The sequence below is a fragment of the Marinobacter sp. genome (assembly GCF_039977835.1).
Classification (GTDB): domain Bacteria; phylum Pseudomonadota; class Gammaproteobacteria; order Pseudomonadales; family Oleiphilaceae; genus Marinobacter.
Window position 1 is genome coordinate 113909 of sequence record NZ_JBDWCL010000060.1, and the last position, 49446, is coordinate 163354.

General features: G+C 57.0%; 47 protein-coding genes and 1 tRNA gene (1 of these 48 running past the window's edge). 26 read left to right on the forward strand and 22 right to left on the reverse strand.

Annotated elements, in window-relative coordinates; genetic code table 11:
- The 3 genes in view from ABJM11_RS17235 to ABJM11_RS17245 are tightly spaced (each overlapping or abutting the next) and all read right to left on the reverse strand, a layout consistent with a single transcriptional unit that may run on beyond the window.
- Positions 1-65 carry the 5' portion of a hypothetical protein gene (locus ABJM11_RS17235; protein ID WP_348293792.1) on the reverse strand. It extends 1789 nt beyond the left edge of the window, so only the first 65 of its 1854 coding nucleotides appear in the window; it begins with the start codon at positions 63-65; its stop codon lies off the left edge, out of view.
- Complete coding sequence (locus ABJM11_RS17240; protein ID WP_348293794.1) at positions 62-1708, reverse strand: hypothetical protein; 1647 nt, start codon at positions 1706-1708, stop codon at positions 62-64. Before ABJM11_RS17240 ends, ABJM11_RS17235 begins: the two co-directional genes overlap by 4 nt.
- Positions 1705-2844: a site-specific integrase gene (locus ABJM11_RS17245; protein WP_348293796.1), complete on the reverse strand. Its 1140-nt coding sequence runs from the start codon at positions 2842-2844 to the stop codon at positions 1705-1707. The genes ABJM11_RS17240 and ABJM11_RS17245 overlap by 4 nt, the downstream gene beginning before the upstream one ends.
- A gap of 223 nt (positions 2845-3067) precedes the next feature.
- Between ABJM11_RS17245 and ABJM11_RS17250 the strand changes: the two genes are divergently transcribed.
- From ABJM11_RS17250 to ABJM11_RS17275, 6 genes are all read left to right on the forward strand, one after another.
- Positions 3068-4162: a sensor histidine kinase gene (locus tag ABJM11_RS17250; RefSeq protein ID WP_348293798.1), complete on the forward strand. Its 1095-nt coding sequence runs from the start codon at positions 3068-3070 to the stop codon at positions 4160-4162.
- Positions 4163-4168: 6 nt separating this feature from the next.
- A complete protein-coding gene (locus ABJM11_RS17255; protein WP_348293800.1) occupies positions 4169-4924 on the forward strand; it encodes a LytTR family DNA-binding domain-containing protein in 756 nt (251 codons plus the stop codon).
- Positions 4925-5008: 84 nt separating this feature from the next.
- Positions 5009-5950, forward strand: coding sequence for a hydroxymethylbilane synthase (gene hemC, locus ABJM11_RS17260; RefSeq protein ID WP_348293802.1), 942 nt, complete (start codon positions 5009-5011; stop codon positions 5948-5950).
- Entirely contained in the window at positions 5931-6743 is an 813-nt protein-coding gene (locus ABJM11_RS17265) for a uroporphyrinogen-III synthase (protein ID WP_348293803.1), read from the forward strand. Before hemC ends, ABJM11_RS17265 begins: the two co-directional genes overlap by 20 nt.
- Positions 6744-6745: 2 nt before the next feature.
- On the forward strand, positions 6746-7912 hold the full coding sequence (locus tag ABJM11_RS17270; protein WP_348293804.1) for a uroporphyrinogen-III C-methyltransferase: 1167 nt from the start codon (positions 6746-6748) through the stop codon (positions 7910-7912).
- Positions 7909-9147: a heme biosynthesis HemY N-terminal domain-containing protein gene (locus tag ABJM11_RS17275; protein ID WP_348293805.1), complete on the forward strand. Its 1239-nt coding sequence runs from the start codon at positions 7909-7911 to the stop codon at positions 9145-9147. Before ABJM11_RS17270 ends, ABJM11_RS17275 begins: the two co-directional genes overlap by 4 nt.
- Before the next feature lie 9 nt (positions 9148-9156).
- Here ABJM11_RS17275 and ABJM11_RS17280 read toward each other — a convergent pair whose 3' ends face one another.
- The 3 genes from ABJM11_RS17280 to rho all read right to left on the reverse strand — a co-directional run bounded on the left by ABJM11_RS17280 (position 9157) and on the right by rho (position 13171).
- Positions 9157-10161 carry a 2Fe-2S iron-sulfur cluster-binding protein gene (locus ABJM11_RS17280; protein ID WP_348293813.1) on the reverse strand — a complete coding sequence of 335 codons (1005 nt, stop codon included), beginning with the start codon at positions 10159-10161 and terminating at the stop codon, positions 9157-9159.
- A gap of 1 nt (position 10162) precedes the next feature.
- Complete coding sequence (gene ubiD, locus ABJM11_RS17285; protein ID WP_348293806.1) at positions 10163-11650, reverse strand: 4-hydroxy-3-polyprenylbenzoate decarboxylase; 1488 nt, start codon at positions 11648-11650, stop codon at positions 10163-10165.
- Between the two features lie 258 nt (positions 11651-11908).
- The gene (rho, locus tag ABJM11_RS17290; RefSeq protein ID WP_027830745.1) at positions 11909-13171 is read right to left on the reverse strand and encodes a transcription termination factor Rho; all 1263 of its coding nucleotides are present in this window, start codon (positions 13169-13171) and stop codon (positions 11909-11911) included.
- Between the two features lie 349 nt (positions 13172-13520).
- On the opposite strand from rho, the gene moaB reads away from it, so the two are divergent.
- Genes moaB through ABJM11_RS17310 form a run of 4 tightly spaced genes read left to right on the forward strand, consistent with a single transcriptional unit; the run spans position 13521 to position 16025 of the window.
- Entirely contained in the window at positions 13521-14093 is a 573-nt protein-coding gene (gene moaB, locus ABJM11_RS17295; RefSeq protein WP_348296700.1) for a molybdenum cofactor biosynthesis protein B, read from the forward strand.
- Positions 14094-14096: 3 nt separating this feature from the next.
- On the forward strand, positions 14097-15311 hold the full coding sequence (gene glp, locus ABJM11_RS17300) for a gephyrin-like molybdotransferase Glp (protein WP_348296701.1): 1215 nt from the start codon (positions 14097-14099) through the stop codon (positions 15309-15311).
- 2 nt (positions 15312-15313) lie between these two features.
- On the forward strand, positions 15314-15577 hold the full coding sequence (gene moaD / locus ABJM11_RS17305; protein ID WP_348296702.1) for a molybdopterin converting factor subunit 1: 264 nt from the start codon (positions 15314-15316) through the stop codon (positions 15575-15577).
- A 1-nt stretch (position 15578) separates the two neighbouring features.
- Positions 15579-16025, forward strand: coding sequence for a molybdenum cofactor biosynthesis protein MoaE (locus tag ABJM11_RS17310; protein WP_348296703.1), 447 nt, complete (start codon positions 15579-15581; stop codon positions 16023-16025).
- Between the two features lie 91 nt (positions 16026-16116).
- Here ABJM11_RS17310 and trxA read toward each other — a convergent pair whose 3' ends face one another.
- Entirely contained in the window at positions 16117-16443 is a 327-nt protein-coding gene (gene trxA / locus ABJM11_RS17315) for a thioredoxin TrxA (protein ID WP_007153552.1), read from the reverse strand.
- A 367-nt stretch (positions 16444-16810) separates the two neighbouring features.
- Here trxA and ppx point away from each other — a divergent pair, with 367 nt between their 5' ends.
- Positions 16811-18322 (forward strand): exopolyphosphatase, encoded by a 1512-nt coding sequence (ppx, locus tag ABJM11_RS17320; protein ID WP_348296704.1) that lies wholly within the window; start codon positions 16811-16813, stop codon positions 18320-18322.
- Here the strand turns inward: ppx and ABJM11_RS17325 are convergent.
- Positions 18319-20271, reverse strand: coding sequence for an ATP-binding cassette domain-containing protein (locus ABJM11_RS17325; RefSeq protein WP_348296705.1), 1953 nt, complete (start codon positions 20269-20271; stop codon positions 18319-18321). The two genes, ppx and ABJM11_RS17325, sit on opposite strands and share 4 nt — an antisense overlap.
- A gap of 99 nt (positions 20272-20370) precedes the next feature.
- On the opposite strand from ABJM11_RS17325, the gene ABJM11_RS17330 reads away from it, so the two are divergent.
- From ABJM11_RS17330 to ABJM11_RS17340, 3 genes are all read left to right on the forward strand, one after another.
- Positions 20371-20847, forward strand: coding sequence for a TIGR02444 family protein (locus ABJM11_RS17330; protein WP_348296706.1), 477 nt, complete (start codon positions 20371-20373; stop codon positions 20845-20847).
- A complete protein-coding gene (locus ABJM11_RS17335; RefSeq protein WP_348296707.1) occupies positions 20844-21230 on the forward strand; it encodes a DUF4124 domain-containing protein in 387 nt (128 codons plus the stop codon). The genes ABJM11_RS17330 and ABJM11_RS17335 overlap by 4 nt, the downstream gene beginning before the upstream one ends.
- A gap of 111 nt (positions 21231-21341) precedes the next feature.
- Positions 21342-22052 (forward strand): FKBP-type peptidyl-prolyl cis-trans isomerase, encoded by a 711-nt coding sequence (locus ABJM11_RS17340; protein ID WP_348296708.1) that lies wholly within the window; start codon positions 21342-21344, stop codon positions 22050-22052.
- 56 nt (positions 22053-22108) lie between these two features.
- Here the strand turns inward: ABJM11_RS17340 and rsd are convergent, their stop codons facing one another.
- Together rsd and ABJM11_RS17350 are read right to left on the reverse strand one after the other, a co-directional pair.
- Entirely contained in the window at positions 22109-22591 is a 483-nt protein-coding gene (gene rsd, locus ABJM11_RS17345) for a sigma D regulator (RefSeq protein WP_348296709.1), read from the reverse strand.
- 92 nt (positions 22592-22683) lie between these two features.
- On the reverse strand, positions 22684-23190 hold the full coding sequence (locus ABJM11_RS17350; RefSeq protein WP_348296710.1) for a disulfide bond formation protein B: 507 nt from the start codon (positions 23188-23190) through the stop codon (positions 22684-22686).
- Between the two features lie 162 nt (positions 23191-23352).
- Here ABJM11_RS17350 and fliL point away from each other — a divergent pair, with 162 nt between their 5' ends.
- Positions 23353-23799, forward strand: coding sequence for a flagellar basal body-associated FliL family protein (gene fliL, locus ABJM11_RS17355; RefSeq protein ID WP_348296711.1), 447 nt, complete (start codon positions 23353-23355; stop codon positions 23797-23799).
- A gap of 22 nt (positions 23800-23821) precedes the next feature.
- Here fliL and rmf read toward each other — a convergent pair whose 3' ends face one another.
- The 4 genes from rmf to ABJM11_RS17375 form a co-directional block, all read right to left on the reverse strand.
- Positions 23822-24034, reverse strand: coding sequence for a ribosome modulation factor (rmf, locus tag ABJM11_RS17360; protein WP_348296712.1), 213 nt, complete (start codon positions 24032-24034; stop codon positions 23822-23824).
- Between the two features lie 126 nt (positions 24035-24160).
- Positions 24161-25714 (reverse strand): glutamate--cysteine ligase, encoded by a 1554-nt coding sequence (gshA, locus tag ABJM11_RS17365; RefSeq protein ID WP_348296713.1) that lies wholly within the window; start codon positions 25712-25714, stop codon positions 24161-24163.
- A 68-nt stretch (positions 25715-25782) separates the two neighbouring features.
- Complete coding sequence (locus tag ABJM11_RS17370; RefSeq protein ID WP_348296714.1) at positions 25783-28125, reverse strand: Tex family protein; 2343 nt, start codon at positions 28123-28125, stop codon at positions 25783-25785.
- 47 nt (positions 28126-28172) lie between these two features.
- Complete coding sequence (locus ABJM11_RS17375; protein ID WP_348296715.1) at positions 28173-29909, reverse strand: EAL domain-containing protein; 1737 nt, start codon at positions 29907-29909, stop codon at positions 28173-28175.
- Positions 29910-30052: 143 nt separating this feature from the next.
- Here ABJM11_RS17375 and rep point away from each other — a divergent pair, with 143 nt between their 5' ends.
- Positions 30053-32071 (forward strand): DNA helicase Rep, encoded by a 2019-nt coding sequence (gene rep / locus ABJM11_RS17380; protein WP_348296716.1) that lies wholly within the window; start codon positions 30053-30055, stop codon positions 32069-32071.
- Between the two features lie 134 nt (positions 32072-32205).
- Here rep and ABJM11_RS17385 read toward each other — a convergent pair whose 3' ends face one another.
- The gene (locus ABJM11_RS17385) at positions 32206-32619 is read right to left on the reverse strand and encodes a c-type cytochrome (protein ID WP_348296717.1); all 414 of its coding nucleotides are present in this window, start codon (positions 32617-32619) and stop codon (positions 32206-32208) included.
- A 194-nt stretch (positions 32620-32813) separates the two neighbouring features.
- On the opposite strand from ABJM11_RS17385, the gene ABJM11_RS17390 reads away from it, so the two are divergent.
- Positions 32814-33152 (forward strand): hypothetical protein, encoded by a 339-nt coding sequence (locus tag ABJM11_RS17390; RefSeq protein WP_348296718.1) that lies wholly within the window; start codon positions 32814-32816, stop codon positions 33150-33152.
- Between the two features lie 10 nt (positions 33153-33162).
- Positions 33163-34323 carry a phospholipase A gene (locus tag ABJM11_RS17395; protein ID WP_348296719.1) on the forward strand — a complete coding sequence of 387 codons (1161 nt, stop codon included), beginning with the start codon at positions 33163-33165 and terminating at the stop codon, positions 34321-34323.
- A 60-nt stretch (positions 34324-34383) separates the two neighbouring features.
- Here ABJM11_RS17395 and ABJM11_RS17400 read toward each other — a convergent pair whose 3' ends face one another.
- The 5 genes from ABJM11_RS17400 to ABJM11_RS17420 all read right to left on the reverse strand — a co-directional run bounded on the left by ABJM11_RS17400 (position 34384) and on the right by ABJM11_RS17420 (position 37728).
- On the reverse strand, positions 34384-35742 hold the full coding sequence (locus tag ABJM11_RS17400) for a phosphomannomutase (protein WP_348296733.1): 1359 nt from the start codon (positions 35740-35742) through the stop codon (positions 34384-34386).
- Positions 35743-35754: 12 nt separating this feature from the next.
- The gene (bfr, locus tag ABJM11_RS17405; protein WP_348296720.1) at positions 35755-36231 is read right to left on the reverse strand and encodes a bacterioferritin; all 477 of its coding nucleotides are present in this window, start codon (positions 36229-36231) and stop codon (positions 35755-35757) included.
- Positions 36232-36328: 97 nt separating this feature from the next.
- A complete protein-coding gene (locus ABJM11_RS17410; protein WP_348296721.1) occupies positions 36329-36535 on the reverse strand; it encodes a bacterioferritin-associated ferredoxin in 207 nt (68 codons plus the stop codon).
- Positions 36536-36644: 109 nt separating this feature from the next.
- On the reverse strand, positions 36645-37376 hold the full coding sequence (locus ABJM11_RS17415; protein ID WP_348296722.1) for an LrgB family protein: 732 nt from the start codon (positions 37374-37376) through the stop codon (positions 36645-36647).
- The gene (locus ABJM11_RS17420; RefSeq protein ID WP_348296723.1) at positions 37369-37728 is read right to left on the reverse strand and encodes a CidA/LrgA family protein; all 360 of its coding nucleotides are present in this window, start codon (positions 37726-37728) and stop codon (positions 37369-37371) included. The genes ABJM11_RS17415 and ABJM11_RS17420 overlap by 8 nt, the downstream gene beginning before the upstream one ends.
- Positions 37729-37796: 68 nt before the next feature.
- Between ABJM11_RS17420 and ABJM11_RS17425 the strand changes: the two genes are divergently transcribed.
- The 8 genes from ABJM11_RS17425 (at position 37797) to ABJM11_RS17460 (ending at position 47786) form a co-directional block, all read left to right on the forward strand.
- The gene (locus tag ABJM11_RS17425; RefSeq protein WP_348296724.1) at positions 37797-38339 is read left to right on the forward strand and encodes a YaeQ family protein; all 543 of its coding nucleotides are present in this window, start codon (positions 37797-37799) and stop codon (positions 38337-38339) included.
- A 172-nt stretch (positions 38340-38511) separates the two neighbouring features.
- On the forward strand, positions 38512-39708 hold the full coding sequence (locus ABJM11_RS17430) for a thiamine pyrophosphate-dependent dehydrogenase E1 component subunit alpha (RefSeq protein WP_348296725.1): 1197 nt from the start codon (positions 38512-38514) through the stop codon (positions 39706-39708).
- A 1-nt stretch (position 39709) separates the two neighbouring features.
- Entirely contained in the window at positions 39710-40687 is a 978-nt protein-coding gene (locus tag ABJM11_RS17435) for a transketolase C-terminal domain-containing protein (protein WP_348296726.1), read from the forward strand.
- A gap of 26 nt (positions 40688-40713) precedes the next feature.
- The gene (locus tag ABJM11_RS17440) at positions 40714-42306 is read left to right on the forward strand and encodes a dihydrolipoyllysine-residue acetyltransferase (protein WP_348296727.1); all 1593 of its coding nucleotides are present in this window, start codon (positions 40714-40716) and stop codon (positions 42304-42306) included.
- Positions 42307-42315: 9 nt separating this feature from the next.
- A complete protein-coding gene (locus ABJM11_RS17445) occupies positions 42316-44160 on the forward strand; it encodes a protein kinase domain-containing protein (RefSeq protein WP_348296728.1) in 1845 nt (614 codons plus the stop codon).
- Between the two features lie 207 nt (positions 44161-44367).
- Positions 44368-44444, forward strand: a tRNA-Arg gene (locus ABJM11_RS17450).
- Positions 44445-44763: 319 nt separating this feature from the next.
- Entirely contained in the window at positions 44764-45750 is a 987-nt protein-coding gene (locus ABJM11_RS17455) for a hypothetical protein (protein WP_348296729.1), read from the forward strand.
- Positions 45747-47786, forward strand: coding sequence for an ATP-dependent helicase (locus ABJM11_RS17460; protein WP_348296730.1), 2040 nt, complete (start codon positions 45747-45749; stop codon positions 47784-47786). The genes ABJM11_RS17455 and ABJM11_RS17460 overlap by 4 nt, the downstream gene beginning before the upstream one ends.
- A gap of 125 nt (positions 47787-47911) precedes the next feature.
- Here ABJM11_RS17460 and ABJM11_RS17465 read toward each other — a convergent pair whose 3' ends face one another.
- Both ABJM11_RS17465 and ABJM11_RS17470 read right to left on the reverse strand, forming a co-directional pair.
- Positions 47912-48745 carry an ATP F0F1 synthase synthase gene (locus tag ABJM11_RS17465; RefSeq protein ID WP_348296731.1) on the reverse strand — a complete coding sequence of 278 codons (834 nt, stop codon included), beginning with the start codon at positions 48743-48745 and terminating at the stop codon, positions 47912-47914.
- A gap of 2 nt (positions 48746-48747) precedes the next feature.
- The gene (locus tag ABJM11_RS17470) at positions 48748-49236 is read right to left on the reverse strand and encodes a hypothetical protein (protein ID WP_348296732.1); all 489 of its coding nucleotides are present in this window, start codon (positions 49234-49236) and stop codon (positions 48748-48750) included.
- Positions 49237-49446: the final 210 nt, after the last annotated feature.

Here is a 49446-nt window from a genome sequence, read left to right on the forward strand (position 1 = left end):
CTGGGTAACGCCTTCAACAGCCGCTCGCGGTTGGCCAGCACCTCTGCGCCGGAGGTCTCGATCATATCGCCATCCTCGCCATGCTGAGGTCTCGCCAGAAGGGGTGAGGTTGGTTTTTGGCCTTTTCCCGTTGCTCCGCCACCAGGTTCGCGTCAAAGCGAGGGGCGATCTCCTCGTCGATCAGACGAATGACTTGTTTCAGGTATTTCGTCCAGCGCTTGCCACCAAAGGTGTCGTAGTTGCGCAGAGTGGCCCAGTAGAAGCTGAACAGCCGATACAGATCATCGCCGGTCACCACGAAGCTCTTGCATCGGAAGCAGCCCAGATAGTCCTGACAGGGCTCGCCGTTTTTCGGAGATCGATGCCCCCGGCGGACATCCTGGCATGACGCAACGGGCGTCTGATCACTGGCGATGACATCCGGCTTGCTGAGAAGCTCCTGAACACGCGTCTCACCTAAAAAACGCATGTTGGTTTCCGCTTCCGGTGGTGCCTCCCAGTAGTGGGCATTGCCGGTCTGAACCGTGTGTCGTCCCGTTCTGGCCGTGATCAACGGATCTTGGCCAGACATCTCCCAGACGCGATTCAGAAGCGTCTGACGAAGCCGACTGACATTCAACGTGAGCGGCTTGCCATCGTCTGTTTGAAGCTGGTGTTGGTCGACAAGTAGCTTGATGATGTAGTGCAAATGGGTTGCAGTGAGTCGACATGGTTTGCCCGCGTACTTGCCCCGCACTCCCTCGTAGACCAGCAGTCGACCCCTATCACCGAACTCGGCGCGTATAGAGGCATTCCTCTTAACGATCAGATCAATGGCATCAGCGGCATAGAGATGGACACTGGCCATCTCAGACACTTCTTCGGACTTTCTGAGGGCAACCACGTGCGTGGCGTTGCCGCGACGTTTAAAGCTCACTAGCAGCCGCAGGTTGGATTTGAGCGGGTGAGCCTGCACGCAGTCCGTGGTGAGTTCCAGGATGGGTGCCGGATTCATTCCAGTGGACAGCGCGATGGACAGCGCACAGACAGTCAAATCGTAGCTGTTCAGCGGTTCCGAGTGGGCCACAATTCGCTCCATCTCTATACGCAGCGCTTTGATCAAAAACCGCTTTTCATTTTTGCTGAGCCCCTTCTGGCTCTTACGTCGTTTGTTGGAATTCGGAAACGGATTGGCAGGCCAGACCGTTTTCATATCCACTTCCGGCCAAAAGCCGAACCGATGGCATGCCACAAGCAGAGATTTGGTTTTGGTAAAAAGACCCTTTTGCGAGCCGTATTCGATGGTCTCGTTCCTCAGGTGCTGAATAAATCGCTTGATCGTTTCGGCGTTGAGATCCGCCATAGTCAGGCTTTCACCACTAGCAGCGTGGAGTAACGACAGAAAGGGCGCAAAGTGACGAAAGCCAACGTTCCAGTTACCCACAATCGTGGTCAGGCTGAGGGACTTTCCATTAGTTTTGACGCTCTCAGCGACCAGCTTTTCGAGGGTGCACTGACAGGCGGCGGTGATGTCGTCGAAGCCCTGACCGTAAAATGGCCCGAAGTCCGCGTTTCTCGTGTTTGTTGTGTTTTCGGGAAAGGCAACGACGGTGTTCGCCGGTTTTGAAATACGCGCCTGATCAACGGCTGTGGTTGTCGCCTCGGTCGCAGTCTCGCCACCCTCCTGAACCCCAATCTCATACCCATCTAACGCGAAATCCTTTTTCATGCGCAGGCCGCCTCCTTCGCCGTTTCCTCAATTTCTTCCTGATAACTGGTGCGCAGGTCGTCTTCGATGTCGTCGAGGAAATGCAGGTATTTTTCCGTGGTCATGATGCTGCTGTGGCCGAGGCGATCCCGAACGTAGATCAAGGGATTAAATGTCGTACTCTTTCGGGACATCAACGATTTTAGGGTGTGCGTCGCGTAGGTATGGCGCAGGATGTGGGGATGACAGGCAAACGACAGCTCCAATCGGTTCAGTTGATTGTTGAGCGAGGTTGGAATGCTCCAGGACTTGCCCTTGGCGGTCACAAAGAGGGTTTTGGGGTCTGTGCCGTGCTTTCGGATCGTTTCATGACGTTCGTGAATCACGTAGTCCCAGAGATCCGCCATCAATGATATCGGCACATGGATCGTCCGTGGCTTGTCTCCCTTGGTGCTCATCTCTTGGGGTTTAAGCTCAACAACTACATGACTTCGAGCCGAGATCGATTGGGGGGCTGACACATAAGTAACTGGAAACGTCAGAAGCTCTTCTTTACGCAACCCCGTCAGCAAGGCCAGGCGAACGATCAATCGAAGCGTTTTGTTGTTGATACTTTTGAGCAGCTCTTCCACTTGTTCTTTGTTGAGGACTTTGATCTTGGTTAGCGTGGTTTTAAGCAGCACATCCGGCTTTACGGCATACCCCCCAGAGGTGTCTGTGTGTGCCAGGAAACCCTTTGTCTGCCTGACTCTCACCGTTTCAAGGTCATACGGCAGCGTGCGTACCCAACCTTGTTTGAGGGCAAACTGATAAAACTTGATCACCAGGTGAAGTCGTCGATTTACCGTGGAGGCGCTAAGGTTAAATCGATCAAAGGAAACGTCTCGATACAGAGCTAACAGAGTTTCGTGATTTCGGTGATCAAGCTCTCTCCAATCAAAGCCATTGGCTTCAATGAACTCGAAATAATCACACAGATCTCTTCCAAACGTTTCCCAGCTACGATGACTTTGCACACTTCCACGTTTTAAGCAGTGATGGACGAGAAATTCCATTCCTTCGATAAACACATCATGATTGGCCTTGAGAAGAATCGGGAACCCTTCATAGGAATGTCCCCTGATTTCAAACTCTGGTGTGGCAAGAAGGAACTCCACCCTCGGACCCCCAATACTGTATTTTTATTCAGTATAAAGGAGTGGTTTAAGACTGCAACAGGTAGGTTACATTATCTGTGGTACAAAACATGGTCTATCTTTCCTGCTGACAGCCCGGCATCATTCTGCGGGAATGGGTAAATGGAATGTCGCGGGATTATAGCATTCTGTGGCACACAGTTGCCCTTCTCTGATCAAGGAGAAGGGATTCAGGAAAGCGTCGATGGCAGCAAGACAAAACAGGGAAGCCCCTGTCAGGGAGGTCCCAGTCAGCAACACAGATTTCTATGTGCCGGACCTGTGCCGGGTACGCGGCGTTTTCATGCTGGTGGTGACCAGCGAACTGCTGGTTCTGGTACTTTCCATCGTGCAGGCCGAGAGCCGCTGGATTGACTGGAACTATTTCGGCCTGCTATCGCTTTTTGTGCAATGGACAGTCCTCACCAGCGCCGCGCTGATATGCCCGTTGCGGCGCTGGCTCTCGGGCCTGACGGTTCCCCGCGCCACCGCCATAATTGTTTCCATCGTAATGCTGGACGTGCTGGCCTTCAGCCTCTTTGCCGACAGCGTACTCAATCCCCGCCCCGGCGTGGAAGCCTGGCAGGGCGTGGCCAAGAAGCTCTTGCTGGCAATGCTGATCACGTTGATGGTGCTGCGCTATTTCTACCTGCAGTTTCAGTGGCAACAACAGCGGGAAGCTGAAATGCAGGCACGCCTGACGGCGCTGCAGGCCCGTATTCATCCGCACTTTCTGTTCAATAGCATGAATACCATTGCCAGCCTGATCACAATCAATCCCGAAAGGGCCGAAGACGCTGTCCTGGATCTTTCCGAACTGTTCCGCGCCAGCCTCCGCAACGGCGACCGCCTGATCCCGCTGGCTGACGAACTGGATCTGTGCCGGCGTTACCTGGCGATCGAAAAGTTGCGCCTGGAAGACCGGCTGACCGTCGACTGGCATATTGAGAGCGGCCTGGACCAACAGGCCATTCCCCCGCTGGCCCTTCAGCCACTGGTGGAGAATGCTATCTATCACGGCATCCAGCCCCGCCCGAATGGCGGCACCGTGAAGGTTGAGGCCTACCGCAAAGGGCCGTCGGTCTATCTGATGGTGCAGAACCCGCGACCCGCACCAGACCAGGGCGGGCATGACGGCAACCGCATGGCTCTGGCCAATATCCAGTCCCGCCTTCACGCGCTGTTCGGAGAGCCCGCAGTGCTGAAACACAGCCACCAGAATGATATATATACCGTCACTCTCAGACTGCCCTGGCAGAAGGCGAGTGGCAACGGCAAACCCGCGATGAGGAGTGAATAGCCCCGTATGGCCGATGCACACAGCCATAGCGTACTGATTGCCGATGACGAGCCCCTGGCGCGGGAACGTATCCGCAGGCTGGTGGAAGCACTCCCGGGGTATACGGTTTGCGGCGAGGCAGGTGACGGCGAGGAGGTACTGGCAAAAATCGCCCAGCAGGCTCCCGATATCCTGCTGCTGGACATCCGTATGCCCGGCATGGACGGCATGGAGGCTGCAGAACGGATAGCGGCCCTGGAGGCGCCACCGGCCATTATCTTCTGTACCGCCTATGACCACTACGCCATACAGGCGTTTGATGTGCATGCGGTGGCCTATCTGCTTAAACCGGTCCGCCGGGAGGCATTGGCGGAAGCCCTGAAGCGGGCAGGCCGGGTTAACCGGGTACAACTCCAGGCACTGACGGACAGGGACGCCGACAACGCCGAACAGCTCGCCATTCGCACCCATCGCGGCACCGAGCTGGTCGATGTCCGGGGAATCCTCTACTGCGAAGCCGACCAGAAATACGTCACCATCCACCATGTCCGTGGTGAGACGGTCACCGATTACACACTGAAGGAACTGGAAAGCACCTATCCACACCATCTGCTGAGGATTCACCGTCACACCCTGGTGGGGGTGCGGTTTGTCCAGGCCCTGCTGAGAACCGGTGATGGTCAGAACGTCATCGACCTGGCGGACAATTACGGCCGGCTGCCGGTAAGCCGGAGGCACACCGCTTCCGTGCGGCAGTGGCTTAAGGAACATCGTCCCGGGTAGCCTTTTCGCCAATGCTTGCGCACGACGTTTGGCTCCACAAATGGTACCCTTGGCGTAACATTTTCAGATCCGGCAACGAGCAACATGTCCAAACGAACCCTTCGTATTGCAACCCGCAGCAGTGCACTGGCGCTGTGGCAGGCGGAATTCATCAAGGCCGAACTGGAACGGCTCAACGACAACCTCGAGGTTGAGCTGGTCAAGATCAAAACCCAGGGCGACAAAATCCTGGACGTACCGCTGGCCAAAATTGGCGGCAAGGGCCTGTTCGTCAAGGAACTCGAAGAGGCCATGCTGGCAGGCACGGCTGATCTGGCCGTGCACTCCATGAAGGATGTTCCAATGGAGTTCCCGGAAGGGCTCGGGCTGGTCGCTATCTGCGAGCGTGAGGATCCGACTGATGCGTTTGTCAGCAACGATTTTGAAAACGTGGATGCCCTGCCCCAGGGTGCTGTGGTAGGCACAGCCAGTCTGCGCCGCGAAGCCCAGCTCCGTGCCTATCGGCCGGACTTGGAAATCCGCACCCTGCGCGGCAACGTCAACACCCGCCTGGCAAAGCTGGATGCCGGCGACTACAACGCCATCGTACTGGCCAGTTCGGGACTGAAGCGCCTGGGCTTCCACGACCGGATCCGCTACTGCCTGCCGGACAGCATCTCCCTGCCCGCTGTGGGTCAGGGCGCACTTGGCATCGAGTGCCGGCTGGATGATGCCGAACTGATCAGCATGCTTGCAGCTCTCGATCATCGCGACTCCTCAGATCGGGTCAAGGCGGAACGCGCGTTGAACCGGCGCCTCCAGGGTGGTTGCCAGGTACCCATTGCAGCCTACGCCCTGCTGGAAGACGAGGATACTCTCTGGCTGCGAGGCCTGGTGGGCGCCGTGGACGGCACCAAGGTATTCCGGGTGGAGGGCCGGGCGCCCCGGAGCGAAGGCGAGCGCCTCGGCCGCGAGCTGGCTGAGGACCTGCTCGCGCTGGGTGCAGACAAGGTACTGGCTGACATCTATGGCCACACCCCTACCTGACTCACGACCACTTGAAAGCCGGCGGATCCTGATCTGCCGGCCACAACCCGAAGCTGACCGCCTTGCCGACCGCTTCCGGAAGGCGGGTGCAGACGCCCGGGCACTGCCGCTTATCACCCGGGAACCTCTTCCTGAAGACCCCGCTACCCGTGCGCTTATCCTCAACCTGGATGAGTTCACCCATGTCATCGCCGTTAGCCCTTACGCCGCCAGCCTGCTGCTCGACTGGCTGGACACCTGGTGGCCGCAGGCGCCTGCCGGCATTCACTGGTACGGCGTCGGTGCAGGAACCGCTACGGTACTTGCCGCCCATGGCCTGAACACACACCAGCCGGAAACCGGCCATACCAGCGAAGATTTGCTACAGTTGCCAGAGCTGGCGACACTGGACCATGAAAAGGTGCTGGTGGTTCGGGGCGAGGAAGGCCGCGAACTGATCCCGCAAACACTGGAAAAACGTGGCGCCCGGGTCACCGCCTTGCCACTTTATCGCCGCTACTGTCCCGACTATGATGAAGCAACATTGAAAGTGATGCTGAACGACTTTTCCCCCGAGGTGATCGTCACACTGTCGGGAGAAACATTGAACAATCTCATCGCACTAAGTGAAAATACCGGCCATAATCTTGAAGATACTTTGCTGGTTGTCCCCGTCGAGCGGATTGCCGAACAAGCACGTCAGGCCGGCCTGCGGCGAACGTGCGTACCAGGAAGCCTTGCCGATAGCACAATTGTGGCTGCAGTTGCCGAACAACTTGCCAGCCTGGACGGTGGCTCCGGAAACACCAAGTAAGGATGCACGTGACAGAATCAAAAGCACAACTGCCCGCTACGATTGCAAAGCCTCAGCAAACACGGCAACGGCTGTGGCCTCTCTGGATCCTCACACTGCTTGCCCTTGCCCTGGCAGTAGCCCTTGCATTCTGGAGCTGGCAACAGTGGAATAACTACCAGTCCCTGCAACAGAGCATCACCAGCCTCGAGAACGACACCGAGCAACTGGACCGCATGTACGGGCAGAGCGGCAGCGAACAGAGCCAGCGCCTGCAGTCCCTGGAAGAAAAACTCTCGGAACAGCGCGAACTGATTGCCACCCAGCAGCGCCAGATCGACCATAATGCCCGCGAACTGCTGGAGGCCGGCAACCGCACCCGCACCGACTGGTTGCTGGCGGAAGCCGAATACCTTCTCCGGGTTGGTAACCAGCGGCTGATGATTGAAAAAGACATCCGTGGCGCACTGGCCGCCCTGGAATCAGCTGACGAGGTTCTGGCAGAGTCGGACGATATCGGGGTCTATCCGGTACGCCAGCAACTGGCAAAGGAAATTCTTGCCCTCAAGGGCCTGGCCGATGTCGACCGCACGGGCCTCTACCTGAAGCTGGAAGCCGCGATCGACAGTATCCACCAGCTAACCGACGATGCTCTGGTTAACGATCGCGCGCCAGGTTTTGTTTCCGCCACCAACAGCAATTCATCCGCGAATACAGATTCTATTCCCGGCCTGGTGGCCGAGGGATGGGAGAAGGTAAAGGATACCCTGTCCCAGGTGGTGGTTGTCCGCAGGCTCGACGAGCCGGTCAAACCCCTGCTTTCCCCGGAACAGAGTGCCTATGCCCGGCTCAACCTCCAGTTGATGCTGGAGGAAGCCGAACTGGCGGTACTACGAGGCCATCAGGAGCTATACTCCCGGGCACTGACCAAGGCCAGCAACGCGATCACCGACTGGTACGACAGCAGCAACAACCGCATTATTGCACTCTCCAGGGCCCTGGACGAATTGTCTGAAAAGAATGTGGACCCCGAACTGCCGGATATCAGCCGCTCACTGGAGTTGCTCAAATCCCGCCTGGCAGGACGCCTGGATAGCAATGACAGTGAAGCGAACCCGAAGAATGATGAGAGCGGCGGAGGGAACGCCGAGGAAAGCGATAATAACGGCGAGCAGGGAGATGCCTCATGATCCGCATTTTGCTGATCATCCTCATTGCCCTGCTGCTGGGCACGGCCCTCTCCATGGGGCTACAGTATGACCTTGGCTATATCCGTATCAGCCTGGGCAACTACCTGATTGAAACCAATTTCTGGATTGGCCTGGCATTATTGGTCGTGCTGGTTGTGGGCTCCGTGATGGCCATCAACCTGTTCCGTCGCCTGCGTCATGGCACCGGCATGGTGGCTGGCTGGCTGGCCCGCAGCAATGAACGCCGGGCCCGCCGCCGCACCACCCAGGGGCTGCTGTCCCTTGCTGAAGGCAACTGGCCCCGTGCGCGCAAGCTACTCACCTCATCGGCGGAGCACGCCGACACACCGCTGATCAACTACCTTGCCGCGGCCCAGGCCTCGTTTGAAACCGGTGACCATGAAGCGGTTGACGAGCTACTACGCAAGGCCTTTGAAAGTACCCCGGGCTCCGACATGGCCGTGGGCATCACCCAGGCACAGCTGCAACTGGCCGGCAACCGTCTGGAGCAGGCCCTGGCCACACTGTTACGACTACGCAAGCAGGCCCCCCATCACCCGTTTGTGCTCAAGCTGCTGAAAAACACCTATGTGCGCCTGGAAGACTGGCGCGAACTCTCCCGCCTTTTACCAGAAATCCGTAAACGTAACCTGATGGATAGTGAGGAGCTGGGAGACCTGGAGCGGCTGGCGTGGCACAACCTGCTGCAACGTGCCGCCGAGGAATGCCGGCGCCACTCTGGCGAACCTTCTGCGTCGCTGGAGCCGCTGACCTTATTGTGGGATGAGCTGCCCGGCTTCCTCCGCCGCGACGAACACACCATCCGAGAATATGCCCGCCTGCTGGCTGAACTGGGCGACGAAGCCCAGGCCGAAACGCTTCTTCGGAAAGTATTGCGCAATCACTGGGGTGACGACCTGGTCAACCTGTATGGCCGGGTCAAGGGTCTGAAGCCGGATGAGCAGTTGCTGGTGGCAGAACAGTGGCTGAAGGACCGCCCGAACAATGCAGAACTTCTGCTCGCGCTTGGCCGTCTGAGTCTGCGCAACGAACTCTGGGGCAAGGCCCGGGAATACTTTGAAACCAGTCTGCGCATACGCCGCAGCCGCGAGACCATGGCGGAGCTGAGTCGCCTTAATGCCCATATGGGCGAGGGTGAAAACAGTGTAAAACTGTTGATGCAGGGACTGGTGAAAGATAGCGGGTTGCCGGATCTGCCGATGCCGAAGGCGTAAGTGTCTGGGTCACCTCCTGGGCGCATACTCCAGCACGTCGGAGAAAAATGCCTTCTGCGGTAACCCGGCGTCTACCAACGCATCCATCAACGTATAAACCATTGTCGGCGACCCGCTGGCATGCACCTCCACGTTGTTCCAGTCCATCCCTGAGGCCAGTACCGTGCGTACCAATTGGTCGTGGTGGCCACTCCATTCGTTATCCTCGTCATCCCCTACCACTGGCAGGAAGGTAAACGGTGGCCATTCGTCCTGCCATCGCTGGGCGAGGGAGCGCAAATACATATCTTCATGGCGGCGAACACCCCAGTAAAATTTTACCGGCTGGTCATAGGACGTTTCCCGCAGGTAATCCACCAGACTTTTCACCTGGGCAAAACCAGTTCCGGCGGCGACCAGTAACAGGGGCTTTTCGGGCGCCGAGGCGAGACAGGCGCGGCCATGTGGCAGCTCAACGGTGACTTCCCCACCGGAGGTAAGCGCGTCGATCACCTTCTGGGCAGAAACCCATTCTGGTGTGGCCTGGATGTGCAACTCGATCAACTCTTCCGATGGGCTGCTGGCAATGGAAAAATAGCAGGGGTCGGTATCCGGCAGGTTCACCGACAGGTACTGGCCCGCGTGGAATGACAGTTCCCGGCGACGGGGCAGTTGAAGCTCCACGCAGTAAACATCGTGGTTGATGGAACGGACGTCCACCACCTTGGCCAGGAACTTGCGGGGCTGATTGTCTCCGGCTGCCATAACGGCGTCTATCTCCAGCTCTAGGTCACTGAGCGCAAGGGTGCGGCACATCATCAGGCGCCCGGTGACCGGAATTGTATGTTGATTACGGGTATTCAGGGCCTGGCCACTGATCAGCCGAGCCTCACAAAGCTCACAAACCCCATTGCGACAAGCGGCAGGAACCGCAACACCTGCCCTGCCGGCAGCCGCCAGTAACGTCTCGTCAGAGGCTGCAGCAAATGATAATGCAGACGGTGAGAGACTGATACGAAGCGATTCACTGGTCATATCAGTCGGGGCGATCGGGCGAAACTTCAATCCCCAGGGTGTCCCAGATGTCATCGACGCGTTTTTTCACCTCGTCGGACATGGTGATGGGTGTGCCCCACTCCCGATCTGTTTCACCCGGCCACTTGCTGGTTGCATCCATACCCATCTTCGACCCCAGCCCGGACACCGGCGAGGCGAAATCCAGGTAGTCGATGGGAGTACTCTCCACCAGTAGCGTATCCCGTGCCGGGTCCATACGAGTGGTCATGGCCCAGATCACGTCCTTCCAGTCCCGCGCATTCACATCGTCGTCGGTAACAATCACGAACTTGGTGTACATGAACTGCCGCAGGAAAGACCATACACCCATCATCACCCGCTTGGCATGGCCGGGGTACTGTTTCTTCATGGTCACCACTGCAAGGCGGTAGGAGCACCCCTCGGGCGGCAGATAGAAGTCCACAATCTCGGGGAACTGCTTCTGCAGAATGGGGATAAACACTTCGTTCAGCGCCACCCCGAGAATAGCCGGCTCATCGGGCGGCCGCCCGGTGTAGGTGCTGTGGTAGATCGGGTTCTTGCGGTGGGTAACCCGCTCCACGGTGAACACCGGGAACTGGTCGACTTCGTTGTAATAGCCGGTGTGATCTCCGAACGGTCCCTCTGGTGCCATATCATCCGGATAGATAAAGCCTTCCAGCACAATCTCGGCACTGGCCGGCACCTGCAGATCACTGAGCCCACACTGCACCAGCTCAGTACGAGCCCCCCGCAGCAGGCCGGCAAAGGCATACTCGGAAAGGCTGTCCGGTACCGGTGTAACCGCACCCAGGATGGTCGCCGGGTCAGCGCCCAGAGCCACCGCCACCGGGTAGGGTTTGCCAGGATTAGCCTTCTGAAACTCCTGAAAATCCAGCGCGCCACCCCGATGGCTGAGCCAGCGCATGATCAGCCGGTTACGGCCGATTACCTGCTGCCGGTAAATACCCAGATTCTGGCGTTCCTTGTTCGGCCCCCGGGTAATCACCAGTGGCCAGGTCACCAACGGTCCCGCATCTCCGGGCCAGCAGTGCTGAACCGGTATCTGGTACAGGTCGACCTGATCTTTCTCAATCACCACATCCTGACAGGGCGCGGAACGAAGCACCTTGGGGCTCATGCGCATCACCTGCCGGAAAAGCGGCAGCTTTTCGATAGCGTCCTTGAAGCCTTTGGGGGGATCAGGCTCCTTCAGAAACGCGAGCAGCTTGCCGATTTCCCGAAGCGCGGTCACATTGTCCTGCCCCATACCCATGGCCACACGCTTCGGCGTGCCAAACAGGTTGGCCAGCACGGGCATGTCGTAACCTTTGGGATTCTCGAACAACAACGCGGGGCCACCTGCCCGCAGCGTGCGGTCGCAGATTTCAGTCATCTCAAGGTGGGGATCCACTTCCACTGAAATCCGTTTCAGCTCACCGAGCTTTTCAAGCTGGTCTATGAAGTCTCTCAGGTCGTTGTATTTCATCGGCTGCTCCGGTTGATTCCGGCATTGTACGCGATTTCTGTGGTTTTGGTTCGGCTTGGGCGCAGGAACAGGGCGGGGTAATCAGTACGGGCGCGCAAAGAGCCGGATCGGCAACGCCGGGGATCTTCTCCCCGGACCGTGCATTGCCAGGGATGGCAATGCCGAGCCCCCATGGATGGGTTCACGGCGTGTCCGGGGAGAAGATCCCCGGCGTTGCAAGCCCCCCAGGCCAGTGCGCAAAGGGGCCGGAACCAGCACTTACCGACGCTTCATCGAGTCGAAGAACTCGGCGTTGGTCTTGGTTTCCTTGAGCTTGTCCAGCAGGAACTCGATGGCGGCGGTGTCGTCGTCCATGGAGTGCAGCAGCTTGCGCAGGATCCAGATGCGCTGGATATCGGCCTCACTCATCAGCAGGTCCTCACGGCGAGTGCCGGAGCTGCGGATGTTAATGGCTGGATACGTGCGCTTCTCGGCAATCTTGCGATCCAGGTGGATCTCCATGTTGCCAGTACCTTTGAACTCTTCGTAAATCACCTCGTCCATCTTGGACCCGGTGTTCACCAGCGCCGTCGCCAGGATCGTCAGGCTGCCGCCCTCTTCCACGTTACGGGCTGCGCCGAAGAAACGCTTCGGTTTTTCCAGGGCGTGGGCATCAACACCACCGGTCAGCACCTTGCCGGAGGACGGAATCACCGTGTTATAGGCACGCGCCAGACGGGTGATGGAATCCAGCAGGATAACCACGTCCTTCTTGTGCTCGACCAGGCGCTTGGCCTTTTCAATCACCATCTCGGCCACCTGAACGTGACGGGCCGGGGGCTCGTCGAAGGTGGAGGCGATGACTTCGCCGCGCACGGTGCGCTGCATCTCGGTCACTTCCTCAGGCCGCTCATCAATCAGTAGTACCATCACATGGCACTCTGGATTGTTACGGGTGATGGACTGGGCAATGCTCTGCATCAGCAACGTTTTACCGGCCTTGGGCGGAGAAACGATCAGGCCGCGCTGGCCCTTGCCGATAGGTGCCACCAGATCCAGCACGCGAGAGGAGAGATCTTCGGTGCTGCCGTTACCCGCTTCGAGCATAAGGCGCTCGTCAGGGAACAGGGGTGTGAGGTTTTCGAACAGGATTTTGTTCCGGGCATTATCCGGTTTGTCGAAATTGATCTCGCTGACCTTCAACAGGGCAAAATAGCGCTCCCCGTCTTTGGGCGGGCGGATCTTGCCGGCTACCGTGTCACCTGTACGCAGGTTGAAGCGGCGGATCTGGCTGGGGGAGACGTAGATATCGTCGGGGCCTGCCAGATACGAAGCGTCGGCAGAACGGAGGAAGCCGAAACCGTCCTGCAGAATTTCCAGTACGCCGTCGCCGTAAATGTCTTCGCCGCTCTTGGCATGCTTCTTCAGGATGGTGAAGATCACATCCTGCTTGCGCGAACGAGCCAGGTTATCGAGGCCCATCTCTTGCGCAATATCGAGCAATTCGGGCATGGAATTCTGCTTGAGTTCAGTAAGATTCATAGTTTATTGGATTTTCAGGAATGGAAGTAAACGAACATTGGAATGACAGGGGTGCCCATGAACGGATTGATCGGGTACACGTTGAACTAGGTGCTGGCCAGATGGAGCAACCGGTGTAGATGGAGTCCGGAGTAATACTGAAGCCAGAGACAGGAAGAACAACCGTTCGCCGGGCAAGAAGGATCATCAGCCACCTTGCGTACCAATGTCAAGTGATGTTGCACACTTTTGAACCGATTTCCGCTTTTTCGGGCGCTGGCACCCTCCCTCTGAAGAGTTACTCCCCTTCCATTCATTACTCCCGATGAGGATACTGTCAACATGACTTCCTATTTTCTGGAGAAACTCCATGAGCAGTGATACCACCAGCGAGCTGAAACCCCTGAACATCGCACTGCTGACTGTGTCTGATACCCGTGGCCCCGCAGAAGATTCTTCGGGGCAATTCCTGGAAAACAGTATCACTGAAGCGGGTCACCGACTCGTTGCCCGGCGCATCCTGCCAGACGATGTCTACCTGGTGCGGGCGCTGATGTCAGCATGGATTGCAGACCCCGAGATCAATGTGGCGCTCATCACCGGCGGCACCGGATTCCACGAGCGCGACAGCACGCCCGAAGCTGTCGGGCCGCTGCTGGACAAGACCATCGAGGGATTTGGCGAGGAATTCCGCCGCCTGTCCGCCAGCGAAATAGGCACGTCCACTATCCAGTCCCGCGCGTTTGGCGGCCTCGCCAATCATACCGTGATCTTCTGCCTCCCCGGCTCCACGGGCGCCTGCCGTACCGGCTGGAACGGCATTCTGAACACACAACTGGACAGTCGGCACGGCCCCTGTAATTTCTCGGGCCTGACCCTGGGCAAGCCAGACAAGCCTTTCGACCGCATTAACCAGGTCATTGGCGAGCGTTCGGAGCGATAGGCCATGGCAAGTTCTGACCTGATCCCCGTTGATGATGCCATCGAACACCTCCTCGCCCGGGCCCGCCCGGTTGAACTCACGCAGACCGTGCCTCTGGCAGACAGCCTGGACCGGGTTCTTGCCCTGGACTACACGGTGCCGGAGGATGTTCCACCTGCTGACAACAGCGCGGTAGATGGGTACGCCGTGCGCGCCGGGGACCTTTCCCATCAAACCGTGCTGCCGGTTTCCGGGCGGGTTGCTGCCGGCCAGGCTCCCGGATCGCTTCCGCCGCGCACCGCGGTGCGCATTTTCACCGGCTCGGAGATTCCCGCAGGGGCAGACTCGGTGGTTATGCAGGAACGGGTCACGGTGGGTAACGATGGCATTACAGTCAACGCAACGGTAAGCGAAGGCCAGAACATCCGCCGTCAGGGTCAGGATCTCGCCCATGGTGAACTGGCACTGGCGAAAGGCACCAGAATTCGCCCTCAGGAGATGGGCCTTCTCGGGTCGATGGGTGTGGCCGAGGTGGCCGTGTACGCGAAACTGAAAGTTGCCATCCTTAACACCGGTGACGAACTGGTATCCCCCGGACAACCTCTGGCACCAGGGCAGATCTATAACTCCAACCGCTTTACCCTGCTGGGGCTGCTGGCGAGGGCTGGCTGCGAAGTATCGCTGTGTGAAACCCTGGCAGACACCCGGGAGGCCACCCGCAGCACGCTCGAAAGAGCCGCCGCGGAGTCTGACCTGATCATCACTACCGGCGGTGTTTCGGTGGGCGAAGAAGACCATGTACGGGCGGTACTGGAGGAGTCAGGCGAGCTGTCACTGTGGCGCATGGCCAGCAAACCGGGCAAGCCGCTGGCCTTCGGCGCGATGGACGGCACCCCGGTTCTGGGCCTGCCGGGCAATCCAGCCGCGGTGCTGGTCACCTTTATGGTGGTGGGCATGCCGTTTGTTCGAGCCTGTCAGGGCCGGACGGGTGTGACGATACATGGCGAACGGATACCGGCCGGATTTTCGATTGAGAAGCCCTCAATTCGCCGGGAGTACGTCCGCGCCCGCAAGAGCATTGGCGATGACGGCCCGGTGATTATGGCCTACCCTAATCAGAGTTCCGGTGTTCTTAGCTCTGCGTGCTGGGCCGATGGGCTGGCCGTGGTGCCGGAGAACGAGACCATCGGTCTGGGCGATACTGTTAGCTACTATTCGTTTGCGGAGCTGCTGGAATAACTATGAGTGCGGACACCACCATCACTGTGAAATTTTTCGCCCGCCTGCGGGAAGAGCTGGATACCGCATCGCTTGAGGTAGACGCAGAACCCGATCTGACCGCGGGCAAACTGTTACAGAACCTGGCTGCCAGAGGCGGAAACTGGTCTCAGCTGGCCGGCGCCCAGCCGGTGATGATTGCGGTCAACCAGGTGATGACAAAACCGGACAAGGTGTTGAAGCCTGGCGATGAGGTGGCGTTTTTCCCACCGGTAACGGGAGGCTGATGTGATTCGTGTCCAGCAAGAGGATTTTGATCCTGCGGATGAATACCGTGCGCTCCGTGATTCCGGCTCTGGCACCGGGGCTATTGCGACGTTTACCGGGCTGGTGCGGGACAGTGGCGACCTGACCGGTGTTACGGGGCTGTTTCTGGAGCATTATCCGGGGATGACGGAGCAGGTTGTCGACGGACTGGTTCGAGAGGCTTCGAAGCGCTGGGACGTGCGTGAGGCCCGGGTTATTCATCGGGTGGGGCATCTCGCGCTGGGTGAGCAGATTGTGTTTGTGGGGGTGTGCAGCGCCCACCGCGGGGATGCCTTTGCAGCCTGCGAATTCATTATGGACGCTTTGAAGACCTCGGCGCCGTTCTGGAAGAAGGAAATTACGGGCGACAGTGAGCATTGGGTTGAGCAGAAGACTGCTGATATAGACCGGTCTCAGAGTTGGGAGTAGATCTCCTGGCCCCTATAGCCAGTCGGCGAGCAATAAAAAACCGCCCGTGAGTGTTTGCTCAGGGGCGGTTCTGACTGACCGTTGGCAGCTATCAGAGATTGCTGTCCAGGAACGCGGCCAGTTGTGACTTGGACAGCGCACCCACTTTGGTGGCGTCCACGTTACCGTTCTTGAACAGCATCAGTGTGGGGATGCCACGGATGTTGAACTTCGGCGGTGTCTGCTCGTTTTCGTCGATGTTCAGTTTGCAGACTTTCAGCTTGCCTTCGTACTCTTCAGCCATTTCTTCCAGCACCGGGGCAATCATCTTGCACGGGCCGCACCATTCTGCCCAGTAATCGACCAATACCGGCACGTCTGACTGCAGTACGTCCTGCTCAAAGGAGGCATCTGTAACGTTTACAATATTTCCGCTCATTTCAGTTTCCCGATTCGTGCACCCTCCAGCGGTACGAGCCGCTCATGGAGATGCTATGACTGTTTCTGACGGTTACTGCCCTTGGCTGTTGGCAACCGCTCACCGTGATCATGGTACGCAATACTTTACGCGATTGGTCAGGCGGATGTGAAGCGCTTCCTTCGATGCGGATACTTCGGATTACACTGACCGACAGTGCACCATTGCGTTACACGGCATATCGCTTATAGTAATCACCAGATCTAGCGGTTTGCGCCTGCTACCACATTGCACTGGTTTTTACTCAACCGTTGCCGGGGCCTCCCGCCCGCGGTTTACCAAGTTCCCTTCCCTCTATTTAGGGCCTGGCAGAAGGAATTCAATACACGTGACGGCCAACTCTCCCGCCACCCCGCCAGAACTGCTCGCAGCAATTGATATGGGCTCCAACAGTTTCCACATGGTAGTGGCCCGCCTGGTTCACGGTGAGATCCGCACGATTGAAAAAATGGGTGAGAAGGTCCAGCTTGGGGCAGGTCTGGACAGCTACAACCGCCTTACCGAAGAGGCCCAGCAAAGGGCTCTGACCTGCCTCAGCCGCTTCGCCCAGAGACTGCAGGGCATGCCGCCGGAAGCGGTTCAGGTTGTCGGCACCAATGCCCTGCGGGTAGCACGCAATACCCAGGAGTTCATGGCACGGGCGGAGGAGGTGCTGGGATACCCGGTGGAAATTATTGCCGGCCGGGAAGAGGCCCGCCTGATCTATCTGGGGGTGTCCCATACGCTGTCGGACGACAGCGGTCGGCGCCTGGTGATTGATATCGGCGGCGGCAGTACCGAGTTCATCATCGGCGAGCGCTTCGAACCCCAGGAGCTGGAGAGCCTGCATATGGGCTGCGTATCGTTCCGCAACCGTTATTTTCCGGACGGCAAAATTACCCGCAAACAGATGGACAAAGCCGTCACCCACGCCGAACAGGAATTGCTCAATATCCGCCAGCATTTCCGCAACAAGGGCTGGCAAAGCGCCGTGGGTTCATCGGGTTCCATCAAGGCCATTGCCAGTGTTTTGGCCAGCCTCAAGATAACCGACGGCACTATTACCCTCGATGCGATGGCCGAGCTCAGAAAACGCCTTGTGGACATGGGCAAGGTGGAGAAGCTGGGAGACCTGGGGGTACGAACTGACCGCCAGAGCATTTTCCCGGCAGGGTTAGCCATTCTTATGGGGGCTTTTCAGTCACTGCAGATCAAGGAGCTTACTTTCGCCGACGGCGCCCTGCGCGAAGGCCTGCTTTACGATATTGCCGGCCGGATTCAGCATGAGGACGTCCGCGAGCGTACCATACAGGCGCTTCAGGAACGCTACCATGTGGACCAGGAGCACGGCGGCGCGGTGGAGGAGACTGCCATCGCGGCCTGGCGACAGGTGGCCGACACCTGGGCACTGAACACGCCCGCGGACGAGGAAGTTCTGCGCTGGGCTTGCAGGCTCCATGAAATCGGTTTGACCATTTCCCACAGCCAGTACCACAAGCATGGCGCTTACCTGCTTCGATACTCTGATCTGCCCGGCTTCAGTCAGCAATTCCAGCGCGACCTGGCGACCCTGGTTCGCGGACATCGGCGAAAGTTCTCGTCCGGCATTTTCGAGGGACTGGACCCCGAAGACATTCCCCGCCTGCGCTACCTGTGTGTCGTGGTTCGGCTGGCTGTGCTGCTGCAACATCCGCGCAACCATGAGCAGCCACCGGAGCTGCGCCTGCACCCCTCAACCAATGGCCTGGCCGTAGAATTTCCCGCAGGCTGGCTGGATGACCGCCCGCTCACCCTCGCCGACCTCGAGAACGAACGGGACTACCTTGCCAAACAGGATTTCGCCCTGACTGTAAGCAGCTAGAACGAAAGCTCTGCTTCCAGGGTCTCCACCGTTTCACTGACCTCAAGCCACTGCGCTTCGACCTCGGCAAGCCGGCTCTTGGCAGCGGCTTGCTGACCCAGCAGTTCTTTCAGCTTCTGTTTTCCCTGGTCTGCATAGAGCTCAGGTTCTGAAAGATCCTGCTCCAGTGTCATCAGGGTTGACTGCAGACTGTCCATTTCCGTTTCAAGCGCTGTCTGTTGCTTGCGATAGGGGCTGAGCTTCTGGCGGATCGCCGCTTCTGCCCGCTTGCGGGCCTTGCGATCTTCCGCGTTCTCACTGGTACCGGCGCTGTCTGCAGAGGCTGCAGAGCCGTCCGCAATGCTCCGGCTCTCGCGCCTGGGGGCTTCTGTTTCATCCTTGCGCCGGTCTGCCAGCCAACGCTCGTAATCTTCCAGATCGCCCTCGTATTCTGTCACCCTGCCTTCACTCACCAGCCAGAAATCATCCACGGTGTTACGTAACAGGTGACGATCGTGGGAGACCACCACAATCGCTCCGTTGAAATTCTGCAACGCCATGGTCAGGGCCTGGCGCATTTCCAGGTCCAGATGATTGGTGGGCTCGTCCAGCAATAGCAGGTTGGGTTTTTGCCAGGCGATAACGGCCAGGGCCACCCGAGCCTTTTCTCCGCCGGAAAATGACCGAATGGCACTCAGGGCGCTGTCACCGTGGAAGTCGAAGCCCCCCAGGAAATTACGGATGCTTTGCTCCGACGCCCTGGGAGAAAGCCGCTGCAGGTGCAGAAAGGGACTGGCGTCCAGGTCAAGGGATTCAAGCTGGTGCTGAGCAAAATAGCCGATAGCCAGATGCTCCCCGGTGGTGCGCTCGCCCCGAATCAGTGTGCTCTCGCCCCTCAGAGCATCCATCAGAGTCGATTTCCCAGCGCCGTTAGGCCCTAGCAGGCCAACGCGACTGCCGGGCAGCAGGTAAAGGTTGATGCCCTCCAGGATGACCGTTTCGCCATAACCGGCTGCGCCGTTGCGAATCGACAGCAACGGATTGGACACCTTGTCGGCCACCGGAAACTCGAAGCTGAATGGCGAGTCCACATGCGCGGGAGCGATTCTCTCCATCCGCTCCAGTGCTTTGACCCGGCTCTGGGCCTGACGAGCTTTGGTGGCCTGTGCTCGGAAACGGTCAATGAAACGCTGGATCTCGGCAATCTTCGCCTGCTGGCGCTCATAACCGGCCTGCTGCTGGGCGAGGCGTTCGCTGCGCTGGGTTTCAAACGCTGAGTAATTACCCGTATAGAGCTCGAGCTTCCGCTGGTCAAAATGCACAAGGTGTGTCGCCACACGATCCATAAAGTCCCGGTCGTGGGAAATGAACAGCAACGTACCCTCGTAACGCCGCAGCCAGTTTTCCAGCCACAGACAGGCGTCCAGATCGAGGTGGTTGGTAGGTTCGTCCAGTAGTAACAGGTCCGACGGTCGCATCAACGCCTGGGCCAGGTTGAGGCGTATTCGCCAGCCCCCCGAAAATGCGGAAACCGGCCGGTCGGCATCGGCATCGGAAAACCCGAGCCCACGCAGCAGGGATTCCGCCCGACGCGGCGCAGACCAGGCTTCGTGAACGTCCAGCTCACCATGGATTCGGGCAACGGTGTGGTCATCCCCGCGTTCTTCCGCGGCCGCCAATGCCGCTTCCATTCGCCGCAGGTCATGGTCACCATCAAGCACAAAATCCCTGGCATTGCGGGATGAGGCAGCAACTTCCTGGGCCATGTGGGCAATCCGGCAACCACCGGGTAACGACACGCTACCCTGCTCCGGCGACAGCTGCCCCAGCAATAACTGGAACAAACTGGACTTTCCGGCGCCATTGGCACCAACTATCGCCACCCGTTGGCCAGGCTGGACGGTAAGGTTGACGGCTTCTAGCAACCAGACGCCACCCCGTTGTAAACTGAGATCGGTTATCGTTAACATAGCGTAATGGTATCAGGGAACGTTTATTAAGGAACCGTCAGGTGCTCCATGTCGTGTAGCGGGAGAAAGATACCTGAGGATGCTGATCCGGAAAACCCGTTGTGGCAATTTGCCTGCCGCTTCTGGGAATCGCCCCGAGCACAGGCATCGTGTCTGGAGCTTCAGGACCGGGGCTGGAGCGTTACCCGGATTCTTTGCGCGGCCTGGCTTGCATCTTCCGGCTATAGATTTTCCGGCCAGGAGAGCCATACGGTAACAGAGTGGCGAACTCAGGTGACCGTACCACTCAGGTCGGCGAGAAAATACATAACGAAAACGAACCCTCGCACTGCAAAAGTGAGGGAATGCATAGCCCGCAGCGAACTTGAAGCAGAGCGGGTTGAGCTGGCACTGGCTTATCAGGCCCTGGCTTCACAAATACTTCCAAGCTCCAGTGAGGAACCCACGGCCAGTCTGGCGCGGAATAACCTTCTGGCTGCAGCACCGGAGACTACAATGGATAACGGGACCGGCAGATTGCTGGACACGCTGGCCAGAGAACTGTCGATACTCGCAAAGGGAGAAAACAGGCCATGATGATGAAATGGCTGATCCGGCTGGCGTTTCCCGCACTCGGCGTACTGGTTGCGCTGATGTTCTTTGGGCTGAATGACCCTGCAGAAACATCAACCAAGCCCGCCGAAACAGAAGCGAATGTGGACATACCCTCATTTGAGGGGCTGGTTCCCTCTCCTGTACCCACAGAGGGGCCGGACATCGTCTTCAAGTGGCAGGACAGTGACGGCAGTTGGCACTACGCCGACAAACCGCCGGCCCAGGGACCCTGGAATGCGCTGGCCATAGAACGGACAGACAGTAAAACCCTGCGTCCACCTGCTTCAGACCCGGAAACTGACTGGCAGTCGCCCTACCGGGCACCCTTCTCACTGACCCCGAGTACCGCCAACAACGGCAGTTAACGCTGCCGGCACTCCTCCCTTAACACATGTTCAGTGGCATCTGGCGACAGAACCCGTTACCTTTTGGGCGTTCGTAATCATTCAACAGTAATCACAATGAAGGAACAGGCAATGAACAAAACCCTGATCGCACTGGCCGTTGCCGGCGCCCTGGTCGGCTGCTCTACTCAACAGGACGCGGCACCGGAAAATCCCGCACTGGAAACCACCGATGAAAAAGTCAGCTATGGCATGGGCCTGGTGATGGGGGAGCGGATGGGCAACGATCTGCCAGATCTGCAGATGGATCAGTTCCTGCAAGGTATTCAACATGGCCACGCCGGCGATGAAGAGCAGACCCGCATGACCCGGGAAGAAATCCAGGAAGCCCTGATGGCCTACCAGACCAAGCTGCAAGAACAGGAAGCAGCCCAGTCAGAAGAGCTTGCCAAGAAGAACCGTGAGGCGGGAGAAGAATTTCTGGCCGAAAACGCAAAGCGTGATGGCGTTAAAACCACCGAATCAGGCCTGCAGTACGAAATCCTTGAAGAAGGCAATGGAGAGAAGCCGACTGCAGAGGATCGCGTGCGGGTTCACTATACCGGTGAATTGATTTCAGGTGAGGTGTTCGACAGCTCCCGTGAACGCGGCGAGCCGGTTACTTTCGGCCTCAATCAGGTCATCCCGGGCTGGACCGAAGGCCTGCAGCTGATGTCTGAAGGCAGCAGGGCCAAGCTCTATATTCCGGCGGATCTGGCTTACGGGCCGGGCGGAAACCAGAGAATCGGGCCCAACGAGACACTGGTATTTGATGTGGAACTGCTGGAAATCAATCCGGAATAATCACGTCATCCCACGCTTCCCCCGATGATTCCGGGGGAAGCCATCGGCCAAGCCATTCACGCCGATGACATGACCTTCTCTGCATGAGCGTTATGCAGGTGCTCAATCAGGTAATCTTCCATCTCGAAACGACTTTCCAGGGTTTCACCCAGGTCGGAAAGCTGCTCGAACAACTCGCGGACTTCATCTTCAGTCAGTGACTGGCCGTTCAGTCGATCATTGAAGTTCAACGCCGTTTCTGTGGTCTGTTCAATCTTCGGATACAGTCTTGCCGCCAGTTCCAGACCGCCGTCATTGAATTCCCTGGCCTCCTGAACCAACTGATCGTAGATCTCGAAGTGCCCTGCTGAGACATAATCTACCAGCACTTCGCAAAGCCGGACGAACTTCCCGTGCAGTACATCTGTCTGCGAGTAATCCGTGGTACCGGAAAGATCGCAATAGTGCACAAGCAATTCCTGCCTTTCCTTCAGCCAACGGTCGATCAGTTCGCTGACACCACCCCAACGCTCCCTGGCATTACGGCAATTATCCAACATGAGGCCTATCTCCGGTTACCGGGTTCTGGTTTGATTCTTCTTCTCGTGTCGAGTCTCAAGTTACCCCATGCCGACGGTCCGTCGCAACCGTTTCAGCCCTGTATCCAGCCAGACTTTTTTCCCGGCCGGAACATCAGGACCAGGCCAGTAGCCACCACCAGGATAAAAAAGATAGCCGTCCATCCCGGGATACTTAGCCCAAGAAAACGCCAGGTCACTTCGGCGCAATCCCCGGTTCCCCGCAGGGCAGTCGTCAGTACCTCCATCCAGGGCAAGACTTCGAGCATGTAGTCCACCGACGGGCCGCAGGCCGGAACCTGATCAGCCGGCAGGCTCTGTAGCCAAAGCTGGCGCCCTGCAACCCCAAGACCGGCGCCGGCACTCACCACCAGCAGAAAACCATAGACCCTGACCCCGAACCCCTGAGGACCGTGCAGCGCTGCCAACAGGCTGACCATCCCTGCCGCCATAAAGCCGAACCGCTGCAGCCAGCATAGTGGGCAAGGCTCCAGCCCCATGAAATGTTCCATGTAGAAGGCCACACCAAGCAGGCCAGCACAAAGCAGGAATATCAGGAAAAAAACCGCTCTGGAGTTCAAATGTATACCTCTGATCTACATTCATGTCGGACAGTTTGTCCCGCCACGGCGGCGAAACCACCAGATGCTGCAACCCTGCATCGACCCTGCTATTCTCCCAGCATCGGCGGTGCCTGCGGGCGCCCAGCCACTTAACCTTAAACCAATATGAACTTCAAGCCTATGACACTTAAGCCAAAGCACCTTTTGCTGGCCCTGCTGATCGCCCTGCCCCTGGCCTCCGCCAGCTTTGCCCAGGAAGACGAAGAAGCCGGGCAGGAGGAACAGCAGGAAGAGCCGGGCGTAACCGACTACATCGAAATGGACCCTGCGTTCGTGACTCACGTGGGGAAACCAGGCACCAAGCTGACGTACCTCAAGGCGGCCGTGACCATACGGGCGTCCAGAGAGACCACGCGCCCCGCAGTAGAGGCGCACATGCCCAGGCTACGACACGAACTGGTGATGCTTTTCGGCGAGCAGACGGATACCGACCGATTGTCCGGAAATGAGGGGCAGCAGGCACTGCGGGAAGAGGCGACGAGTCGAATTAACGCCGTGCTGGAAGAGCAGCAAACCGGCGAAAGCATCACAGGCGTGTTATTTACCGAATTCGTGGTGCAAAAATAGCCGCCCGCACGGGCGGCTTGTGTCAGGCAATCCGTGAGAACAGATCGTCCACGGGCTGCGCCTCTCTGGCGACCTGTTCGGCGTCTTCCCAGCCCGCTTCCCAGGCAGCGATAACCACGTCACTGCGATAGGGGCAACGGCTTCGCTCCATCCCCATGGAAGCCGCCATGTAGCCCTGGCGGTACGCCTTGTTCAGGGATTCTACGTCCCATCCCAGCTTGATGTCTCTGGCCATGCCGGTTCTCCGTTTACCTGTTCAGCCACCATCAAACGGTGCCTTGTGTTTACAGAAATTAACAGCGGCAGCAGAGGCTGACAAACTTTTGTTACATTTCTGTGCGACAGGTCCGGAACTACCAGCTCACGAACGCAGGTACTGCGCCAGGAACTCGCCAAAGGGCTGGTTATCGCTCTGCTCCATGGCGGCCTGCTCTGAAAGGGAATCCGCACTCATTTTCTCGAATGCTGCCATTATCTCCTCGGGCAGGCCTTCATTCCGCAGGGTCTGCTGGTGTTGTCGCGACATTTCCAGGCCCCATTCGCGGTGCCCCATGCCGGAGCCATCCATTGCATCCAGCACCCTCGCCGAGGGCACCTGGGACGGCTCCTCCAGCTTGGCCCGCTGGTCATCCAGGGCGCGCCGGTAGGTTTCGTCTCCATTCCAGCCGTCCAACTGCTCTGCAAGCGGCTCCAGGCGATCCAGTAAGGCCGAGGCGGCCTCACCTACAGCCACTGGTTCGCCCGCGCGACACAACGTCAGCTTCGGGTCTCTACCGCGAGCCACAACGTCCTGATAGTTATCGTCCAGCCTGTCACACTCGTCATCGTCAATGCGCGGGCTGTCAGACAGCAGGCAGTCCAGCAGGAACAGATCCAGGAAATCGATCTGGCTTTCATTCACGCCGACCGGGGAGAACGGGTCAAGATCCAGGCAACGCACTTCGATGTATTCCACGCCACGGGATTCCAGCGCCTGAATCGGCTTTTCTTCCCGCTCGGTGGTGCGCTTGGGGCGCACCGCGCTGTAGTACTCGTTCTCGATCTGCAGCACGCTGGTGTTGATCTGGATAAACTCACCATTACGCTGAAGGCCGAGCTCCTCGTAAGGCGGCCACGGGGTATGTATCGCCCGGAACAGGGTGTCCGTATAGGTTTTCAGTTCGTTGAAACAGATATTCAGCGAGGCCTGTGCGTTGTTGTGATAGCCCAGATCCCCCATACGCAGGGAAGTGGCATTGCGACCGCACCAGGTGTCCTCGCTGAACCTGGCCAGATCATGACGTACGCCTGCCACAAAACTCGCATCCAGGGCGGGAGAGGCGCCGAACAGCAGCATCAGCAACCAGCTGCGGCGGCGGAAGTTGCGGATCAGCCAGAAATACTGGTCCGACTTGAAGTCCTGAAGACTTTGCTGGTTACCCACGGCCTGCTGCCACAGGTTCCAGAAGCTGTCAGGCAGTGACAGGTTGTAATGGGCGCCGGCAATGCTTTGCATCATCCGCCCATAGCGAACCGCCAGCCCCTGCCGGTATACATGCTTCAGGTGCCCGATGTTGGCGGTGCCGTATTCGGCAATGGGAATACTCTCGTCGCCGTCCAGCTCACAGGGCATGCTGGCAGCCCAGAAGACTTCATCACCCAGGTTATGCTGCACGAACCGGTGAATATCACGCAGGGAGTCAAGCATGCCACGGGTGGTGTCGAACACCGGCGTAATCAGCTCCAGCAGCGCTTCGGAATAATCCGTGGTTATGCGGGGATGGGTCAGTGCGGAGCCCAGGGACCGGGGGTGCGGTGTCTGGGCAATAAAGCCATTGCGATCGACCCGCAGGCCTTCTTTCTCCACGCCCTTTCTGAATCCGGTCCACTGGCTGGCAGTGAACTGCTGAAAAAGCTGATGGCGGGATTCACCCATGAATGACTCCTGCTAGGTTGGCCGCCGGGATTACCGGCAGCCTGTAGTATATTGTGTAATGCCGCGGGTTAGCGGCCGTCTTTACGGGCCGATGCCAGCGCCTGCGCCAGGGCTCCGGCCATGGCGCCTTTTTGCGGGTTTTCCGCACTCTTCTGTCGGTCATTCCTGGCGGCTGGCTTGCCACTGCCATCTCTGCGATTACCGCCGGTGCCGGTACGATTATCGGACTTTTCGCCGGGCTGGTCATCCATACGCATGGAAAGCGCAATTCGCTTTCTCGGTATGTCTACGCCCATCACCTTGACCTTGACAATGTCCCCAGCCTTGACCACTTCCCTCGGGTCTTTTACGAAGGTATTGGACAATGCCGAAATATGCACCAGCCCATCCTGGTGAACGCCAATGTCCACGAACGCCCCGAAGTTGGTCACATTGGTGACCGAGCCTTCCAGCACCATGCCCGGCTTGAGGTCATTGAGGGTTTCAATCCCTTCCTCGAAGCTCGCAAAACGGAATTCAGGGCGTGGGTCCCGGCCGGGCTTTTCCAGTTCCGTAATAATATCCTTTATGGTCGGCAGACCAAACTGCTCGGTCACGTAGTCCTGAGGGTTCAGTGAACGCAGGAAGGCCGCATCGCCGATAATTCCTTCAACCTTGCGGTTGTTCTTGCGGGCAATGGCCTCGACCACCCCATAGGCTTCCGGGTGAACCGACGAACGATCCAGCGGGTTATCCCCACTGGCAATGCGCAGAAAGCCCGCCGCCTGTTCGAAGGTGCGATCCCCAAGCCGCGACACTTTAAGCAACTGCTTGCGGTCGCGGAATACGCCATTATGGTTACGGAAGTCGACGATATTCTGGGCTATGGTCTGATTCAGGCCCGACACTCTTGCCAGCAGCGGAATCGACGCTGTATTGAGATCCACACCCACACCGTTAACACAGTCTTCCACCACCGCATCCAGACTGCGGGCCAGTTGCACCTGGGAGACGTCGTGCTGGTACTGGCCCACGCCGATGGATTTGGGTTCAATCTTGACCATTTCCGCCAGCGGGTCCTGCAGGCGGCGGGCGATGGAGACCGCGCCGCGGATGGTCACATCCAGATCCGGCAACTCGCGGGAAGCGAACTCGGAAGCGGAATAAATGGAGGCGCCGGATTCACTGACCACGATGCGGGCCAGTTTCAGTTCCGGATAGCGCTTACACAGGTCCGCCACCAGTTTTTCCGTCTCCCGCGAGGCGGTGCCATTGCCGATGGCAATCAATTCAATGTGGTACTGCCGGCACCACGTCGCCAGTTGTTCAATGGACTGGTCCCATTGGTTACGAGGCGCGTGCGGGAAAATGCCACCGTGGCCCACCACCTGGCCGGTCCCATCAATGACGGCAACTTTCACGCCGGTACGCAGGCCCGGATCCAGCCCCAGCGTCGGGCGGGGGCCCGCCGGCGCCAAAAGCAGCAGGTCTTTGAGGTTCGCGGCGAACACGTTGATGGCTTCGGTTTCTGCCGCTTCCCGCACCTGCGCCATCAGGTCGGTTTCAATCTGGGTCGACAGCTTTACCCGCCAGGTCCATCGCACCACTTCGGATAGCCAGCGATCCGCAGCACGACCGTTGTCGCGTATGAGCCAGCGAGCAGCAATGCGCTGTTCCGCGGGATGTGCCTGACGGCGGTCATCTTCGGCATCACCCACCACAATGGAATAGGTCAGTACGCCTTCATTACGTCCCCGAAGAATGGCCAGAGCGCGGTGGGAAGGCACCTTTTTCAGCGGCTCGACATGGTCGAAATAATCGCGGAACTTGGCGCCCTCAGTCTCTTTGCCAGCTACCACGGAGACCCTGAGCTGCCCCTGCTGCCAAATGAAATCACGCAGCTCGCCCAGCAGCTCCGCATCCTCGGCAAACCGCTCCATGAGGATATAACGGGCACCATCGAGGGCGGCCTTGGTATCGGCAATGCCGGCGTCCGCATTCAGGTAGCTTTGCGCCGTGTGTTCCGGGTCCAGCGTCGGGTCGTCATAAAGCGCATCGGCCAACGGTTCCAACCCAGCCTCGCGGGCAATCTGGGCCTTTGTGCGACGTTTGGGTTTGTAGGGCAGGTAGAGGTCTTCCAGGCGGTTCTTGGTGTCCGCGGCGTCAATACTGGCCCGCAGCTCCTCGGTCAGCTTGCCCTGCTCCTCGATACTGTTGAGGATGGTGGCGCGACGGTCGTCCAGTTCCCGCAGGTAACGCAGACGGTCTTCCAGATTACGTAACTGGCTGTCGTCCAGGGAACCGGTCACTTCCTTACGATAGCGGGCAATAAAGGGAACTGTGGCCCCACCGTCCAGCATTTCCACGGTGGCATTAACCTGCTGTTCACGAACACCCAGTTCGTCAGCTATGCGCCTGATGATACTGTTCATGCAACCTCATCTGATGCTTACGAGTCAAAGCGCAAAGGTACAGCGGCTTATTGCTGCAGGCAAGCAGAGCGGGTCCGGTTGTCCAGGAATTGAACAAGATCTTTCCAGGGCATGGGGCGGGCATAGTAGTAGCCCTGGATTTCGTCACAGTGGTGTTGACGCAGGAATTCCAGTTGTCCCTCGGTTTCCACACCCTCCGCCACCACGCTGATCTGCAGACTATGGGCGAGGCTGATAATGGCGCGAATGATGTGTTCGGCGTCCGCCGAGTGCCCCAGTTCCTGGACGAAGGACTTGTCAATTTTGACCAGGGAGATGGGCAGATGCTGGAGATTGCTGAGGGAGGAGAAACCGGTACCGAAATCATCAAGGGCAAAACTGATACCCAGCTGGTTGAGTTCCCGGAGGCATCGCTGGGCATATTCGGGATCGTGCATCATGGCACTCTCGGTGAGTTCCAGCTCCAGCAGACTGGTGTCGACATTCGCATTGAAGATTATGCGGAAAATCGTTTCTGTCATCTTGCGATCGTGGAATTGACGGAACGAAAGGTTGACCGCAAACACCAGCCCGGGATGCCCCAGATCTGAAGATTCCTGCAGGCGCTTGCAGGCCTGCTCAATCACCCAGTAGCCAATGGGCACAATCAACCCGCTACGCTCGGCCACCGGAATAAACTCATCCGGCCCCACCAGCCCGCGCTCCGGGTGGTTCCATCGCAACAGGCATTCCACACCACGTACTTCCTCGGAAGCCAGGTCAATCCGCGGTTGGTAGTACACTTCCAGTTCGTTGCCCCGTAGTGCGTTCCGAAGATCCGCCTCCAGGCGCAACTGGTACCCCGCGGTTATGTGCAGCTGGCGGTCGTAAAAACGGTAGCTGGTACCCGGGTCCCGTTTGGCCTCGAACATGGCGCGGTTGGCCCGGCGCATCAGGTTCTCCGGGCTTTCGCCGGCCTCGGGATAGGTGGCAACGCCGAGGCTGGCACTGACCACCACATTCTGGCCATCAATGCTCAGGGGCTCACCGATAGCATTCACGACCTTGCGGATGATCTGAGTGATATCCAGTGAGTCTTCTACTTTTTCAACGATAATGGCGAACTCATCACCACCGATGCGCATCAACGAATCCATCCGCCGCAGGTTCAGGCGCAGACGTTCCGCCAGTTTGAGCATGATCTGGTCGCTTTTCTGGTAGCCGAACGATTCATTGAAACTGCGAAAATCGTCCAGATTGATGTGCAGCAGGGCCAGACGCTGACTGGCTCGTTCTGCCCGTAGCAGGGCCTGCTGCAGGCGATCGAAGAACAGATCGCGATTGATAAACCCGCTGGCCACTTCCCGGCCCAACTGGCCATGGGCATACTCGGATAACTGCTCCCGGTACCACAGACATCGCACTGCCCTGCAGAGGCTCCAGCGGTCAATCTCCTGTCGGCACAGGTAATCAGAGGCACCGTTGGATAACAGCCCCGGCGCACGTTCTGAGGGTAATTCCGCACTCATCGCCAGCACCGGCTTTTCATTGCTGGACGCAGACAGGTATTGCAGGAAAGCATCTTCAGAACCACCATGAAAAACACAGTCCCAGAGAATGACATCAAAGTGGGTATTGTGAATCAGGTCATCGCAGTCAATCAGGTCCGGGCACCAGGTAAGATCCGCTTCCAGCTCCCTGTCGTCGGCCAGCAAGGCACTCAGCCACAAAAAATCCGAGTACTCAGGTGTCAGTACCAACAGGCGCACATGGCCGGAATTAAAGGATTTTACTGCCAGGGTCATCAACAAGCGTCCCGTTCCTGGTGAGCAAACATCGCCGATTCCTCAAGAATAGCTGATAGATCGTCAAGGTACAGCATGTCTGGCTGGTGTAGAATAACCGCTTGCCGACTTCACCCATAAAATCCCGATTTGGCGCCCATATTGTGAACATGCTCAACCCCCGACAGAGTGAAGCCGTTCGGTATGCGGATGGCCCCATGCTGGTGTTGGCCGGTGCCGGCAGTGGCAAAACCAGTGTGATCACCCGCAAGGTGGCTTACCTGATCGAACACCTGGGCATTCCGGGGCGACACATTGCCGCGGTCACCTTTACCAACAAGGCGGCCAGGGAGATGAAAGAGCGTGTCGGGCGGCTGGTGGATCGCAAGCTTACCAGGGGGTTGATCGTGTCGACCTTTCACAACCTGGGGCTGAACATGATCCGTGAGGAACACGAGCACCTGGGCTATCACCCCGGGTTCTCCATCTTCGACGCGGAAGACGCCAAGGCATTGCTGCAGGACCTGATGATGCGGGAAGCCAGTGCAGATGCTGGCGACGAGCTGTCGGACGTGCAGATGACCATCTCGTCCTGGAAGAATGCCATGCGCAGCCCTCAGGATGCCTGGAGCCGGGCGGCAGATGAGCGTGAGCAACGCATTGCCATTATCTACCGGTATTACAACGAATACCTGAAAGCCTACAATGCGGTTGATTTCGACGATCTGATTCTGTTGCCGGTGCAACTGTTCCGCGACAACCCGGAGGTTCTGCAGAAGTGGCGCCGGAAAATCCGCTACATGCTGGTGGATGAATATCAGGACACCAATATATGCCAGTACGAACTGGTCAAGCTGTTGGTCGCAGAGCGCGCCGCCTTCACCGTGGTAGGCGATGACGACCAGTCGATATACGCCTGGCGCGGTGCCCGGCCGGAGAACCTGGCACAGCTGAAGGAAGATTTTCCCAGCCTGAAGATCGTCAAGCTGGAGCAGAACTACCGCTCAACCGCACGCATCCTGCGTTGCGCCAACACCGTTATCGCCAATAATCCCCACGTGTTCGAGAAAGCCCTTTGGAGTGACCACACCATTGGCGAGGAATTGCGCATCGTGCGCTGCCGCAATGAGGATGCGGAAGCCGACCGGGTAGCTACGGAGATTCTCGACCAGAAACTGAAAAAAGGCCAGGCCTTCCGGGATTTCGCTGTGCTGTACCGGGGCAACCACCAGGCGCGACTTCTGGAAATGAAGCTGCAGGCCTACCAGATTCCCTACCGCATCTCGGGTGGCCAGTCTTTTTTCTCCAAGAACGAGATCAAGGACGCCATGTCCTACCTGCGCCTGCTGGTGAACCCGGACGATAACGCCGCGTTCCTGCGGGTGGTGAACGTTCCACGCCGGGAGATCGGTCCTCGCACCCTGGAGCAACTCAGCCACTATGCCCGCTCCCGCGATGTCAGCCTGTTCCGCGCCCTGGGCGATATGGGGGCTGAAACCCATGTGACGGAAAAGGGGCTGGACCGCCTGCGCCGGTTTGCCCACTGGGTGGACAATACTTGTGCGCGGCTGCTCAGCGAAGACCCGATCCCGGTTATCAAGCAGCTGTTTACCGACATTGAGTACGAAGAATGGCTGCACCTGCATTCCGGCTCGCCGAAACAGGCAGAACGGCGAATGGAGAACATCTGGTACCTGGTCGAGTCCATCCAGCGCATGCTGGATGACGGCAAGGGTACGGCCGATGAGATGGGCATCGAGGATGCCATCAGCCGACTGATCCTCCGGGACATGATGGAGCAGCAGGAAGAGCAAGATGACAGCGACAAGGTCCAGTTGCTGACGCTACACGCCTCCAAAGGCCTGGAGTTCCCCCATGTTTTTATTATGGGGCTGGAAGAGGAGATCCTGCCTCATCGCTCCAGCATCGAGGAAGGCAATATAGAGGAAGAACGGCGGCTTATGTATGTGGGCATCACCCGGGCCCGGGAAACCCTCACCCTTACCTACGCTGCACAGCGCAAGCAATACGGCGAGAAGCTGGAAACCATCCCCAGCCGGTTTCTGGATGAACTGCCGGAAGACGACTTGCGCTGGGAAGGCACCGGTGATCTCGACGTGGAAGCCAACCAGAAGAAAGGCAAGGCCACGTTGAGCGCACTTCTGGGTGACCTTGGTGTATGAGCACACGTTAATTCCCAGTCACTGCATCTTCGCCTTCAAAACCAAAACATTCGGGACCGCCCACAAATTACCCATATAACTGAAAAAGCCCCGCAATGCGGGGCTTCCTGGTTCAGAGGTGACGCAGAGCCGGGTTATTCGCTCTGTTCAACCATATACTCGACCGCCACCTGAATTTCCTCGTCAGAGCAGCTGGAGCAACCGCCCTTGGCAGGCATGGCGTTGAAGCCATTTATGGCGTGATCCACCAGCGTCTCCAGCCCCTTGTCGATACGACCACCCCAGGCGCCCGAGTCGCCCACTACCGGTGCACCGGCTGCGCCGGAGGCGTGACAGGCTGCACAAGCGGCGTCATAGACTTCATTACCGGCGCGAGGTTCAGAGCTGGCCGACGCAGCAGGCGCTGACTCCTGGCCGCAGTCTTCTCCCTGTACACAAACGTCACCCACCGGGGCAATACGGGAGCGGATTTCATCTTCAACGTTGGCCATTACGGCACCTGTTGTCAGGCCGAAGCCAAGCAGTACGACAGCCAGGACTCTCTTCATCTTCACAATGCACCTCACAATTGGGCGTTATAATAATCAGTGGTCGCATTATAGCGATTGCGGCGGGGCAAAAAAACCAAAGTGCAAAATGAACGCCGTGTTTCAATCGGATTCGTTGCCATTTCGTAAGTCATAAGACCCTGCCCGAGTAATCCGGGTACCATACACAAAACCGAGTCTGAAGGTCGGAATTTATGCCTGATGCGAACCAATCGCAACCTCACCCCTGGCGCAAACCGCTGCTGATTACTGAGTTTTCAGCGCTGGCCGTACTGCTGGTGTCCATGGGGTGGTTTTCCAGCCGCACTGGAAGCGGTGCAGAGCTCAGCCCTGTCTGGCTTCTGATCCCTGCAGCTGCCAGCCTGGTGGTGTTTATCTGTTTTATTGGTCTGATGTACTTACGCTGGGTGGTTGCCGCGACTGCAGAGCGACGAACCCGCCACAAAATTGTTTTTTCACTGCTGGTGATGACCCTGCTTGGGGTCTGGGCTTACGGTATCGCCAACACATGGATCAGTCTCTCTCATGCATAAGGACGGGCTAATGTCTTTCGTTTCCAGTTTCCGGGCGGTGCCTGCTGCCAGCGTTCTTTTTTACCTCTGCACTGCCTCTGTGGCGACTGCTGCGGAAAACCAACCGCCAGCCGGCGAGAATTTCAATGACGTGACCCCTGAACAATGCGCCTTGATCAGGGACGGTGTTCAGCGGCTGGCATGCTATGACGCCATCAATGACCCTACTGAAGCCCGGGAGCAGGCCCCGGAGGGTGAACTCGACGCCGTCGCTGATTCAGTGGAGGCGCTGGAGTATGAAGAACTGGCTGACGCAGAAGACAGCGATGAGACCGTCAAGGAGCTCGAAGCCGGGGGCGAAGGTGCTGAATCCGGAGTAATGTCTGCGCTGATGAATCGCTACGCCGCGGCGGAAAAAGCTATTTTTTCGTTTTCAGGCAGTTTTGTGGGCCACAGGCCCATGTACATTCTGCCCTTCAGCTACATGAAGGACGCCAACCGGGAGCCTTCCAGCCCGAGAACGGGCACCACCGGTTATGATTACGGCATTGACAACCAGGAAGCCAAATACCAGATCAGCTTCAAGGTACCGCTACTTACCGGGTGGCTGGATGATCGCACAACGATGTGGTTCGGTTACACCCAGAAGTCATTCTGGCAGGTTTACAATACGGACGATTCCGCGCCCTTCCGGGAAACCAATTTCGAGCCGGAAATTTTCCTGCGGCAGGCGCTGAACTACGACATCGGCCCGGGGACCCTCAACGGCATCACCTTGGGCCTGAACCATGTATCAAATGGTCAGTCCGAGCCCCGCTCCCGAAGCTGGAACCGGATTATGGCCTCGGCGGCGTACAGTTATGACCGTTGGCTGTTCATGGTTCAGCCCTGGTATCGTTTACCGGAAAATAGCAGCGAAGACGATAACGAGGATATTGAACGTTATCTGGGGCACGCCAATTATCTGGCCATCTACAAGTGGTCGGAGGATCGGACACTTTCACTGACGCTGCAAAACAACCTGCGCTCTGACGATAACAAGACGTCGGTTGAGCTGGGTTACAGTTTTCCGCTGGGAGAGACGATCAAGGGGTATGTTCAGTACTTCAACGGGTACGGTGAGAGTCTGATTGATTACAATGAGCGGATTCAGCGGATTGGTATCGGGATTATGCTGAATGACTGGCTTTGAACTATTGATGCAAGACCGGTCGGGACGGATACCCGCCCCGACCGGTCGCAGAATACCGGGTTAGCCTTCCTCGTTTAGCCTTTGCATTTCTGCCAGCAACTCTGCCGTTTTTTCCTTCATCAATGGAATATCCCCCCTCGACTCCACATTCAGGCGAACCACCGGTTCGGTATTGGACATCCGTAGGTTGAAACGCCAGTCGTCGAATTCGATGCTTGCACCGTCAACGTGTGAGACGCTTTTGGCACCCACGCTGTATTTCGCCTCAATGGCGGCGATAACCCTTGAGGGGTCGTCGATGGTGCGGTTGATTTCGCCGCTGGCCGGGTAGGCCTCAATGCGGGCGTCGATGAGGGACGATAGTGTCTGGCCGGACTGGCAAAGGCGTTCAGCCACCAGCAGCCAGGGGATCATGCCGCTGTCGCAGTAGGCGAAGTCGCGGAAGTAGTGGTGGGCGCTCATTTCGCCGCCGTAGACCGCGTCTTCGTCGCGCATGCGCTGTTTGATGAAGGCGTGGCCGGTTTTGCTTTCGATGGCTTCGCCGCCGGCGGCCTTCACCAGGTCGATGGTGTTCCAGGTCAGCCTTGGGTCGTGGATGACTTTGCCGGGGCCGGTTTTGCGGAGGAACTGGTCCGCCAGCAGGCCGACGATGTAATAGCCCTCGATGAAACGGCCGTTTTCGTCGAAGAAGAAGCAGCGGTCGTAGTCACCGTCCCACGCAATGCCCATGGCAGCGCCATACTCGATCACGGCGTCGGATGTAACGGCGCGGTTTTCCTCCAGAATGGGGTTGGGGACACCGTGGGGGAAGTGGCCGTCAGCCTCGTGGTGTACTTTGACGAAATCAAAAGGCAGGTGCTGCTCCAGCTCGTCAATAATCAGCCCCGCCCCACCGTTACCTGCGTTGACCACGATGGTCCTTGGCTTGAGCGATCCTGCATCCACGTAGCCAAGCAGATGGTCGATGTAGGCGGTTGTGACTTCCCATGGTTCATAGCGGCCCTGCTCCGGTGCGTCACTGAACGGTTCCAGCACCCGGTCACGGATGTCGTTCAGGCCGTTATCGGAGCTGATGGGCCGTGAGTCAGGGCCCACCATTTTCATGCCGTTATGGTCTCGCGGGTTGTGGCTTGCCGTGACCATGATGCCGCCATCCATTTTGTAATGGCTGGTGGCGAAGTAGACCATTTCGGTGCCGCACAGGCCGATATCGAACACATCGGCACCAGCCGCCATAAGGCCGGAACTCAGGGCATCAGCAATTTCGGGACTGGAAAGGCGGATGTCGTAGCCGACGATAACGCGCTTCGCCCCCGTCACTTCAACATAGGCGCGACCAATGCGCTCGGCCAACTGCGGATTGAGCTGGTCCGGCACGCGGCCGCGAAGGTCATAGGCTTTAAAACAGGACAGATCCATTGTCACCTTGGTTTACTCCGCTGACGAAGACTGAAGTTGAATGTAGTTCTGAAGGCCCATCTTGCCAATCATGTCCAGTTGGGTTTCGAGCCAGTCGATATGTTCTTCCTCACTGTCGAGAATACTGCGGAACAATTCCCGGCTGGTGAAATCCTGAACCTGCTCGCAATAGATAACCGCTTCCTTCAGGTCCTTGTGGGCAATCATTTCAAGCTTGAGGTCACAGGAAATCATCTCTTCGACGTTCTCACCGATCAGCAGCTTGTTAAGGTCCTGCAGGTTCGGCAGTCCTTCCAGAAACAGGATGCGCTCGATCAGTTGATCCGCATGCTTCATTTCATCGATGGACTCTTCGTATTCCTTGTCCGCCAGTTTGGTGATGCCCCAATCCTTGTACATGCGAGAGTGGAGAAAATACTGGTTGATAGCGGTAAGCTCGTTGGCGAGTACTTTATTCAGAAACTGGATGACTTTCTTGTCGCCTTTCATGACGGATCTCCTTGCGTGAGTGTGCAATCCTACAAGGATAGCCCTTCACCCGAGGAGAAAAAATCACAAATGGGAAATGATTGCAGCAACTGCGGGATCAGGCAGGTTGAGCCAGCATGTTTGCCATGGCCATATAATCCGGAGTGCGGCTCTCACGGAGAATTTCCCGGGCGGTACAGGCACAGCGACCACATTGGGTTCCAACACCCAGCTCCCGGCCAAGCTGGCGCATGGAACTGACGCCGTTGTCGGCAGCTTCGCGGATTTCTCTGTCTGTCACACCATGGCAAAGGCATACGTACATGCGGGTTACTCACAGGGCCGATGAAAGGTACTGATAATTATTGTCATTTGCATGCGGGTTTGCAAGCCTTGGCGAACGTTTTTTATGCAAAAAATTGTATCAACATCGCTCAAAGGCCTGTGAGCCGAAATGCCAGCGGCAGGATGAGGGCGGTAAATATGCCCGTCAGCCCCATCCCCAGTGAAGCAAAGGCGCCTGCGGTAGGGCCTATTTCGAATGCCCTGGCGGTACCGAGCGCATGGCCATTCAATCCCAACGCAAAACCGAGAATGCGCTGGTCAGTAATGGAGAGCCAGCGAGCGATCAGGTCCACAAACAGCGTAGCCAGCATGCCGGTAATCAGCAGCCCGCCCATCATCAGCGACACAGACCCGCCGAGCTGCTCAGTGATGCCAATGGCAATGGGTGCCGTCACCGACTTCGGCGCCAGCGACGCCAGCACTTCCTCCGAAGCCCCCAGCGAGGCGGCGATCACCACGGCATACACCGCGGCCATTGTGGCCGCCACTGGCAGAGTGAACAGGATGGGGCGCCACAACGCCCGGATGTGATGCATCTGCTGGTACAGTGGCACGCCCAGTGCGACCGTGGCCGGCCCCAGCAGGACCGTTAACCATTGCGAGCCCTCGCGATATTCTGCGTAATCCATCGTCAGAATCGCAATCATCCCACTAACCAGCATGGCCGAGATCAGGATGGGCGGCAGCCACACCGGTTGCTTCAATAGTCTGAAAGCGCGGTTACCGGCAAAAAAAGCCCCGAACGTCAGCACAATCGCCAACGCCGGGCTGGTAGACAACAGGCTCAGCAATTCCTGGAAACGGGCGGACAATTCACTCATGGCTACCATCCTCTGGCCCGCTGAAACGCTGCATCAGCCATAGGGTAGTGAGTACGCTCAACAGGGTGCCGACAGTCAGCGCCACACCGATCGCCAACCATTGCCCCGCAAACTCGTCGGCAACAAAAAATACGCCCACGACGCCGGGCATAATCAGCAACACCAGCACCGAAATCAGTGCCTGGCTTGCTCCGGCAAGACTCTCACTTATGGATCCCCTGGCCATCAGCAACAAGGTGAGCAGTATCATTCCGATAACGCCGCCACTCACTGGCAATGCCAGCAGCACCCTGAACACTTCCCCGGCGATAAAGAACACCGTCAACACCAGAAAACCGTACAACATCGACATGGCAGTTGTTTCTCTACGGAGTATTTGATTTACACTAGCATTCCGGCCAAACCAATGCAGGAAGCCCAATGGCGCTCAAGGCAACCATCTTCAAGGCGACACTGAACATCGCCGACATGGACAGGCACTACTACGCTGACCACCACCTCACCATCGCCCGCCATCCGTCAGAGAACGACGAGCGCATGATGATACGCCTGCTGGCCTTCATACTGAACGCCGGTGACAGCCTTGAATTCACCAAGGGGATCAGCACGGATGACGAACCGGACCTGTGGCAGAAAAACCTGAGCGACGAAATCGAGCTCTGGATCGAGCTCGGGCTGCCTGACGAAAGCCGCCTGCGCAAAGCCTGCAACCGCGCACAACAGGTCCTCCTCTACACTTACGGCGGCCGTGCCGTGCCCCTGTGGTGGGAAAAACATCACGGCAAGCTGACCCGCTTCAACAACCTCACCATCATCAACCTGCCACCGGAAGCCACCGAGCCGCTTGCCGGCCTTGCCGAACGCGGCATGAACCTCCAGTGCACCATCCAGGACGGAACCGTAAACATCGGCAACCAAGACACCCTGGTCAGCCTCACACCCGAGCCTATCTACCCCGGATAAAAAATCCACCTCACGGGTCTACCAGAACAATACAGTTTACGTTAAGGTAAACTTTAGCCGATATTGACCGGAGCCGCACCAGGTTCTGTCAGGTTGGCTATACTCAAAAAAAACATCGGCACCCTCACAAGGGGTGTTTTGTTCCTCAGGCCACTACCCCAGGAAGAGGATTATGACAACAACAAAAGCCAACGTTGTTTATAAACCGGTTTTCACTGACGGTGCGGAGTTCCGCATTCCCACCTTCAGGTTACTGAAGCAGGACGGCTCACTGTACAAGAGTGCCAAAGCCCCTGACATCAACAAAGAAAAAGCCCTGCGCATTTACCGCGCGATGGTCACCACCCGGATTCTCGATGAGCGCATGCTTGCCGCCCAGCGTCAGGGACGCCTGAGCTTCTACATGCAATGCACTGGCGAAGAAGCGGCTGTGATCGGCAGTACCGCTGCCCTGGACGACGGCGACATGATCATGGCGCAGTACCGGGAACAGGGCTCACTTGTCTATCGCGGTTTCAGCATCGATGAGTTCATGAACCAGCTGTTCGGCAACGAACTTGACTATGGCAAGGGCCGCCAGATGCCGGTTCACTATGGTTCTAGCAAGCTGAACTACATGACCATCTCATCACCACTGGCCACACAGATACCCCAGGCCACCGGTTACGCCTATGGGCAGAAGCTAAAGGGCGAAGGCCACTGCACCATTACCTATTTCGGTGAAGGCGCCGCCTCGGAGGGCGATTTTCACGCCGCCCTGAATATGGCTGCCGTCCACCGCGTGCCGGTGATTTTTCTGTGCCGCAACAATGGTTACGCCATTTCCACTCCGGCGGCCGAACAGTTCGCCGCCGATGGCGTTGCACCCCGGGCCTATGGTTACAAGATGGACGTAATCCGCGTGGATGGTAACGATATCCTGGCCATGCACGAGGCCACCAAGGCGGCCCGCAGCCTGGCGGTAGAGCACAATCGCCCAGTGCTCATTGAAGCCATGAGCTACCGCCTGGCCGCCCACTCTTCGTCTGACGACCCGTCCGGCTACCGCAGCAAGGACGAGGAAGCCGTATGGCGAGAGAAAGATCCTATCCTGCGCATGCGTCTCTGGCTCGAGAGCAAGAAGTGGTGGACCGAGGACGACGAGAAACAGCTGCAGGAAAACATGCGCCGCGAGGTTCTCGAAACCATGAAGCGGGCGCAGAAACGCCCGCCACCAGCACTTGACACCCTGGTCAGTGACGTCTACGACGAGGTGCCGCCTGGCCTCGCCCAACAGCTGGACAGGCTCAAGGCGCACATCCGCCGTCATCCGGATGCCTATCCGAAGAGTGCAGAACACGCTCATGAACAAGCAAAAAGGGAGGCCTGAAATGACGCAGATGAATATGCTCCAGGCCATCAACAATGCCCTCGACACAGCCATGGGCGCCGACGAGCGGGTGCTGTGTTTCGGTGAGGACGTAGGCATCTTCGGCGGGGTTTTCCGAGCCACCAGCCACCTGCAGGAGAAGTACGGCAAGGCCCGCTGCTTCAACACGCCGCTGGTCGAACAGGGCATCATCGGCTTTGCTAACGGCCTGGCAGCCCAGGGCTCCGTCCCCGTAGCCGAGATCCAGTTTGCTGACTACATATTCCCGGCCTTCGACCAGATCGTGAACGAGTCAGCCAAGTTCCGCTACCGGTCCGGCAATCTGTTCAATGTGGGCGGGCTGACCATTCGCGCACCCTACGGCGGCGGCATTGCCGGCGGGCTCTATCATTCGCAATCGCCGGAAGCCTATTTTGCCCACACCCCGGGCCTCAAGATCGTGGTCCCCCGAAACCCCCATCAGGCCAAAGGCCTGCTGCTGGCAGCCATCCATGACCAGAATCCGACCCTGTTCTTCGAACCCAAACGGCTCTACCGCGCCTCCGTCGGTGACGTACCGGATGAAGACTACCGGCTGCCTCTTGGTGAGGCGGAGGTGCTCAAGGAAGGCACGGACGTGACCGTGCTGGGCTGGGGCGCTCAGATGGAGGTGATTGAACACGCCGTCGAAATGGCGGAAAAAGAAGGCATTTCCTGTGAAGTCATCGACCTGAGAACCATCCTGCCGTGGGATGTGGAAACCGTCGCCAACTCGGTATTCAAGACCGGGCGCCTGGTGGTTACCCACGAAGCCCCGCTGACCGGCGGCTTCGCCGGTGAGATTGCGGCAACGATACAGGAGCGCTGCTTCCTGTACCTGGAATCCCCGATCGCTCGGGTGACCGGGATGGACACACCTTTCCCGCTGGTGCTGGAAAAAGAGCATCTGCCCAATTCCCTGAAGGTTCATGAGGCCATCAGGTCGAGTGTGGAATTCTAGGTTGATATCAGGACAGGAGAGCAATCATGAGTGATTTTATACTGCCCGATATCGGCGAAGGTATCGTGGAGTGCGAACTGGTCAAGTGGCTGGTCAGTGAAGGGGACATCATCGAAGAGGACCAGCCGGTTGCCGAGGTGATGACCGACAAGGCCCTGGTGGAAATACCCGCGCCTTATAAGGGCCGTGTGACCCGGCTCTACCATAAGGAAGGCGACATCGCGAAGGTTCACGCTCCGCTGTTCGAACTGGTGGAAGAAGACGGTGCCAGTGAACAGGGCGCAGCGCCGACAGAAGCCGGAGCTGCCGCCGACGAAGCAGCGCCCGTGCATGGAACCTCTGGCACCACCACAACCAATGACGATGACACCGAAGACTTTATCCTCCCCGATATCGGCGAAGGCATCGTCGAGTGTGAGGTAGTGGAATGGCGGGTCGCCGAGGGCGACGAGATAGAAGAAGACCAGCCCGTGGTTGACGTCATGACGGACAAGGCCATGGTGGAGATTACTGCGCCCAAGGCTGGCCGCGTCACCAGGCTTTACCATAAGCAGCAGGAGATGGCCCGGGTACACTCTCCGCTGTTTGCCTTTATTCCCCGCGACCGTGACGAGCCCGGCGAAGCGAAATCTACGTCAAAACCGGCGCCGGAATCCTCCCCGGCTGCTGCAAAACCGGTTTCAGCAGGAAACCGGCAGCGAATTCCCGCCAGCCCCGCCGTGCGCCGCCTGGTGCGTGAGCACGATCTGAACCTGGCGGATATCGCCGGTTCCGGCAAGGATGGCCGGGTACTGAAAGCCGATGTGCTCGCGCACCTGGACAAGCCAACCGCGCCAGCGCAAAGCCGGGAAGACACGGCTGAATCGCAGCCAGCAAGTCAGAGCCGCGAACGCCGGATGCCGGAGCGAGAGCAGGAAGTCCGGATAGAACCCATCAAGGGCATGAAAGCGGCAATGGCCCGCAGCATGGTCAAGTCGGCAACGACGATCCCCCACTTCATCTACAGCGAAGACATCGACGTTACGGACCTGCTGAAACTGCGGGAGCAGCTCAAACCGGAAGCCGAAGCCAGGGGCTCACGGCTGACACTGATGCCATTCGTCATGAAAGCCATGGCCCTGGCAGTTCAGGAATTCCCGGTGCTCAACAGCCGTGTTAACAACGACGTTTCCGAGATTCACTACCTGCCCAACTGCAATATCGGTATGGCCGTGGATGGCAAGGCGGGGCTGATGGTTCCCAACGTCAAGGGCGTTGAGAACCTCACACTGCTGGGCATTGCCGATGAAGTGGCACGCCTGACCGAGGCGGCCCGTTCCGGCCGGGTAAGCCAGGAAGATCTCAAGGGCGGCACCATCACCATCTCCAACATTGGCGCGCTGGGCGGCACCTATGCCTCGCCCATCATCAATGCTCCGGAAGTGGCGATTGTGGCTCTCGGGCGCACCCAGAAACTGCCGCGCTTCGATGCCAACGGCCAGGTGGTGGAACGGGCCATCATGACGGTGAGCTGGGCGGGGGACCACCGCATCATCGATGGCGGCACCATTGCGCGTTTCTGCAATCGCTGGAAAGGTTACATGGAATCGCCGCAATCGATGCTGCTGCATCTGGGTTGACGGGGCATCATGGCGCAGAAAACGCAACTGCAGCAGTTCTACATCCCCGAAGAGCAGTCGATCTATCTGCTCAGTCATGATGATGCCAAGAAACTCAAGGACTGGGTGGCGCTCTGTGCCGCCCAGCTCCGCCAGTTGGGTTACCTGGACATCGAACTGATCGGCAAGGGCGCCTACGGATTTGTGTTCGCAGGCCGCCTGCCAAGTCCCGACAACAGCGGCCCCGAGCACGTCTTCAAGTTCACCCGCATCAACCTGCCACAACACCTGCAGGACCGCCTGGAGGATGAAGCCTACATTCTCGAGCAGGTCCGCCACCCCAGGGTCCCCCGGCTGATTGCCTATCAGCGGGCCCACAACCAGCCCATCCTGGTCATGGAACGGGCCGCCGGCCTTAACCTGGAAGAAGTCTCCCTGCGAGAGGGCCGACTCAAACCACGGGTGGTGATGCGCATCGCCGATCAGCTTGCCGACATCCTGCGCAACCTGCGCCGTGAGAACGGCCCTGCCGGGCGCCCTATCGTGCACGGCGATATCAAGCCATCCAACCTGGTGTTCGACGCCAGCACCGAGAACATCGCCCTGATAGACTGGGGCTCGTCGGTGTTCGCTCAGCTCGACGCCAACCAGCAGTTCCTCACCACCAATGTCATGGAACTGATGTCCGACAACCTGCAACAGACCAACGCACGGCTTGGGGACGTATACTTCATCGGGGAAGAACAATTGAATGGCGGCCTGTCGTCGCCCCGCTTTGATGAACAGGGCGCTGCCGGCACCCTTTACGCGCTGGCATCGGGCCAGTCGTGCCGTTTCGGGCACCAGGCAATACCGGCCACCTCCCTGGGGCTGCCGATGGAGTTCGCCCGCATGCTGGATGGCATGCTGGCCCCGGACCCGGACACTCGGCGCCAGGCCGGCGACTACTATTTGAGAGAAATGTCGAGAATGGCGCGCACGGTGATGATTGATCTGCCAGAGCCCCCCGTAAACCCGCAGGTTCCGGTCTGGACACGAACCTCCGGTCACGAAATCGACACCGTTGTATACAGTTCACGAAAGTCCTTCCTGCGACAGGAAGGTGCTCCGGAAACCCTCAACGACGTTAACGACGTGCAACTGGACCGCTACTATAAAAACTTCATGCAAGGGATGGGGGAGACGGAAAAGGCGTTTCTCGCTGCCGTTAGCCGGCTGGGACGGTACCCTGTCGAAGGTGGTCTTGCCGTGCGTTGGGAAACCGATGGCGTCTACATCGACACCTCCCTGAACCTGCATGACCCCAGCCTGAAGACCGCCTTCATCAGGGCCGTCAACAACATGGTCTATCTGGCTCAGGCCATCTACCGCCAGGGCATCTTCAAGAGCTGCCTGTTCAACGCCCGCAACACCCTGCATATCGACCGTGATGAAGCGGACCAGCCCTTCGTGCCGGAACCCGGCATGCAGTTGAAATACGAGGTAAGCGCGGCGCCGGAGGTGGAAGACGAGTCCCGGGTGCATTCCTACTTCGAGGACGGCCCGGACCCGGAAGAATTCCTGGTGCTGCCGCAAACCATTATCACTGCGCTGGAATCGCTGAACGATATCCACCATACCGGCATGATCATCTTCGAAGCCCTGCCCCGACACCTCAAGATCCACAGCCACTACCGGCTGCTGGACCCGGACCGGGAGAGAGAATTCTCCGGGCTTCTCGACGAGATCCTGTCAGCGGTAGGCCAGATCACCGGACTGGGCGTTTCCGGGTTCATGAAAATGCCCTACAAGGACACCCGTTTTTTCCCGCACATCGAGCGACTGCCGGAGCGTTACTACCCCCGGAACCCCAGAGCCGAAGCTGATTCCGTCTGACCCCTCATACATCCGAAACCAGCACCAAGAGGACTGGACAGAACACCCCATCACACGTAAGATTGCGCACTCGAAATTAATGCCAAGGCATTGATTCCGACAACCGCCCGTAGCTCAGCTGGATAGAGCGCTGCCCTCCGGAGGCAAGGGTCAGAGAAAAAATCCGGAACCGAAGGCAACGGTCAAACATGCCAACTTTGTTGAAGACCGCCCGTAGCTCAGCTGGATAGAGCGCCGCCCTCCGGAGGCGGAGGTCAGAGGTTCGAATCCTCTCGGGCGGGCCATTTTAATGGCAAATCAGCACGTTACAGCCCCCGATCTTCCTGAACACTCCCGATTCCCAAATCCGAAATCACCTAGGTTTCAAATCAGGTAATGACCTTTGCCCGGTTTTAGAAATTGTCCTGTTTGGTACACGAAATAGAGCCTGTGTCCAAATTGTGTCCACTGTGTGTCCAAGGGTATTACGGCGCTTCCCGGAAACTAAAAACTTTGACCTTTGCACTGAAAGGGCTATTCCCAGACCAACCCTATATCTTTTATGGCCATTAACCGACCTCAAGGTCTGGTCTTGGGTGATATTTTCTGGGAGGCTACCGTCTAATGACAACACAAGACAGCCCAGTACAGTACGCATACGCCCTGGATAATCAGGGCTCGCTCACGCACATCAGTGATGCAGAGCGATCGAACACCTACACCTGTCCAGGATGCAAGAGTCCCCTAATCCCGGTATTGGGCGAGACCAATGCTAAGCATTTCCGCCATTCAGAAGAATGCTGTGCGCTAGAGAGCTACCTTCACAGGTGCGCCAAACAAGCCTTCTTTTACTGTTACGAACAGGCGCTGAACAAGGCCACACCTATTAAGCTGGAGCTCAAGAGAACCGTTTACTGCAATAGCGTTCGTTTGAAGTTGCTCCGAAACACGAAGTCTCAATGTCAAAAAAGCCTACCTGCACGCTACAATTTGACGGAATTCTTCGACCAGGTAGAACTGGAAAAGCGAGACAGCAATACAGGGCTGAAGCCGGACGTTATGCTTAGCGATCCGTCTGGTAAAAAGAGCTGTTATGTGGAGATCTGTGTTACTCACCCATGCACTCAAGAAAAGATTGAAACCGGCATTCCAATCTTGGAATTTAAGATTGAGACCGTGAACGATATCCAGATGCTGCTCAGTGGTTCCTACTCCGTCAGTGACAAACGTCTTAGTGCGTATAATTGGCGTCCACCGTCTCAAACGGTGAACATCTGCAGCGCTCCTTGCAAATTTGATGATATCGAGATGTCTGTCTGGAGCTTGAGCGATTCTGGCCGGCTGAACGAGCAACAGCTGCCATTCACTGAAGTAGACCCAGCCGTCCATTCAAATATAAACACATGGCCCAAGGCGGTAAGCTTTACCACGCTGTCAGAAAACCTACGCTCGTTTCTGCTTCATAAAGATCCAGATTCACAGTTTCCCAATTGCCTTCGATGTAGGCACTCCAGCCAATGGGCCAGCGGCTATATGCTCTGCAATAGTAAAGCTAAGCAAGTACCGTATACAGACGCTCGCCAGTGCGCCAATTACGAGCCCGACGCATGAAGAAGCGTCTGACGTGGGAACAGAAAAGCATTGTCAGCCATGGAAACGGTCATGCCCTAGTAAAGGCCGTGCCTGGCAGCGGTAAGACGACCACGCTGGTTAAACGTGTGGAGCGACTGGTCAAGTCTGGAGTCGATCCACGCCGCATCCTGATACTGATGTACAACAAATCCGCACAGCAAAGCTTCACTTCCAAGTTGAAAGCGACTCTTGGGGCACAAGCAATCCCAGAAGCCCGCACTTTTCATAGTCTCGCTTTGAAAATCGTCCGATATGGCGAAAACGAGCAGATCATAAAAGAGAAAACGCTCCTCACTCCTGACGACTACCGCTACGATCAGCTGGTGAAACAGGCCTTCCGGGAGGGATTTTCGCATGACGCAAGTTACATTGCCCCCAATGACCTTGAAGACTTTGAGCTGTTTATTTCTCGATGCCGTGCGGGAGCCGTGACACCTACGGATGCGGCTACAGATCCAACCTTCAGCACTGTCAAACCAGAGTACGTCAGAGCATATAGCAGGTACTGCGAACTACTTGAGGAGAATGGTCTGCGCACCTTTGATGACTGTCTGATTGAGGCGGCTTCACTACTACGCGGTAACCCAAGCTTGGGAAGACAATTCAAGCACATCATTGTTGACGAGTATCAAGACGTCAACCTGATTCAGCACAACATGGTTCGTTTGCTGACCAAGCCAGATACGTCGGTTATGGCTGTCGGCGACATTAACCAGTGTATCTATGAGTGGCGAGGTGCCCGGCCTGATTTTATCGGTGGCCTGTTTGAAAAGCACTTCAAGAACACGAAGATCCTTCATCTTTCCTGTACCTTCCGTTTTGGCCATGAGCTTTCGTTGATCGCCAACTCAGTAATTCGCCGTAACTCCGCAAAATTGAAAAACCTTTGTGTCAGCCACCCTGACACTCCGAAAACTTCAGTCACAATACATTTCGATGACTGCTTATCCAAAGTACTGTCACGCCTTCCGGTAGAAAACGCCACTCAAGCTATCTTGTCGCGCACCAAGGCAAACCTCGCCGAGGCAGAGATTGCGTTACGCCTGTGCGGGTTGCCATATCGCTATCTGAATGGCTCCTCGTCGTTACACACCCGGGCCGAGGTCGGACTGCTAGTTGTTGGAATGTCGCTGTGTGTTTATGGCGACCTACAAAGGATTGAGGACCACCCTAGCAAGCAAGCACTGGTTTACGGGTTTCTGAGAAACGCTGGTTTCAAATGGAATCAGGGCCAACTCAAATCAGCACTTGACCGTTTGTCAGCGCAAGAGGCTGATCTGTGGTCTGTTCTGGGGGTTACCCTTGAGACTCACGGTCATCAGAAAAGGCGGTTTGAAGAATTCATTGCGATGCGTAAATCAGATAGCGAAGATACCCCAGCCATAGAGGTCTTTAGGCGCCTGAAGCAATTGGGGCTCACTGAAGGAATCGGCTCCGGGGGAGTGTCACGCGCAGATGCAAACGATCAGCAACGCGGCATCGTAAAAATAGAGGAGCTATTGGAGTCAGCCAGGGTTGATGCCCAAACATTTCTAAGTCTTATTCTGCGACCCGAACAGGCGTCAAAGAACTGTGAGCCCTTTGTGCTGTCTACGCTTCATGGCGCAAAAGGTCTCGAATGGGACAATGTAGTGGTTATTGGTCTACACGAAAAGGAGTTCCCTGGCGGCAAACCCGATAGCGTTTTCAAATCGCTACCATCAGTAATTGAACCCCTTACTGAAGAGGAGCTTGAGGAAGAACGCCGACTATTCTATGTCGGAATCACCCGTACCAGGCGGCAACTTAACCTTGTAGTTCCAGTTGATGAGAGACTGACCAAATGGCTCAACAATGGCTGGGACTCCTCACCTAAGACCTCTCCCACCGCTACACGTTTTGTTTATGAAGCCGGTCCCACTGCCTGTGCGCGAACCAGTGACGCGATCTATAACCACACGGCTGAAAAGATGAAGTCCGATTTCAGCAAATTTCACCAATGGTATCTGAGGGACCTCCAGCGCCTAATAGGCTAACAAAGCGACAAAGATGCCGTTGAGAACCACCGGTTCAGTCTTACGCGGGATAACGTTCGGTCACGCTCTGAAGCGCTGCAATTGGCCTTTGCACGGAAACAAAATCTCCTAACCTATATTTTTTGCTAATCTAAAGGCTGAACAGAGTTGGCAAGTCGTTTCTCCTTACCAAACGGTGTAGTGTAAAACCGCTGTTCTATGCCATAGAGCAGAAACTTCAACTCATCATCAGTGGAGATTTCGAATTTTTTGCTCTGTTTGTCGAACTTCAACTTTTCCCGGCAATAGTCATTAACATATCCAAGCATACTTTTCTTATCCCCATCAGACATTGCCTCCAATGTCGCCATAGCAAGTGCTATACGTTTCCTATTTGGCTTGGAAACATTCTCAACACCATAACCGTCGGCCAATTCGACAAACGACTCATCCAGAAAACCTCCAACCTCCTCATTTGTCGCTTCTTTGTAAAGCTCATCAATCCCTTTAAAAATACTGGATATGGTCGCCAGATTACGAAATATAAGTGTGTCTAAATCCTTGAGGTAGATCGCGTCAGGGACTGGATTCACGATCAGCCTATTCTCACTCTCTTCCAGATGCGCTGTTTCGCCGAACACAAGCGTTTTTCGTTTTATAAATAGTCTTGGCGTTATTTTCTGAAAATAAAAATCATTGCCTTGAACGGAAACAATAAAGGCTATCTCTGTAAACTGGTCCTTGGTTAAATCATCGAAGTCTTTTGAGTCAAACTGTTTTTTCAAAAGATCAATACAAAAATGTTGCTCACTGAAACTTTCGATTTTAAACCAAGAGTCTTCATCTAAATTATGGTCAGGCTCGTAAGCGACACAAGAGTTGGCATCAATCGCCACAACATCAAAGAGCGCCTCATCGGAAATAAGCTTGAAATACTTCTTATTACGTTTCCGCTTAACCCTAGCAAGCACCTGATCCATAATTACCTCCGCTCTATAAAAGTATAGTTATTAATTCGATATGCTACGGGAATCTGAATCTCGTCTGGACGTTTGTACTTTTGAGAACTGATCAAAAATACCGCCGCTCCGTTCTTTGTAGTAATATTATAAAACTCATAACCGAACAACAGGAAAAGCGGATTAAAATACAAAGCCTGAGAAAGGAATGTAAAAATGAACAACACACTGTATACAAACCCAAGCGTTTCCCAGTTTCCTATGCTTAACGCAACAAAAAAGTAGCCCAAATAGCTTGGAAGAAAGCTATTGTTTGCATGTTCAATACTTCCCACCTCGCCAGCTTTGAAGTCATCTTTCCCGAGCTTGGAACTCAGCAGTATGCTGGCCCCCGTGGAGAAAACCGGAATGAGGAAATAAAGCAGATAAGATACCGCGTTCGGGAGCATTCCCGTCCAATTGAGCCATGCCACGCCACTGAAAATCAGGCCCAATGTATAGCCCTTCTGCACAAGGAAGATAATCACCAGGAGTGAAGTAGCATTGAGTGTTAGCAGGAGCCGGAACGCAGTGTTTATTATCACCTGAATCAGTGACTTTGCAGGCGAATATACCCCGCAAATCGCCATCGGCGCTAACGGGAGCCATCAATTGTCGAAAAATAGGTTGCGAGTGCCTGAAACGCGCAGCCTGAAGTCGACCAGAGACCAGGATTTGGCTGC

Bases quoted from the DNA above. Each gene is read 5' to 3' on its own strand.
- ABJM11_RS17255 (WP_348293800.1), top strand. From the start codon at position 4,169: ATGGCCGATGCACACAGCCATAGCGTACTGATTGCCGATGACGAGCCC.
- ABJM11_RS17275 (WP_348293805.1), top strand. From the start codon at position 7,909: ATGATCCGCATTTTGCTGATCATCCTCATTGCCCTGCTGCTGGGCACG.
- ABJM11_RS17375 (WP_348296715.1), bottom strand. From the start codon at position 29,909: ATGACCCTGGCAGTAAAATCCTTTAATTCCGGCCATGTGCGCCTGTTG.
- ABJM11_RS17430 (WP_348296725.1), top strand. From the start codon at position 38,512: ATGACAACAACAAAAGCCAACGTTGTTTATAAACCGGTTTTCACTGAC.
- ABJM11_RS17415 (WP_348296722.1), bottom strand. From the start codon at position 37,376: ATGAGTGAATTGTCCGCCCGTTTCCAGGAATTGCTGAGCCTGTTGTCT.
- ABJM11_RS17370 (WP_348296714.1), bottom strand. From the start codon at position 28,125: ATGAACAGTATCATCAGGCGCATAGCTGACGAACTGGGTGTTCGTGAA.
- hemC (WP_348293802.1), top strand. From the start codon at position 5,009: ATGTCCAAACGAACCCTTCGTATTGCAACCCGCAGCAGTGCACTGGCG.
- ABJM11_RS17325 (WP_348296705.1), bottom strand. From the start codon at position 20,271: ATGTTAACGATAACCGATCTCAGTTTACAACGGGGTGGCGTCTGGTTG.
- gshA (WP_348296713.1), bottom strand. From the start codon at position 25,714: ATGGGTGAATCCCGCCATCAGCTTTTTCAGCAGTTCACTGCCAGCCAG.
- rsd (WP_348296709.1), bottom strand. From the start codon at position 22,591: ATGTTGGATAATTGCCGTAATGCCAGGGAGCGTTGGGGTGGTGTCAGC.
- ABJM11_RS17265 (WP_348293803.1), top strand. From the start codon at position 5,931: ATGGCCACACCCCTACCTGACTCACGACCACTTGAAAGCCGGCGGATC.
- ubiD (WP_348293806.1), bottom strand. From the start codon at position 11,650: ATGAAATACAACGACCTGAGAGACTTCATAGACCAGCTTGAAAAGCTC.
- ABJM11_RS17240 (WP_348293794.1), bottom strand. From the start codon at position 1,708: ATGAAAAAGGATTTCGCGTTAGATGGGTATGAGATTGGGGTTCAGGAG.
- moaD (WP_348296702.1), top strand. From the start codon at position 15,314: ATGAGTGCGGACACCACCATCACTGTGAAATTTTTCGCCCGCCTGCGG.
- rho (WP_027830745.1), bottom strand. From the start codon at position 13,171: ATGAATCTTACTGAACTCAAGCAGAATTCCATGCCCGAATTGCTCGAT.
- ABJM11_RS17395 (WP_348296719.1), top strand. From the start codon at position 33,163: ATGTCTTTCGTTTCCAGTTTCCGGGCGGTGCCTGCTGCCAGCGTTCTT.
- rmf (WP_348296712.1), bottom strand. From the start codon at position 24,034: ATGGCCAGAGACATCAAGCTGGGATGGGACGTAGAATCCCTGAACAAG.
- glp (WP_348296701.1), top strand. From the start codon at position 14,097: ATGGCAAGTTCTGACCTGATCCCCGTTGATGATGCCATCGAACACCTC.
- ABJM11_RS17250 (WP_348293798.1), top strand. From the start codon at position 3,068: ATGGCAGCAAGACAAAACAGGGAAGCCCCTGTCAGGGAGGTCCCAGTC.
- bfr (WP_348296720.1), bottom strand. From the start codon at position 36,231: ATGAAAGGCGACAAGAAAGTCATCCAGTTTCTGAATAAAGTACTCGCC.
- ABJM11_RS17455 (WP_348296729.1), top strand. From the start codon at position 44,764: ATGACAACACAAGACAGCCCAGTACAGTACGCATACGCCCTGGATAAT.
- fliL (WP_348296711.1), top strand. From the start codon at position 23,353: ATGACACTTAAGCCAAAGCACCTTTTGCTGGCCCTGCTGATCGCCCTG.
- ABJM11_RS17435 (WP_348296726.1), top strand. From the start codon at position 39,710: ATGACGCAGATGAATATGCTCCAGGCCATCAACAATGCCCTCGACACA.
- ABJM11_RS17385 (WP_348296717.1), bottom strand. From the start codon at position 32,619: ATGAAGAGAGTCCTGGCTGTCGTACTGCTTGGCTTCGGCCTGACAACA.
- ABJM11_RS17335 (WP_348296707.1), top strand. From the start codon at position 20,844: ATGATGATGAAATGGCTGATCCGGCTGGCGTTTCCCGCACTCGGCGTA.
- moaB (WP_348296700.1), top strand. From the start codon at position 13,521: ATGAGCAGTGATACCACCAGCGAGCTGAAACCCCTGAACATCGCACTG.
- ABJM11_RS17440 (WP_348296727.1), top strand. From the start codon at position 40,714: ATGAGTGATTTTATACTGCCCGATATCGGCGAAGGTATCGTGGAGTGC.
- ABJM11_RS17280 (WP_348293813.1), bottom strand. From the start codon at position 10,161: ATGACCAGTGAATCGCTTCGTATCAGTCTCTCACCGTCTGCATTATCA.
- ABJM11_RS17390 (WP_348296718.1), top strand. From the start codon at position 32,814: ATGCCTGATGCGAACCAATCGCAACCTCACCCCTGGCGCAAACCGCTG.
- ABJM11_RS17465 (WP_348296731.1), bottom strand. From the start codon at position 48,745: ATGGATCAGGTGCTTGCTAGGGTTAAGCGGAAACGTAATAAGAAGTAT.
- ABJM11_RS17425 (WP_348296724.1), top strand. From the start codon at position 37,797: ATGGCGCTCAAGGCAACCATCTTCAAGGCGACACTGAACATCGCCGAC.
- ABJM11_RS17400 (WP_348296733.1), bottom strand. From the start codon at position 35,742: ATGGATCTGTCCTGTTTTAAAGCCTATGACCTTCGCGGCCGCGTGCCG.
- ABJM11_RS17340 (WP_348296708.1), top strand. From the start codon at position 21,342: ATGAACAAAACCCTGATCGCACTGGCCGTTGCCGGCGCCCTGGTCGGC.
- ABJM11_RS17460 (WP_348296730.1), top strand. From the start codon at position 45,747: ATGAAGAAGCGTCTGACGTGGGAACAGAAAAGCATTGTCAGCCATGGA.
- ABJM11_RS17410 (WP_348296721.1), bottom strand. From the start codon at position 36,535: ATGTACGTATGCCTTTGCCATGGTGTGACAGACAGAGAAATCCGCGAA.
- ABJM11_RS17270 (WP_348293804.1), top strand. From the start codon at position 6,746: ATGCACGTGACAGAATCAAAAGCACAACTGCCCGCTACGATTGCAAAG.
- ABJM11_RS17445 (WP_348296728.1), top strand. From the start codon at position 42,316: ATGGCGCAGAAAACGCAACTGCAGCAGTTCTACATCCCCGAAGAGCAG.
- ABJM11_RS17420 (WP_348296723.1), bottom strand. From the start codon at position 37,728: ATGTCGATGTTGTACGGTTTTCTGGTGTTGACGGTGTTCTTTATCGCC.
- trxA (WP_007153552.1), bottom strand. From the start codon at position 16,443: ATGAGCGGAAATATTGTAAACGTTACAGATGCCTCCTTTGAGCAGGAC.